Below are 57,245 nucleotides of genomic sequence, written 5' to 3' on the forward strand. Positions count from 1 at the left end.
AAAAGACGGCTCGGTCGACAACGCCAACGCCCTGCGGTTTGAGGACAAGGCAGGCGCGGAGCAGGTATGGATCCAGGCCGAGCGGAATATGGATACCAGCATCAAGAATGACGAAACGCACAGCGTCGGCGGCGAGCGTAGCCATTACGTGAAGAAAAATGAGCTGCATCGCGTGGAGGCGAATCAGATCCAGGCGGTGAAAGGCGGGACTGAGATCCTGACGGGGAAAGGCAAGCTGGACGCGGCGGTGGAGCAGTACGTTATTGCTTCCGGAACAAAGCTGAGGCTGGTCTCCGGTGAAAGCGCCATTGAGCTTAACGCGAACGGCAAAATTAGCCTGATCGGCAAAGAGTTTAACTTCTTTGTGGAAGGGGATGGCCATATTACGACGGGCGGTAAGCTACACCTGAATACCTCTGGCACAAAACCGGGTACCACGGCACCGGGCGCGGGACACAAAGGAGACATTGATGCGGCCGTTCAGGCGAAATTCACGACCAAAGGTGAGTAAAGCGGGAGCGGTGTTTGTCGCGTTATTAACGACGGGGATGGGTGGCGGAGACGTAAAAATAAACGATCTTTGGATCTTCGTTTCCAGGATGAGTGCATCACTCAAAACGTTATCCGTTAGGAATCTGAGCGACGCGCCGCTGCCGTTTAAAATGATCAAAAATAATGAATATATTAACTTCTACACTACTGAGGATATCACTCTCGCTGACGGAACGAACATAACCGCGATTGACTTACGTTTAAGTAAAGAACGCGACGGCGTTGCACCATTTCTCAGTTTTTCGCCCTCCGGCCGGTGCATAACGCTTGATGCCGTTAAAAAGCACTACCCGCATCTGGAGTTAACTGACTATCCCCGAGGCCGCTCCGGGAATGAAGTGACCAGCTACACTGCGTCAAAAGACAAAAATGGAGAGAAAATAAGCTTTAGTTTCACCGTAAATAAACCTGATTGTCTGGACTCGGTTGTCATTAGTGCGGACTAAGACATCTCATTGTCATAAAAGGCCTTTTTCTCCTTCGGAGAACCGGGTAATAAAAATTCGATGAAAAATGATTAACGTGAAAATTCACACCCCAACATTTCTCGCTTTTACCGTGATATGTCTCTCTCTGAACTGCTATGAGGTGCTTGCACACGATATACCACCGGTTTTAGTTAAACAGGATTTTACTGTGCAGCTGAAAGACCAGACGGTTTCATTGGGCGAAAGATGGACAGATGACGTTGCGCGTAAATTTGAGCTGCCGGTAGAGGGCCATTTTGTCGGTGAGGTTCCTTTTGACGAAACCCACTATAAATTCTACCAGCATCAAAAGACGGGGTTCGGCATTTATGTTTCCAATCTCTGGTGGGATAAAGCCGAACGCAGTATTGATGACTATATCGTGTCGCAGATTACGCTGACCGCAGGGGAGGGTAAAACGCCGCGCGGTATTCATGTGGGTTCATCTGCCGGGGAACTCAGCAGGGCATATGGCCATGGTCAGATTGAAAATGATGCCGGGGAACAATGGTGTTTTTATCAATTGAGTAACAGGCTGCTCTCTTTCGAGATTAAAGACGACAAGGTTGTGACAATAACAATGAATTACGACAATGGCGCCCGGGAGTAATTTGTGACCAGGAGATATTTGGCATGCGCATTGTTCACAGCGCTATTACTGGGCTCAGTTGCAACATCAGCCGCGCCTGAGCTCTCGCAATATAATGCGCTCGATACCGTAAGCCGTATCGTGAACGACAGCGAAGTGAAAGAGACGCTCAGGAAGACGCTGGGTAGCGATTACGAGACGTTTATTAGCAACTTCGATGTCTTTGGCGAACCCCATGCCACCTCAGACGGAGGGCTGTTTGTTGAAGGCTGGCTAAAAGATCTTTATCTGGAAAATGCGTCCGCTTTGGTCGTTGAACCTGACGGCAAACTCTATACGGCCTGGGTCGTTCCTGAGTCAGAGGTTGTTCATTATCAGTCATCCGATCGTAGTCAGGTGGTGAATCCCGATATTCAGCAGTGGGCGACCAGATTCAAAGCGATGCATTTTGCAACGAACAGCCCGGCAAGACGCGCATTTGACGGGGTATGGACAGGCGAATCGGGAACCGACTCGACGTTAACCCTGCGGTTAGTGGAATCAGGCGACCGTATTTCCGGGTCTTATTGCTATATCTCTCAGAGAGGAAACCGCATCGATTGTCCTGCAGAGGATGAACGCAACCTAAGCGGTACGATTGCAGGCAATCGGGCGAACGTTAAGTTCGACTCCACGTTTGGCGGCGTAGATGGACAAGCAGTTCTGGAAATTAACGCAAGCAAAATGGAATGGCGTTTAGTGACGCCTCCTCAGAAAGGGAATTATTATGCGCCACTGCGTTATACGTTAAATAAAGCTGATCCCGTTCGTAACGCTGAAACCAGAAAGCTCGATACCGATAAGTTCACTATTTCTCTGGTAAATAAATGTGGGCGTTTCGAGAGTGAATGTAGCCAGATGTATTATCTCGGTGTACGTAAAAGTGATAACAGTACGATCGCCTTAAAAGGAAAAACACTGCAGGATCCCACAGGTAAAATAATCGGCTCAAGCTATAAGAATAGTGAAGTTACCTATACCGTGACCTATGCACCACTGAAACTGGTTGTCAGCAAAGGCAGCCATATTTTAGTTGAGCAGCAAGGTCACTGGCTTAAATAATAAAATAGCCAGTCAAAAGTCCAACGTATCTCTCTCAATATCAATTATCCCGGATCCCCTATGAAATACACCCTCCAGGAAGGTTCATTTTCCCTTTTTCCTGCGGCCTGGCAGGATAACAGCATGAACATTATTCGCGATGACGAAAGCGGGCTGTCCGTGGTGGTCAGCCGCGGCGCTATCCCGGATGGCAGCGATTATGAGAAAGAGTTTCACCGCCAGTGGGATGTCCTGCGACCTCAAATGGGTGAGATTGCCCAGAGCGAATTCCGGCACGTGAAAGCCGGGCCTGACGGCAAAATCACCGGTCTGGAAGTTGAAACCCACTTTGACCATAACGGGCAGCGCCTGTGGCAAAAACAGCTGGCCGTGCAGACGCCGGGCAAACCGGTATTGATGATTTTCACTCTCTCAGCACTCAGAGCATTTACCGAAGAGGACGAGGAGCGCTGGAGCGCGCTTAAGCAGAGTCTGACGCTAAACGACAACCGGAATGTGTAAGGCATGAGCGATAACAACGCGGCCCGTAAGGGCGACGAGATTATTCACTCCAGCATTTTTGCGGATATCACCAGCATTGTGGCGGAAGGTGCCGCTTATGCGGTGATCGGCGCGGCGGTGGGGGCAGCAGCTACCGTGGCGGCGCCATTGCTGGGAGCCGGTGCGGCAGCCGCAGGCGTGGCGGCGATTGGCTCCAGCTGTTTGCTCAGCGGCATCATTGGCGGCGTTCTGGCAAACGTGGCGGGGATCACAGACGATATCAGCAACGCCGCAGAGGGGTTAGGCAACGCGCTTTTCCCGCCGTCGCCTGCGGGTAAAATCACCACCGGCTCCAGCAACGTTCTGACCAATGCGCTCCCTGCCGCGCGCGCGGCAGGCACGCTGACGCCAGCAGATACCCCGTCACCTGAGCCGCAGTCACCGGGCAGCTTTGCCGATTACGCAGGCATGCTACTTTCCGCTGCCGGACAGTTTGGCAGCGAAATGTGGCAGCCGAGCGTGGCGTCAGCCGCCGCGGGGACCTCGCCGCTGGAAGAAGACAAGGTGGCGTGCGAAAAGCACTCCGGACCGCAGTACCTGGCGGAAGGTTCAAAAAGCGTTTTCATCAACGGCCAGCCTGCGGTGCGTGCGAAAGATCGCACCACCTGTGAAGGGACCGTTTCCGATGACGTTTCCCCGAACGTGATTATTGGCGGCGACACGCTCACGGTTCGCGATATCAAAAGCGGCAAAACCCCAGGCCTGGCGCTGGGGATGATTGCGCTCTCGTTGCTGCGCGGCCGTCCGGGCAAGATTTTGAAAAACATGCCCTGCGCGCTGGCGGCAGCCGGCGGCGGGATGCTGGCCGATATGGCCGTCAATGCCGTGTTTGGCTCTTCGCACCCGGTTCACGCCGCCACCGGCGTGAAGGTGCTGAACGACGATGATGAACTCGATTTCTCGCTGCCGGGGCGCTTCCCGCTTCGCTGGCAGCGCAGCTACAACAGCCTGACCACCCGCGAAGGGCTGTTTGGCCTGGGCTGGGCTACCTCTTTTGACAGCTATCTGAGGCTGGAAGAGAACAGCGCGACCTGGTTCGACGAAACCGGACGCGAGCTGAGCTTTGAACTGCCTCCTGTCGACCGGGCGTTTTACAGCATCAGCGAAGGCATTATTATCCGCCGCAATGAGAGCGGCGACGTGGCAATTGCCGACGATGACGGCGCGGTGTGGCGTCTGTACAAACCGACCCGCGCCAACCCCTCCATCCTGCGTCTGGCCTCGCTGAGCGATGAATACGGCAACGCCCTGCTGACCGAGTGGGACGAGCACGGACGTCTGGTTGGTCTTCACGATGAGCCACGGGCGATAGATGTCACCCTGCGCTATGAGGACGAACGGTTCCCGCAGCGCGTGACCGCAGCCAGCCATTTCGACGGCGAGCGTACCTGGCCGCTAATGCAGTGGGGTTACGACGCACGCGGTCAGCTGGCGAGCGCGACGGATGCATCTGGCGTCGTCACCCGCGAATACCGCTATAACGACCACGGCCTGATGGTCTGGCACCGCCTGCCGGGTGGGCTGGAGAGCGAGTACCGCTGGCAAAAATTTGACCACTGGCGCGTGGTGGAAAACCGCACCAGCACCGGCGACGGCTGCCGCTTTAGCTACGATTTGGCCGCCGGGCAGACGACCGTCGAGCACTATGATGGTCAGAAGCGTCAGCACTACTGGAATGCGCAGAGCCTGATTGTCCGCTACGTAGACGAGCGCGGTGAAAACTGGTGCTACGAGTGGGATGACAACGAACTTCTGACGCGTCGCATCGATCCGCTGGGTAACGCCGTCACCTTTGTTTATGACGAGATGGGCAACCGGGTGCAGGAGATCGACGCCGACGGTAATGCCCGCACCACCACCTGGCTGGAACATCGCGCGTTGCCGTCAGCCATCATTGAAGCCGACGGCAGCGCTACCCGGTTCTGGTACGACGAACATCACGGCCTGCAGCGCGTGGTGGACCCGATGGGGCAGACGATGCTGCTGCACCGGGACGCGTTTGGTCAGGTCGTTGAGGAGGTCGATGCCGCCGGCAACAGCCGCCACCAGGAGTACAACGAGGCGGGACAGGTGGTGCGCGCGACGGACTGCTCTGGCCGCACAACCCGCTATCGCTATCATCCGCTGGGCTGGCTGGAGAGCGAGACGGGTGCTGACGGCGAAGAGACGCGTTATCGCTACGACGCCGCAGGGCGCCCGGTGCAGCTCGATCGTCCCGAAGGCTGGACGGAGTCACTCAAATGGAACGCACGCGGCCTGCCGGTGAAGCATGCCGGCGCTGATGGTAAAGAAAGGGAGTTCAGATACGATGAGGCAGGACGCTTAACCACCACGCGTAATACGCAGGGTGAGGAAGTTCGCCGCCGCTGGGACAGTCGCGGGCGTCTGATTGCCCTTGAAAACGAAAACGGCGAAGCGTATCAGTTCCGCTGGGGGCCAGACTCGCTGCTGCTGGAAGAGGTGGGGCTGGATGGCGTGGCCTCGCAATATCGCTATGACGCCTGCGGGCGCACGATTGCTCGCACCTTTGCCGCCGGGCATCCGGAGGCCATCACCCACGCCTTCGCCTGGAGCGCGAGTGGCCAGCTGGTCGCCCGCACCACGCCGGAAGGACAGACCCGCTACCACTACACTCCGTCCGGGCTGTTAAGCCGGATTGGGCTGCATCCTGCGCTTGCAGCCGACGCGTGGAGCACCGAGGCAGAGCAGGAGCTTGCCTTCGAATATGACGCACTCGGTCGCGTGACGCGCGAAGCGGGCGAGCACGGTGAGCTGGCGTGGGAGTATGACGCGCTGGGCAACCGCACCTCCGTCACGCTGCCCGATGGCCGCGAGCTGAAGCAGTTCTACTACGGTAGCGGGCATCTGCTCAGCATTGCTCTCGACAAGCTGTCGGTCTCCGATTTTACCCGCGACGAACTCCACCGTGAGACCAGCCGCACCCAGGGGCTGTTGACCACCCGCAGCGAGTACGACCGCCTCGGCCGACTGCACCGCCGGGACGTCTTTACCGGCAATGCCCAGCGCCCGTCGCCGCGCCGCTGGTCCCGCCGCTGGGATTACGACTACCGCAATAACCTGGTGCGAGAAGAGCGGGACGATAACCCGTTCAGCTGGTACCGCTGGCAGTACGACAGCGCCGGGCGCCTGCTCGTTCAGGACGGCACGCTGCCTGGCCAGGAGCAGTGGCGCTGGGATGCAGCCGGTAACCCGCTGGAAGGTTCTGCTGAGAAGGTCACGCACAACCGCCTGACGCAGCTGAACGGCATTCGCTGGCGTTATGACATCCACGGCCGCACCGTGGAGAAGGATAACGGCCAGACGCGCTGGCACTACCGGTACGACGGCGAACACCGCCTGACGGAGGTTATCAGCCAGCCGCGGGATCGCAACAGGCCGCAGATGCAGGTCAGCTTCCGCTACGACCCGCTCGGACGCCGCATCAGCAAAACGCGCCAGCAGATGCTGGGCGGTCAGCCAACCGGCAAACCGGTGACCACCCGGTTTGTCTGGGAAGGGTTCCGTCTGCTGCAGGAGCTGCACGGAGACGTGCCTCTGACCTATGTCTACAGCGACCAGGACAGCTACGACCCGCTGGCGCGAATTGACGGCGTGGAAGCGCCGGAGATCTTCTGGTTCCACTGTCAGCCCAACGGCACGCCGGAGCGGATGACGGATAGCGAAGGGCAGGTGCGCTGGGAAGGGGTGAACGGCGCCTGGGGTAAGCTGCTGCGGGAAAGCGAGACGCAGGGATCAGGATATTCTCAGAACCTGCGGATGCAGGGGCAATACCTGGACCGTGAGACAGGGCTGCACTACAATCTGTTCCGGTATTACGACCCGGACTGCGGACGGTTTACGCAGCAGGACCCGATAGGGCTAAGAGGCGGGTTAAACTTATACAGTTATGTATCAAATCCTCTTAAATATATTGATCCGCTTGGGTTAAATCCTTTAGCTTTACCTGCACCTACGTCTTTAGATCCATGGGGAACTGGTGCTACTTTAAATTCTATTCCAGTACCGAAGGGTGGAATAATAGTTGAAATGGCTATGTCACCAGGGCAATCTACCCCAGGTGGATGGGCTACATTAGATCATATACCTAATGTGAATTATGTTAGAAATGAGTTGGCTGTAATTCCCGAATTTAAACCAGAAATATCGCATGTTCAAAAATTCTATATACCTGAAGGTGTTCAAATTCAAACGGGTCCTGTAGGACCCCAAGTTTCTGGCGGTAAGATTTACCCTGGAGGAGGAACTCAGGTACAAATACTTAATTATAAAGATAGAGCAAAGCTTGTACCTGTTGGCAAACCAAGAAAAATCTATAGTGGTAAATGTGGTGGCTGATATGAATACTATTGTCAATTTTAGTGTGTTAGATGAGCTTGGTAAATATGATAAAGAGTCAAATCCCAATAAGTTGAGCGTATTTGATTTATTGCCAACAGGAGTATCATGGTTGTATGGTACTAAAAAGATAGAAATCAGAGATGACAATAAAATAATTCCACTTTTATTGTTGGGTGATACTGGAGTAGCCTTAGTTAGAGCGCCGTTTGATAAAGATAAATCTCAGGCTTATATTTTAAATCCGGCAGGTGATATTATGTGGAATGTTAAAGGTATTATTGATAAAAAAATAAAAGATATCATTTTCCATGATGTTTATTATATATCTGATATTCTTTTCTTTTTTATTAATGTAAATGGTTGTGATTATCGGTTTTCATTCGATGTAGACACGGGTATAGCTGGAGAAATAATTCAAAGTTATTAGAAGTTACCAAGCCGGGCAAGAACTTAAATCTTCCCGGCACTTTTATTATTTAATTCCCGTTCAGTACGCTAAACATTCCGTCTTTAATTCCCCTGACCACCTGTTTAGCCTGATAAAGCTGCTCGCGCAGCTCCTGCATCTCGTTATTATCCGCCATCAGCACAATGCACCCCTCCGAAATCTTCACCGTCACGCCCCGCCCTGTCTCAAATCCCGCCTCTGCGAGCCAGTTACCCTTAAGGTGCAGGCTGGGGCTGCGCGAATATCCGGTAGGGACTTTGGTTTTACGGTTGGTGTGCGCGGGGGTAAATGCCCGCGTCCCGGCAGTGGCTGCGGTGGCATATGGAAGTGCGGTGCGGCCGGGCCCCGGTCATTAAACATAATGCAGGAGATTATGCGCACTCTCGCCGGGCGGCCACAAAGGCGAACCCGACCCGCTGTGCGCGGCTCGTGTTCGCATAATCTGCATTATGTCGGGCGCCCCCGCGTTCGGCCCCGCAGCCCGGAGCTGCGCACAGCTCACTGACGTTCGCTCTGCTGTCGGCGGCGGCGTTGTTCTTCGGCAGGTCGCCGCCTTCCCTGGCGGCTCCGGTGCGGTTCTGCGGCGGCGGTGTCGTGTGAAAGCCTGCTGAAAAGGGTTGTCGGCCTGCGGCCTCCGCTGAAGGGCTTAATGCCCGCCCGGCGTCGTCTGGCTGCGGCGGCTCGTGCCGCGCAAAAGACCGCGCGTCACTCGTTCCCGCCTCGCCAGCTTCCGCCACCCGCCCTGGTTCTGTGTGGTCATGCAGGGTCAACCCCCGGTCAGGCAGCGGTGCCACAGGGCGCCGTGCCGTCGCCTGCGGGCTCTGTGCCGCCCGCCCCCGCAGAACCCGCGCCAGCCACGCAGCAAGCTGCGCGTCTGTCACGGGTTGCCGTGGGAGGCACAGTGTGATCCCGGAGCAGAACCGGTAATGACAGGGAGGAACGGCGGTGGTATGGTGAACGGGCTTCAAAAGGCGCGTCGGGAAAGTTGAGTTAACGTGCTGTTAAATAAGTAAAAGGTGATAGCCGGGAAGCCAGAAACGGCGCGGGCGGTAGCGTGTTAAAAAGTATGATGGCGTCGGGATCGTTCCGATGACCCGATAGGGGTGGCGGGGGGGATAAACCTTTACCAGTATGCGCCGAATGCGCTGAAATATATTGATCCTCTTGGCTTATCATCAACGACTTTCTATCATGCTAGTGATATTCGGGGCGAGATTAATCCTTCTATGGGGAGGCATGGATTAGATTTTAATCCTTCTAATCAAGGTGGTTTTTACGTAACTACTGATAAATCACAGGCTATTAAATGGGCAGAGCTGAGAGGACATCCAACTATAACGCAATTTGATATACCGAATTCAGAACTCGATAAACTAAATATAAAAGTATTTGAGTCTGCTGATAATGAATGGGCTAAATTTGTAACTCAGGGTAGAGCCAACACACTTGCACATAGTTATGATGCTGTAAGTGGACCAATGTTAGCAAACCCAGGTGCTGTAAAAAAAGGAGGAAAGGCTAAGCCCATAGGTTCACAGCTTGCTATTTTCTCAAATAAAGCAGCAGCCGTGTTTGAACGTTATAAAGTAAAAAAAAGTGTAAAGGTCAATGAATATTATCGATGGTATTCAATTCAGTAATTCTAATGAAAGTGTTATTTTTAATTACTATAGTTGGGTTGAGTTGATTAAAGCGATTATTGTTAAATATGCGAATAAAACAGAGAGTGAGGCTGAACGTATAGTATTAGCCTCTCCACTTGTTCGTATTAAGGAAAATGACTACATGTCTGTCGCTTTGCGCAGTCATGAAAGTGAGTATCATTGGGCAATGTTAATTGCTTATGATGATCAATATTGGACAAAGGGAGTTTCTCCAGATGAACCTGACGGATACTTTGAGTGGGAAAAAGAATACAGGAAAAAAAATAATCTGGCAGAAGATAACTTTATTTTTAGTGATTAAGTTAAATAAAAAATTTAAGAAGTAATATCTTGTCAGTTTTATTGTATGTTATGGCATTATTATGTTGAGGCATATAGTAATATCTCGTAGCGATCCCTTGTTAAGACTTAAAGCTCCGCTAAGAATTATAATGTAATCATATGCTATAAGTGGATTCGTCTCTGTAAAACCAACGGAAGATTTAATTATTACTTGCGATAAGACAAACTGAGAGGCAAAGGATGAGCACAGTTTACGAAGTTATTTTAGCCCTATATAAAACCACTCGAAGAAATCGACGAAGCGATACCTGCTCATGTGGAGTGGCTTAAAAAGGGGTACGCAGAGGGGATTTTCCTGACATCCGGTAGAGGGATCCCAAGAAACGGTAGTGTCATTCTCGCTAAATGCGAGAGTCTTGCTTCTCTTGAAGAGCTCTTACGCGAGGATCCTTTTCAGAGGTTAAAGCTTGCGACTGTTGAGATCATTCCCTTTGAACCCAGTATGAAGACAGAACTCTTAGACAATGTGTTTTGACCCCGCAATAAAAAAAACACGCCAGGGCGTGGTTTTTTTCATTAAAGACGACTCAGACGTTGAAACTAAAAAGTTACACGTTGAACCTAAAATCCCCATAAAAATCCGATTCTTGCGGGGCGTTGCGCAACGGATCATTCTACCGCGCACATAATATACCCCCAGAGATACCCCCATTCTACGACGATACCCCAAGACACTCGCAGCAACCCCTCAAACTGCGTGCCGGCCTGCCGTGAGCGCGGAAGCGTGCTGCTGGTCGGTGATCAGCCTCAGGGAGTAATTGTACCCGTCATTCCGCACCTAATTTCGAGAATACTTTATGTGACGAATGTCGCGTGACCGAGAGGCCGATAAATAACTTCCTGACACCAATGGTGTCTTGCATTAGTGTTGCTCGGTTAAGTTGCCAAGGTATGACCAGATCACAGATGTCTTAACCATCATCGGCATACCTACCGCAGGCTGGAGCCAAACGGTGAGAATCGCGGAACCTAGCAAACTTCGTCAAACGTGTAGCGAACGTCGCCGAAAAAAATCCAGAATCAGGTGCGGAAAGTCGGTTGTACCGCCCGCGTCACAAGTAATGGGCCGACCAAGGGATCGACTCTCGCCATTACGGTTTGCAAAGTGAACCGTGATGGCATCACGTTGCAAACCAATCGGCTTTGCCTTTGTTAAGGCAGCGGAGGCAACCCCAACTCAGCCAGATACTGATTGTGGCGCGCCTTGGCGTCTGCAATCTTGTTCTCGGCGGCAACCAAGTCGGCATGAACCGCTGCCAGGTCGATCTCTTCCTCAGCTTGCGCGGTGCTCACATAGCGCGAGATGTTCAGGTTGAAATCGTTCTTCTCGATTTCTTCCATGCTCACCCGGCGAGAGTAACGCGGCGCTTCCTTGCGGTACTGGTAGGCGTCGATGATTTGGTCGATGTGCTCCGGCAAGAGCTGGTTCTGGCGTTTGCCCTTCTCATAATGCTCGGCAGCGTTGATGAACAGCACGTCGTCCGGCTTCTTGCACTTTTTCAGCACCAGGATGCACACCGGTATGCCAGTAGAGAAGAACAGGTTCGCCGGAAGGCCGATCACGGTGTCGATATGCCCATCCTTGAGCAGTTTGGTACGAATGCGAGCCTCGGCACCGCCACGGAACAGCACACCGTGGGGCAATATGATTGCCATCACACCGTCTTGCTTGAGGAAATGGAAGCCATGCAGCAGGAAGGCAAAGTCAGCGGCGGACTTCGGTGCCAGGCCGTAATTCTTGAAGCGCACGTCTTCGCCCAGCGCCTCGCTCGGCTCCCAGCGATAGCTGAACGGCGGGTTGGCCACCACCGCGTCGAACTTCGGCATCTTCGCTGGGTTGGTCTCGCGCAGCATATCCCACTCGTTGAGCAGGGTATCGCCATGGAAAATCTCGAACTCCGAGTCCTTCACCCCGTGCAGCAGCATGTTCATGCGCGCCAGGTTGTAGGTGGTGATGTTCTTCTCCTGGCCGTAAATCTTACCAATGCCATGCGGCCCCATCAGACGGCGCACATTGAGCAGCAAGGAGCCCGAGCCGCAGGCAAAGTCGAAGACGCTATCCAGATGCGGGCGCTTGCCGGTGGCTGGCTCCTGGCTGTCCAGCGTGACGATGGCCGACAAGATGTCTGAAATACGCTGCGGCGTGTAGAACTCGCCGGCCTTCTTGCCCGAGCCTGCCGCAAACTGGCCGATCAGGTACTCGTAGGCATCACCCAGCGTGTCGCTATCGGTAGAGAACTGCCCCAGCCCCTTGGCGATCTCGGCGATGATCTTGCACAGGCGGCCATTGCGCTCGCTGTAGGTCTTGCCCAGCTTGTCCGACGCCAGATTGATCTCCGAGAACAGGCCCCGGAAGGTGCTGGCGAAGGACTCTTCCTCGATGTACTTGAAGCCCTTCTGCAAGGTATGCAGCAGCTCGGCATCCTGCGTGCGCGCCATCTCGGCGATGTTGCCCCACAGGTATTGGGGTTCGATCACGTAATGCACCTTGCGGCGCATCTGCTTCTCGAAGTCGGGTACGTCGTCCAGATTTTCCTCGTACCACGCTTGAAGCGGCGTATTCACGCCGGTCTGCCTCAACACATCGGAAGGAAGGTCTGGATAGTCCGATCCCAGCTCCTTCTGCGCGGCGGCCTCGTAGTTGTCCGACAGATAGCGCAGGAAGAGAAAAGCCAGCATATAGTCGCGGAAGTCGTCCGCATTCATCGCGCCACGCAGTTGGTCGGCGATGGCCCAGAGGGTCTTGCCCAATTTTTGCTTTTCGGATTCGGTCATGGTGTACCTGCTGTTGCGGCCTCAGGAACTTGAGGGAACAAATCGGGGTTGAAGGGGTAGCGATTCAGGAAGTCGTTCAGAATCTTCTTAAAGTAAGCCTTGTTCTCATCGAGCATCTGCTGCGGCTCATACAGCGAGTAGTTGCCGTGACTGAGGATGTTGATCAGGCGCGCGTGCAAAATGCCGTCCGGATCATCATCCTCTTGCTTGATGCAGGCAGAAAAGTTTTTGTGGCCGTGAAAACTCGCCGTCTTCTCTAGAATCGTGCGCAGCATGTTGAAATGGTGCGTGAACAAACGATCTTCCTGCGCCGCCAGATAGAGTTCCGCCAAGGCCGCAACGTGGTGGAAGAAGGGCGTATCGCCCTCTTCGGGCCGCAGCAGATAGCCGCCGCTGGGCGGGTGCTTGTTGATCACATAGCGGCGCGCCTTGCCCAGCTCATTGCAGAGCACATTGAAGAACAAGGTGTGGTGCGTGGAAATTACCGTTTTGAGCCGGTTGTCCTGCCGCTTGAGCAACTGCGTCAGGTGATTGGCGACGGCAATGGCGTTGTGTTCATCCAGCGACGAGATCGGATCGTCGATATACAGGTACTTCACCCATTGGTACGCCTCGATATCGGCGTCCATCGCCAGTTCGACCACAGCCAGAAAAAAACACCAGATGAAGATGTTTTCCTCGCCGCGTGACACCTTGATGTTGTCAACGGTCTGACCATCCACCAGGCGGGAAAAGCGCACCGCCCACTCTGGGCCCTCGGTGTCGATCCGGAAGTCGAAATCCGCGTAACGCCGCAGCAATGGGCGAATGCGGTTATCCATCTCCAGATCGAACAGCCCCTGAAAGAATCGCGAATCCCTGTTGAGCAGCAAGCGCCGGTCCGCATCGCCTGCCAGATCGTTATTCCAGTGGAACAGGTCTTCAGTGAATGCGTTGAAGTACAGGGTATCGCGAGCCTCGGCCTGCTTGCCCATGTCCTTGAAGGCCATGGATAACCGCGTCTTGCCCGTGCCGTTGTAGGCATAGAGCAGGATGGCTTTCTTGTTCTCCAGCTCGCTGCGCAGATGAGCGGCCAGCGCGGGCAAGTCGGCGAAGGATTGGGCGGGCTTCATGCGCCCACCTCATCCAGCGTCGGAAATAACTGCTGCATCAGGCCCTTTTTGTGGGTCTTGAGGGCATCGATTTTCTGGGTTTGGGCGGTGATCAGATCGTCGAGGGAAGACAGGCAGTCGGCGATTTTTTGTTGTTCGTCTTGGTCAAGAGGGACTGCACAATCAACCTTCTCAAGCACTTCAACGGACAGTCCGGGTTGAGCTTGGCCCGTGGCAAATCGATTCAAGTTAAGCCTGCAGAGGTTATAGAAAAGCCACTCAGTGCTAATGCCTGCTTTTGGCGTTGTTACTACGGCATGCTCAGTTGCGTAAAAATCACCATCTACGAGATTTACATTGCCACAAAGTGCTCCTTGACGGCCGATGAGTGAATGTCGACCGGACTGGTTATAGGTCTTGGTGTAGCCACGTAAACCATTGCCGCCAAAGCATGGAAAATAGCCGTTCGCTTGTATTTCGGAAATCTCCGACGCTGCAACGAACTTTCCTGCCTGCATATCGCAAACCGTACCGAGTGCCTTTTTCTCCCATTCACCCGCGTCTCGAAACTCCGGAAACCTCAGACCGGGCACAGTTTCGCCTTCGCGGGGGAAAAGCTGCTGCATCAGGCCCTTTTTGTGGGTCTTGAGGGTGTCCAGCTTTTGGGTTTCCGCCGTGATCAGATCATCCAGCGAAGATAGGCAGTCGGCGATTTTTTGTTGTTCATCGCGTGGAGGGATTGGCAGTTCAAGCTCGGAAAACTGCTTGTAACTGATCATCTTTCCATCACGAAGCCCCTCAAGATTTTTGATCATTTGAGCGATAAAACGATCAGTTTTTAGGTAATGCCTAAAGTAATCTTCAGAGTGGCCATGTCGCAGTCGTAGAATTACATAAGCAGGACTACAAATCCCCCTATATCTAGAGAACTCAATGCCGCCTTGAAAAGAACGCAGGCTAATGATGAAGTCGCCGACTTCAACCACCTTGTAGCTTTCTAGGCTTTTGTCAGTTACGGAAACATGATAATCAATCATTTCCCGAGGGATTGCTCCTTGCTCTTGGGTTATGGCAAGAACAGGGAGGTCGGAGTTGTGATCTTTATTGGAAATTTGATCAAAGATCATATTTCCAAATTCAGAGCCCCATCCGTCCTCGGCCCGATACTCCGGAAACCGCAACCGTGGCACCAACTGCTGTTTTTTATTCTCACTCACGCTGCTTGCTCCTGCGGCCGTTTCACGATGGCCTTGAACAGGTTCCCAGCCCGGTCGTCAATGAGTTCAATCTGCGGCCAGGCCCGCAAGGCGCGCAGCAGACCGCTACCCAGTCCGCGATACGGCAGCAGCTTGGCGGCAAAGGACGCCAGAATCGGGTTGCGCATATTGGAGTTGCCCGCCTTGATGTTTTCGATGGTCAGGTTGTTGGGCAGATGACCAGGGCTGATGATCTCGACCCGATCGGCAAACACCAACACGCGCACCGGCGCGCTGATGAAGTAATCGCGGTGGATGAGCGCGTTGGCGACCAGCTCTTCCCAGACGATGCGCGGAATCTCCGATTGGCCTTGGGAGTTGAAGCCCTGTTCACCCTGAGTGGCACGGGTGTTAGCGACGATGAAACCCAGCGACTGCTGGAACACATCGGCTAGCTTACCGGTGATGTCGCGGCTGTCGATATAGCGCTGGTCTTCGATCTCATTGCCGACAAAAGCCACCGCCTTGACGATGAAGGCAGGCAGTGCGTACTGCGGCGCTTTGGCAAACAGCAGGCTGCCCGCCACATTGAGCTGCCCCTGGTTCATCAGGTTCATGTTGGTCAAGAGCTGCGGCAGCGGTTGCTTGTGCTGGGCGAGCGGTTCGCCAAATTGCTGTTCGAAGAAAGTTTCGAAATAGGGCAGGTCCACATCGCCCGCGCTCAAGCCCGCCACAGGCGTCTCATCCGCATGCACCAGCCCTGCTTGCTGGAACAGGCGCTGGATTTCTTCACGCGAGGTGGCGCGGCGCTTGTCCGAGCCGTTCTTCACCCAGATGGCTCCGTTCTTGTCCATGTAGGGTTTGCTGACGCCTTCCACAACGGTGACCACCATCACGGTGCCGTTGGGGTGCGGCACATTTTCGGTGAGCGGGTTCACCGCAGGCCGCACATTTTGCGAGGCGCTGTTGGAGATGAGCTGGTTCAGGCGGTCAATGTCCGCGTGAGACAAGCCCAGCACCGTGCCGTCGTTATGCACGCCAATGAAAATCCGCCCGCCAGCGGTGTTGGCGAAGGCCACGATCTCCGCCGCCAGCGCGTCGGCATTGGTGAAGTTCTCTTTGAACTGATGGCGGCTGTCTTCGCCACGGCTCAAGCAGTCGATCAGTTCTGTGGTTTCCATAGGTTGTAAACCTCTTTGCGTCGGTTGAAGGCTTGTTGGCCTCCTTCCATGATGTTGATGATGGCGTCCTGCACCGGACGAGCGTCGATGCTGCCGCTTTGTACGGCGACTTGCTCATCCTGATAGCGGCAGGCATGCACTTGCTCCGCATCACCCAGCACCGGAAAGTTGGCGTTGTGGGTAGCGAAGATGAATTGGGCGTGAGGCTTCATCTCGCGCAGCAGCTTGATCACGTCGTCGTAGATGGTCTGGTTGTCCAGATCGTCTTCCGGCTGGTCAATGATGATCACGTCGTTCTGGCGCTGGCTGAGCACATATAGCAGCAACGCGGAAGCACGCTGCCCGAGCGAGTGGTGCTTGAGTTCCTTGCCGCGATAGCGAATGACGAAACGGTTAGGCACCTGCCAGGTGACGAACTCCGTCAGGTTCTGCATAAAGGTCTTTTCGAACACCTCCGGCGTGCTGCCCGCTTTTTTCAAGGCGTTTGGCAAATCACGCAGCAGGCCGCCGAAATCGGCGTAATCCTCCATCACGGCGCGCAGGGTGGTTTCGCGGATGTTGCTGCCCTTGAAGAGCTGTTGCATGAAACTGATGGCGGCTTCCTTGTCGCCTTTGAAGTCGGCTTCGATCTGCAGGGCGGTATGGCCAGCGTTCACCCGATCCAGTTCGGCCTTGATGGCGTTGAACTCGCGCAGCCACAGGCCGTTGAGCTTGTCGATCTCGGCAAACAGTGCGTCGCGGATGCTGCTCTGCTGGCTTTCCTGCTTGGCGAGCGCCTCCAGCATTTGCTCCGCCTTGGTTTTACGCTGCTGTTGGGTCAGGAAGTCATCCGGCTGGATGGCCGTCATGCCGGTCTGCTTGAGTTCCTGAGCCAGCTGACGTTCGACCTGGGCAAACTCTTCCTGAAGACTCTGGCGCGCGGCATCGAACTCGCCTTGTTTGAATTGAAGCCGGGAGGTAACAGCGCGGGCCTCTTGCTCGATTTGCTTGAGCTGATCGACTTTGGCAACGAGATTGGTAAATTCGGCGTAATAAGCCGTGAAGAAGTCGGGGTTCTGCTTGGAGACGTAGCTCGTGGCATTACGCAGATCGTCTTCGTGCTCGGCGATCAATTGCCCGAGGGCGAGCACAAAGCTGTCTGCCCGCTCCTTCATGCGTGCCAGTGCACTGGCATCCTGCTGGAAGCCAAGGCGCTTTTGCAGCTTGTCGGCAACCCCGTACTCTTCAAATTTCTTCAGCCGGAATTCGGCATCGGTGAGCTGGGACTGGTAATCACGCCTGAGTTCGGCAGTATTGCTGAGCTTGAGCCAGCGTTGCGCAGCATCACGCACATGCTGGCGTTGGGTTTCGATTTCGTCTCGCAGTGTGCGGAGCTTTTCGCCCACCAGCTTTTCCACTAGATCGGTCTCGAAACCTTCGCCGGTGCTGGAAAGGTCTTTCTGCCCGAAGTAGATCGGACGGCGCAGCACAGTTTCCCGGATCGATACACCGGGCTGCAATTTGCCGTCCAGATAGACGTTCGGCGCTTCGCGGAAAATGCGGGAGATGGTGAATTCCTGTCCGTATACGTCACAGGCCGTCAGCGTCACCTTGCCGCCGCTGCCCAGAGTGTGGCGGATCAGTTCATCCTTGTACTTGGTGTCCTGCGCTTTCTCCCCGCGAGGAATATCAAGCGCGTAGCGCACTGCTTCCAGAATGGAAGACTTGCCGCTGCCCCGGATGCCGATCAACGTGTTCAGTTCAGGCGAGAAATGCAGCGTTTTCCCGTCAAGGATGCCCCCGTCAAAGTGAATGCTGCGGATGTGCGATGCGAGATGCTTGGGCGGCTCCGTGACGACCCGCGAAGCAGGATCGCTCAAGGCAAACTTGACCGCATCAAAGGACAGTTCACCCAATTTGAGGTAACAGGCTTTGCCCTGACCAATCTCTTCGATGCATTTGGCGTCGCAACCTTCGAGCTCGGCGGGGTACCAGTCTCCTAGATGCTGCTGCGTTTTAGTCCGGCAGGGTTTGTTTTTCTCTTGCAGCTTGTTGTACGTGCGTACCTTTTGGAAGCCCAACGTGCGACGGCGGAAGAATTCGTTCTGGCCCAGCTCGGCAAGACGCCCCCCGTCCAATTCGGCCCACAGTCCGCTCGGTGCTTCGACATGGGCAAAGACAAGGAAAAAGTCGCGGTGATAGCTTTCCAGCTTCTTGATGGTTTCCAACAGTGACAGAGAGGAACGCCCGTTTTCCTGCTCGTACTGGGCAGGGATTTTTCCTTCAAACGCAACGCCCAGGAAGGGGTTGATATGGTCATGACCATCGGCCAACCAGTCGTCGGAAAAAACAACCAAGGTGTGGATGCCATTGGCCCCGTCATTGACCGACAGCTCGACGCCGGGCAACAGCGCAATATCCTTCTTCTGCGCTGTCTTGCGCAGCGCTTTGAACTCCTCAAAATCGAACTTGTTGTGATTGGTGATGACGCCCAGCTGGATACCTGCTTTCTCCAGCGCGTTCACATAATTGCTGTTGTAGAAGTTGTCATCGCCTGTGTACTTGAACTCACGATCTGCGCGGGTGTGCAGATGGAAGTCCGCACGAACCCACTGCGCCCCCTGTGTAAAGACGGTTCCCATCATCGCCCCTCCTCATAGGCAGCCAAACCAGCAATCTCTCGACCCTGGGCGAGCTTGTGCAGCAGTGGTGTCAGCTCTTCCATCAGGGCCAACTCTTTCTGCGTGCGGGCTTTCCAGCCAAGTTCCAGCGGGGCCATCAACTCGGAGAGGCGTTCGCCATCGAAAATGCGGCGGCGCAAAATGTCATCGACAAAGGCTTGCAGCGCTGATGCGTCCAGTGTGTGGCGGTTGGCGAGATCGGTGAGTTCCCGTGTTTTTTTCTCTGCCTTGAAGCGGTCGAATCCGCTGCGGATTTGCTTTTCATCCAATGCTTCGTTGACCGGTAAGCCCCGGATGTACTCGGCAATGTCCTCACGCTCGTCGATGAACTTGGCATCGGACTGGATCAGGCCGATGAGCTGCTCACGGTTCATGGTGAGCTTGCCGGGCTTCTGCTGGGTCAGCTTGGCGATGAGGCTCATGATGTAGTCGTAGTCGATCACGCTTGAGGCGAAGAGCACGAATTCGAAATCAAGCTGCTGCACTTCTGGCGGGGTCTGGTCGCGATCCTGCTGTTCCTTCAAGCGCTTGGCCGTTTCGAGGTACACACCTTTGAAGCCCTGCATCTGATCGGGTGGCGCAATCTGGGTGATCTGCGCCTTCTGCTCATCCGAGAGATCGGTATATTGATCGAGCTGGGTCTTGAGGCGCTGTACTTCCTTGAACAGATTGACGAACTGCGCCCGTGCGGCATCGCCTTTCAGGTTGGCCACTTCTTCCGGCGCATTGCCCACGCCTTGCGACTGCATGAAGTCGGCCAGCTTCTGGGTGGCGGTTTGCAGGTTATCGATGACCTTGGGCGCAGGGTCTACCAGCCAGATTTCACGCGGGTTGTCGATCTTCTCGCCAGAGAACAGTGCAATCGCCTCTTCGACCGGCCTTTGCTGCTGACGGAAGTCGAGGATGTTGCCATAGGGCTTGCTGTCGTTCAGCACGCGATTGGTGCGCGAAAACGCCTGGATCAAGCCGTGATGCTTGAGGTTCTTATCCACGTATAGGGTATTGAGGTACTTGGAGTCGAAACCGGTGAGCAGCATGTCCACCACGATGGTGATGTCGATCTTTTGCGCGGCGGGGAGATCGCTGTTGGGATACTGCTGATCCTTGATGCGCTTTTGCACATCCTGGTAGTACAGGTCGAACTCGCCAATGCGGTGGTTGGTACCGAAGCGGGCGTTGTAGTCGGCCACGATGCGCGTGAGCGCAGCCTTCTTGCCCTCGGGGTCTTGCTGGTTATCTTCTTTCTCTTGCGGCAGGTCTTCCTGAATCTGTTGTACGTCCTTATTTCCCTCGGCAGGTGGAGAGAATACGCAGGCAATGTTCAGCGGACGGAACTCAGGATCTTGCTCGGTCTTTTGTTTTTGAATCTCCGCGAACAGTTCGAAATACTCGATGGCATCGTTGATGCTGGCCGTTGCCAACACCGCGTTGAACTTGCGGCCATTGGTCGCTGCATCGTGCTTGGCGAGAATGGTTTCAATGACCTTGGGCTTGGCCACACCTTCACCAGGCTTGGGAGGATTCTTGCCTTCGGGCTTGAAGTAATCCACGTGAAAGCGCAGGACGTTGCGATCCTCGATGGCGTGGGTGATGGTGTATTGATGCAGGCAACGCTGGAAGAGGTCGTCGGTCGTGCGGTAACTGGCCTGCTGACCTTCGATCTGCTGGTAGCTGGCGTTCTTCTCGAAGATGGGTGTGCCGGTAAAGCCAAAAAGCTGGGCGTTGGGGAAGAACTCCTTGATGGCTTTGTGGTTGTCGCCAAATTGTGAGCGGTGGCATTCATCAAAGATAAACACCATGCGCTGGTTGCGTAATGGCTCCAGCCGCTCCTTGTAGTTGCGTCTGTTGGCCCCATCCAGAGCCAGGCCCAGCTTCTGAATGGTGGTGACGATGACTTTATCGGCGTAGTCATCCGACAGTAGGCGGCGCACCAGGGTCTCGGTGTTGGTGTTCTCTTCGACGCAGCCCTCCTGAAAGCGGTTGAATTCCTCGCGAGTCTGGCGATCCAGGTCTTTGCGATCCACCACAAACAGACACTTGTCGATGTCCGGATTGTCTTTGAGCAGGGTGGACGCCTTGAACGAAGTCAGCGTCTTGCCTGAGCCGGTGGTGTGCCAGATGTAGCCGTTGCCGCAATTCTGGTGGATGCACTCCACGATGGCTTTGACGGCATAGATTTGGTATGGCCGCATCATCAGCAGCTTCTGCTCGCTGGCCACCAGCACCATGTAGCGGCTGATCATTTGCCCTAGAGTGCACTTGGCTAGGAACTTCTCGGCAAAACTATCGAGCAGCGTGATTTTCTTGTTGTCTTCGCTGGCAAACTGGTAAACCGGCAAGAAGCGCTCATCTGCGTTGAAGCTGAAGTGCCGTGCGTTGTTGTTGGCGAAATACCAAGTGTCAGTGCGGTTGCTGACGATGAAGAGCTGCAGGAAGCACAGCAGTGTCTTGCTATAGCCATTGCCGGGGTCAGTCTTGTAATCAACGATCTGCTGCATGGCCCGGCGCGGGCTGACCGCCAAGGTCTTCAGCTCGATTTGCACCACCGGTACGCCGTTGATGAGCAGCATCACGTCGTAGCGGTGATGGCTGTTGTCAGTGTTCATGCGCAACTGGTTGACGACCTCAAAGTCGTTCTTGCACCAGTCCCGGATGTTCACCAGGGTGTAGTTCAGCGGCGTACCATCGTCGCGCTCGAAGCTGTTGATGTTGCGAAGCCGCTGGGCAGCGCCGTAGACATCGGGCGTGATGATGCCGTCGAGCAAGCGCTGAAACTCGCTGTCAGTCAGATGCACGCGGTTCAGCGCTTCGAACTTGGCTCGGAAGTTGGCTTCGAGCGCGGCGCGGTCGCGAATGTCGGGGCGATAGGTGTACTTGAGGTCGCCGAGCTTGGCGATCAGATCGAGTTCGATTTGTTGTTCTGTGGTCGTCATGAACCTTGCCTCAAAGACCCAAACGGTTTACTGCCGCCGTTGTTCTGGCGGGGGGAATGCCATGGAGCTCATGTATGCCGACTCCCCGGCTCACCGACATCTTCATCTGCGCCGCCTGCACGCACCCATTCATCCACCTCGGAGAGCTGGAACTTCCACAGCCGCCCCACGCGGTGTGCGGGCAGACCCTTGCGCTCGCGCCAGCGGTACACGGTGTCCTTGGCCACGCCCAAGTGCTGGGCGACGTGATCGGCGGTAACCCACGGTTCTGTGCTCATGTCGATGGCGCTCGAAGGTTGCAGTTGAAAGTCGTCTTAAGTCGTTTGGAGTCTATCATTTGAATGCTGCGGAAGCAGCAAGATTGTTCTTGGCTACTGCCCTTGTGAGTTGAATGTGGTAACACGGGGCGCAGTGCCACACTGTCACCACCATGGTGACACGCTGCCACCACAAGGTGACCACATTGTCGCCACCATCCTTGCCACTCTTTCAACACATTGTTCGCACAAGGTTGCCACGTTGTTGCCAACATGCCGCCACACTGTTTACACAGTCGGCCGGCAGCCCGATCTGATCGCACAGATATTTTTTGCTGGTCACAAAGACCCATGCCCCGTTACTCCCCATCACATTTGGGCGCGACATGTATGACGCAGTGTGTTTGATGATACGACGCAATGTTGGAATGTACGTTGTGCGACGTTAGAAAGATCGTTAAGCACACTAGATATAACGTAGTATTATGTTGGTCATTACATCATTTTTTTTGCGCCCCAACACAACGCCATTAGGAAGAACGTAGCGTGACGTTAGAAAGAACGTTGCGCCAGATGGGGAGTAACGGGGCATGTGACCAGCTAAAAGTCATGCGATCAGCGCAGCAGGATTTGGAAACCCGGCGACTGAAAACAGCACATTTTTTGCTTACCCAATTGGCGGCATGTCCGCGTTGGCGCCGCTGCGGAAATAGGCGTCAACCACACGGGCGATGTCAGCAGGCTGGGCTCCTGCGTTGAATGCAAAACGCAGCGCCTGCTCCAGTTGTTGCCAGCCCTGTGATGACGTGACATTGCTGCCAACCGTTTCGGTCAGACGGAACATCAGCCCTTCCAGCAGCTCTTCGTCACCCACGTCCGATGCGGTCTGCTCCGCTAGTGCCAAGAGGACGTTGCGCGCAGATGCCAACGAGTCGATTGGCACCCCGGCCAATGCCGTAGGCGTAGTGATGACACGATCCACCCTGACGACTGTCGCCAGATCAAGGGCCTGATCGACGCCCGGCTCGATCTCCATGCGGATCAGCACATCGCCAGCCAACAGAAAGCGGGTTTTGATAAGCCCGGGCTGCTCATCCTGAAACAACCACACCGGCTGGTTGTTACCCTGCAGCAGGCTTAGCACGAGCCTGCTGTCATCCAGTGCCCCGCGATCCTGCCACTGGTGCAACACGTCGGTACGCAGGCGACCGCCTTCCACACCGAGGTGGTGCAGCAGGCCGACCAGTCGTTTGGCGGAGATCACCTGCTCCTTGCCACGCAGCCAGACCGAGAGGTTGGCAGTACGGATGCCGGTGGCTTCGGCGATCCGCCCCAGCGTTTCCCCGCGCAGTCGTATCAAGGCGGCGGCAAAGCCTGGCAATTGTTCGTTGGTAAGGCTTGGCATGTCGGGCTCTGTGAATTCACTGTAAATCACTATAAGACTTATTGGCCGACAAGACGAGCGTGCGGAGTTTGGCGATTCGCGCAAGCCGCTGTTATAGTAATTTATAGTTAGGCTATTTGGGAGGCCATCATGCGTAAGCCAAAGCAAGCCCGTCCGTTGCGCCTGCGGGAATACGAAGCCGCCATTGCTGCACTCAAGGAGCAGCGCCCCTGGCTTGCCCGGCAGATCGTCGAACCCGCGCCAGGGCATCTGGCCGTGGTGGCACATCTGTTTGCTCAGCTGGAATACCTGCTGCCGCCCACAGTGCTCGCACGCAAGGGCTCACTGTCAGTGAGCTGCAACCGGGATCGCCTGGCCATCCATTACCAGCCGCCGCGACACCACAGCGAACGTGCAGCGGCCGTGCTCGATCTGATTGCCCAGACCAAGCATCTTTCGCAGCAACAATGCCCGGTTTGCGGTGCGCAGGTTGTCGGGGACGGCATACGTCCGCAACGCTGCCCGCAACACGACGGCATCCAAGGATTGTTTGCCGAAGAAGTGCGCCGCAGCCGCCAGCTCATCGTCGAACAGGGGGTACAGCAGGTGGTGCACGATCTGGGCAAGGTGACGACCGAAGATGTACGCGCCGCCATGGCTGTTGAGGATGAGCCCGTCCCGAGTGAAGCCAAACCGGAGCAGGTTCAGGAGCAGCCGACAGAAACCGCTAAATCAATGCCCTTGCCGAGCATCGTCTTTCTCGATGAAGCCGGGCTGGAGGCGTTCGTGGATCGCCACCGACCAAAAGGCGACGACAAGTTCAAGCGCGCACAGGCGATGGCAGAGCGGATCAAGCGGGCGGGCCATGGCAGCCGCCAACTGGGCCTGCTACCCCCGGACTGGAAAGCCCTGCTGGATGAGTTCGCGCAGGCTTTCCCAAACTTCCATGAACTGGCCGAGCTGCTGCGTGATCACTTCGCCTTGTCTAGTCTGGGCGATGGCCGCGTGTCCTGGCCTGCCGTGTTGCTGGTCGGCCCGGCGGGCATTGGTAAAACCGAGGCGGCACGCTGGCTGGCCGATCAGCTCGTGCTGCCGTTTCGGGTCTTCGATATGGCGAGCACGCAATCGAGTTCGCCGCTCGCAGGTTCCGAATCGTTCTGGAGCAATTCCGAGCCAGGCCAGCTTTTCGAGCTGCTGGCCTACCAGCCGCTGGCCAACCCGGTGGTGGTGCTCGATGAGCTGGATAAGGCCAGCAACGGGCGACCGCAATACGATCCGCTGGCGGCGCTCTATACCTTGCTGGAACCGCGCAGTGCGCGGAATTTCATCGACCTGTCGATCCGTGATTTCTCCATCGACGCCAGTCATGTCAATTGGATGGCGACCGCGAATGAGCTGGAAGCGATTCCAGGGCCGCTGCGCTCACGGCTGACAGTGCTGCACATTCAACCGCCCAAGCCGGAGCAGGTCAGAAGCATTGCGCAGTCGATCTACAACCGGCTCCGCGACGAGTCCAGCTGGGACACAGCTTTTGCCGATCGACTGGGTGATGATGTCCTGTCCCGTCTGCAAGCCTTGCCGCCGCGCAGTGTGCGTCTGGTTCTGCAGCGGGCCTTGGGCTCGGCAGCTCGTGATGGCCGGGGTGTTGTCCAAGTGCAAGACATCAGGCCGCCGGTCGAGATCAACCGCCGTGGCGTTGGCTTTGTCAGCGAGGGCTGGAATTGAGGTTGCTCAGCGTTGTCCGGATAGCCAGGCCGCACCGGCGGCCAGTGCATCGGCCTCGCTGGGGTAAGTGGTCGATGGGCCGCTGATGATGCAGGGCTTGGTTTCGCCGTCGCCTTCCACCGTCCACAGCTCCCAGGTTCCGTCATTTTTCCAGCTAGGGATGGCGGTGTAGGGTTTGTCTTTCAGCGCAGCCAGCGCGGCATCCACTTCGGGACGGATCTGCAACTCACCCGAGTAGATATAGGGTGTCGCGCAACGGGCATCAGATCGGCTCATGTTCCTTGCTCCAAAAAAGCTCCAGTAGTGCGCTCGCCTGCAGGTAGATACCGGGGTTGCGTGCTTCACTCGGGCCAGCAATGTTGAGAATAGCGACGGGATGGCTAAGCAACCAGTCTTGCCATGCCGCCAACAGCTCTTCTGCAGGGTCATGCAAATCGCACAGCAGTAGCGGCTTGCCGTGTCCCGTCGCCAGATCGCGAGTGAGCAGGCTGCCACCTTCGATCCTGTCCCGGTAAATGATCAGTGTGGCATCAGCGTCCAGCACATTGCGTTTGGTGCGCTGGCGATAACCGCTGGATTCGGTCTCCATCAACTGGTAGCGAGCATCCAGTACGCCATCAGCGGCCCGTCGGCCTGCCGGGCACCAGCCGCCGTGCGGAATCTGCCGGGCAATGGCGAAATCCAGCGCAGCCCGGTCTACGCCGGTCTGGCCGCCGGAGAGGATGCGCTGAATGCTCACCCTTGCTCCGTTGCGGCGACCGTGCAAGTCACTTGAACCTCTGCGCTGGGCTGATCTGCCGAGAGCTGGCCGATGCGCCCGCGCTGGCTGGCAAGCTTCAGTTGCTTGCGCACCTGTTCCAGGCTGCGCTTTTCGATCACTGCGGTATAGCTCGCACCCAATTCACCATCCGGGTCGATGAACAGCTCGATACGCGTCACCGGCAACCCGAACACTGTGAAGCTGCGTGCCGGTGTCAGCGCCCAACTACCGGGAGCATTGGGTGCAATGCCGTCCAGCACGTGTATTGGCAAGGCTTGACGGCATTCCACGGCGGCAGCAATGGCCGGCTCGATCCGCAACCAGTGGTCGGGGTCTGGGGCAGTGCCATCTATCAGCACCACCGGCATAGCGGCCAGCAGCAGTGCGTTCATCCCTTGATATTCCTGATCCAGAAGCGGCGGTCATCGACCGTGAAGTTGGGGTCGTAGCCGACCAGTGTAAGCAGCGAGCCGACATAGTAAAGGCCGAACTGATTCATCAGCCAGCGCTCCATCGCCGGGTCGCTTGGCAGCTTACTGTACGGTGGGATTGGCCCGTCACTGCGAACCTGGCCGCTGGTTTTGCCGGAGATGGAAAAGCTCTTCCAGGTCAGCACGAAATTATTCGACTGTTTCGGCAGCTCCGGCGCGCAAAGCGACAGATTGCTGAAGCGCTCGGGGCGCTTGGCGTCGTGCCAGAGCACTGCGTCAAAGCGAATGCAATCACTGGCTTTGAGCGTGAGGCTACGGGTCAGGGTCATCTGATCAGCCGGAATTTGCAGATTGCTGATCACCACCTTGGGCCACTCCGGGGCGCGACCGTCGGTAGACAGATTCTGGCGCAAGGCGTTATGCAGTGGAGTGCCCAGCAAGCTGTTGCGGTTTGCAGCGCTTGCGGGCGTAGCCGCTTGCGACAGACTGGCCCCAATGGATTGTCCCAGTCCGTTCAGGGAGCCCAGCGCTCCCTGCATGTCAGTTGTGGCACAACCCGTCAATACAAAAGGCAGAAGCAATAAGCTCCGGTAGTGTTTCATCGCAGTTCCTCGCGAGGTTATCCGTTGAAGATGGTATTGAGCCGGGCGCACCAGGTTTCCGCCGCCCGACGGCTCATGGGAAAACTGAGTACTGGTCGTTGCGGATCGGCGGTTTGCAGCTCGATGGCGAAGTCTTTGGCGCGTACCGTGCGCTCGAAGGTCGGCACGCTCATGCCGCTGGCGTTGACCTGACGGCTACCGCCGTTCATCTCCATGCTCTCGACCTCGCGCCAGGTCATCCGCCAACCAAGCAGCCAGGAGAAGTCGTGCAGTTTGTATGCGTCATTAACCACATCACAGGCCGCGATCTTGCGATTCTGAGAGTCAAAAACAAGGAATGCCGGTGCGGGATAACCCAGGAGATGTCCAGCATCGAATGACAGGCCCTGCTGGCCGTTGATCCTGGCGACAAGGGCCTGGCAGCGGGCCTGCAAGCGCGCGAGAAAGCGGAAGGACAGCGTGAAGATCGCCAGCGAAATCAGTAGATACAGCGCCCATTCGCTGGTCATCAAGGCCCACCAACTTGGCCTCCCCCACAGAGAGCCAGCTGGCCCCATGTTGGATAGCCCAGCCTGCACGATGATGAGCACAAACACCGCCGCCATCAGCCCAGCTATTCCCGCCACCGGAACTGCCAGCCCCGCCGCCGCGCCCATCCCCGCAGACTTCCAGACGCTTGCCATACGTCATTCCCTCCATTTTGCTACTCATAGAGGTCATTTTATGGCACATGCATTCAATTGTCACTCATAGTACGGGTACTTATCGGGCGTAGCCCTATAGAGGTGGTACTTATAGAGTCATTTCTCTTTAAGAAGAGAAAAATATGGCCCTTGATCCCCGACTACGCTTCGGCCTGAAGCTGATAGAAATCAGAAAGACCAGAGGGTGGTCGCAAGAACGCCTGGCACTGGAAAGTGGCTTGGCACGCAGCTATCTGGGGGGTGTTGAGCGTGGGCAGCGCAACATCGCATTGCTCAACATTTTCAAGCTGGCCGAGGCGCTGGGGGTGGAGCCTTCAGTGCTGATGGAGGCACCGGCGGCTGGACAGGAACCTGCACCCTAACATCGTAGCGTTACGATGCCAGATAGTTGTCTCCTCAGGCCACATGGTGTAGCACCGTGAGTGCGTGGAGGTGGAGTCGTCTTGCCAATCGCTGACTGCAGGTGGTTGATGCGTCCCAGATTCCGGTTTTTCCACAGAATGCAAGGCTTTTATAGGCTACTCATTTAAAGGAAAAGTACTAAAGGCAAGAACTACAGGTTTTGGGGGGTGCCGATTCAGCATGATGCTGGGTTCCGATTCGGCACGCTTTCTGGGGGCTTGGGGTTCCGATTCGGCACACAGCAGGGGTGCCGAATCGGCATGAATAAGTGCGTTATCCACAGGCATATCTGGCTCCTTGCACACAGCCCTTACGGCGCGGCTAGGTTGTCGTGCAGGCACTCTTCAAAACTCGTTCTCTCTGATTTGCGCCTCGCGCCACTACTGTCGCCTCATTGGTTATTCAGGTTCAGTGAGGAGCACGATGGACGATCAGCAAGGGCAAGAGGTTGCCATTCTTCGCAGACTGCAGGTTGAAAAGAGAACCGGCCTTACCAAATCAGGCATCTATTTCCTGATCAGAGAGGGTGATTTTCCTCGCCCAGTACGGTTGGGGAAGCGGGCTGTCGGGTGGATTGAGTCGGAGATCACGACTTGGCTTCGCGAGAAGACCAGCCACCGCTCGATTGTCGTTCGGGGTTGAGTTGTTTCCGCATGCCGAACCCATCCTCCAACAGTGCCCGCCTTGCGCTGGCAGAGCTACGACGGATCGTTGATCCTAGCCCCAGTGGTCAAGCAGCGAGGAGTGTGCCTTCTGCTCGCAGCAAGGAGTGCGTCCTCTCGATTCGTGACCGCAAGCTGCTTGACTCTGCCGCCGACATTGCTCTCGGCTCAACGTCTGAGAACGCGGTGTTCATGCATACTGTTCTCTGCCAGGTTGGCTTGCCGCGCCGCGCTGTTGATGGCACTTCATTTGAGCGACGATCAGGAGGAGCATCGCTGCTTGTCAAGGCCGGAGAACTGTGGGATGGGAAACAGTTTGTGCAGCAGCCGGTTCCGTATGGCACAAAGCCTCGACTCATACTTGCCTATTTGAACACATACGCAGTACGCCACCGGACAAGAGACATTGAGGTTGGAAACAGCGCCTCTGCATTTCTCAAGATGCTTGGCATTCAACCGAATGGCGGCAAACGCGGGAGCTATACCGAGTTCAAGAAGCAGATGAAGGCGCTGGCTGCATGCACCTTAACCATTGGATTCAATACAGGGACTACAGCCTCCACGGTTAGGGGGCAGCCAGTCAAAGAGTTTCATGCGTGGCTATCGAATGATGACCAACAGCACAATTTGTGGCCCGGAAGGATCGTATTATCGGAAGATTACTTTGATACGCTCGTAACTGAGCAACACGCCGTGCCCATAGATATCCGCGCTCTTCACGCGCTGTCCGGCTCTGCGCTGGCGATGGATATCTATGTAATGCTCGCAGAAAGGCTGCACAGAATCTCAGGAGGCAAACCCGTGAGGTTGAATTGGGCAAATTTGCGCGAGCAGTTCGGGCAGGAGTATGCGACTGACACCAATGGAAAGAAAAACTTCAAGACGAAGTTTTTGAAGGCGCTTGTTTCTGTTCAGGCCGTCTACCCCAAGGCGAAAATCAGTCAGGTTAGGGGCGGGATTCAATTGTTTTCTTCGCCGCCTCCGATCCCCAAACTGGTATAAATTATGTCTGCCCAAGGCCGATTTCCAGTTCTGGGTAGCGCTTTCTCAGGGCGGCGTATGAAGCCATCAACCTCGTATGCTCACGCTGCTCAATTGCTTCCAGTGCAGAGAAGAAGCTCTGCTTGGCTGCATCGAGCAAGGCAAAGCTCTCGCCAGCCGACAAAACCTCACAGAAAGCTTCCCAGGCGTTGATCTGCGACCAAAGTGGCATCAAGACCATTTCATGTCTTAGCAAGGCCCTGACGAGTTGTCGGCCACGATTCTGCTCGTCATTGATTCTTGCTGCGTCTTCAAGTGCCTTTTGAATGAGTATCGCAGACCAGCGCTTTACTATTTCCCGCAATAATCCAAAGCTCATGGCTCGGCCATCATGGGGCAGTGCCTTCATCAACGGTCGATTTGGCTCGGAGGGGGGCGGCATTGGTGGCGCGGCTTCCGTCGGTGGCAGCGGCGGAGCCTGAATGCCGAAAGCATCTTCTACCGGTCTTGGAGGGATGGTGTCTTTCTTTCCATGTCTTCCGTACCATGTTCGCCACAGCCTTTTCTCCGTGACGCTGCGATGTCGGTGAGCCACGTAAGCGCGCCATTCTGCACCTGCGTGGTCGCTCCCTAGCAACATTCGCTCCAGTTCATACTGAGAAGTTCCCGCCATCGAATTCTCGATATGTCGAAGAACTTCGGCAACCAGCGCTCCGGGTACGCTTTTGTGCAGTCGGCTACGGCCTTCGTTCAATAGGGCCTGCCCATAGCGCAAGCCCTCAAGGAACCGCGCGTCGTCATTTCCCATCATCGTCTGCGCTCTTGATGTCATCAGCAGCTCTCAGATAATCGGCCCATGCCTGCATGATCTCGCGCCGCTCATTCAGCAGCAGGGCCTTGTTGTAAGTAGCTCGCACCTTGTTGCTTTCGACGTGGGCGAGCTGGCGTTCAATGGCATCTGGCCTGAACCCCTGTTCATTGGCCCACGTCGAGAAAGTGGTACGCCAGCAGTGAGGTGTTGTGCGCTCTCCGAGCTTCATGTCACGCATGGCGTAAGTGAGCCTATTCGGCGTCGTGAACCCTTCCCCGCTGCGATGAGGGAAGAGGTAGCGTCCAGCCCCTGTGATTGGTCGCAGTGTTTCCAGCAGTTCCAAAGCCTGCTCTGACAGCGGTGACACATGGTCGCGGCGTGCTTTCATCTTGGCCGCAGGCCGTCGCCAGAGCTTCGCCTCGATGTCGAACTCGCTCCACTCGGCATCGGCAGCTTCTCCGGGGCGACAGGCTGTGAATGCGATCAGGCGCAGGCATATAGCGGTCTCGGGATAGCCGCGATAGGCGCGAAGAGCGCGGTAGAAGGCGCGGATTTGATCAGCGGTCAGTACGGCTTTGCTTTTGCTGACCGGAATTTTCAGCAGGCCGCGAAGTCCCGGAATCGGGTTGGAATCGACCAATCCGCGGATAACCGCATACTGGAAAATAGCCGATAGGTCGCCTTTGACGTGGATGCCTGCCCACGCCCCGTGGTCTTCGCACGCTTCTAAGATCGGGCGGATTTCCTTGGGACCGATCTCGGTGATCGGGAGCGTGTCGAGCTTGGGGGACAGGTACTTTCTGATCCGTGATTCCTTCGACCGATAGGAGCCGGGGGTGTAGTCGGGCTTCACCTTGGCCAGATAGGCTGCTGACACCTTGGCGAAGGACAACTCCTGAGCCAGTGCCTCTGCATGCTTTCGCGCTGCTGCGGCTTTGATGTTCCGCTGCCGTTCATCTTTCCGGTGCTGAGAGGGATTGATTCCTTGCTTGACGAGTTCGCGGGCTGCATCTCGGGCCGCTCTGGCTTCAGCAAGGCTTACTTCGGGGTAGGAGCCAATGGCAAAAAGGTTCTCTTTCCCGTCGAGTCGGAACTTCCAGCGCCAGAGCTTGCTACCCGTCTTTTCGACGGAGAGAAAAAGCCCGCCGCCATCGCCGAGTTTGTATCGGTTGGCTGCGGGCTTGGCTGTCCTGATCTTGGCGTCAGAGAGAAGGTCTTTGGGCATCTGGGTATCCTGCTAGCGAGTGGGATACCCCCACTCATAACATCACATACCCCGAATCCTACCCCATGTTTTTCTGGAATTCCATGAACTCTACTGAACCACCATGAGCAATATGGCATTTCTCAATCCCTTGTGCAGCCTGGGAAAATCATGGGCTGCGGCTTGTTGATTGTTCACCATGGTTCAGTGAGGTTTAGGCGGATAAGTCAGACGTTGAACAGGAAGTTCATCACATCGCCATCTTTAACGATGTATTCTTTCCCTTCCGCACGCATCTTGCCGGCTTCCTTCGCGCCTTGCTCACCCTTGTAGGTGATGAAATCTTCAAACGCGATGGTCTGCGCACGAATAAAGCCTTTCTCGAAGTCGGTGTGGATTTTACCCGCAGCCTGAGGCGCAGTTGCACCCACTGGAATGGTCCAGGCACGCACTTCTTTCACGCCAGCGGTGAAGTAGGTCTGCAGGTTGAGCAGGGCATAACCAGCACGGATAACGCGATTCAGCCCGGGCTCTTCCAGGCCCAGTTCTGCCATAAACTCATCACGCTCTTCGTCATCCAGTTCGGCGATATCGGCTTCTACTGCGGCACAAACCGGAACCACGACAGAACCTTCTTTCTCGGCGATAGCACGCACCTGATCGAGGTACGGGTTATTTTCAAAACCGTCTTCGTTCACGTTGGCAATGTACATGGTTGGCTTCAGCGTCAGGAAGCTCAGGTAGCGGATGAGCTCTTTCTCGTCTTTGCTCAGATCCAGAGAACGCAGCATGCCCGCGTTTTCCAGCTGTGGCAGACATTTTTCCAGCACCGCCAACTCGGCTTTGGCATCTTTATCGCCACCTTTGGCTTTCTTGGAGATACGGTGGATCGCACGCTCGCAGGTATCAAGATCCGACAGCGCCAGCTCGGTGTTGATGACATCAATATCTTCAGCCGGGTTTACTTTACCCGCTACGTGAATGATGTTGTCGTTCTCGAAGCAGCGTACAACGTGGCCGATCGCTTCGGTCTCACGGATGTTGGTCAGGAACTGGTTACCCAGGCCTTCACCTTTGGATGCGCCTTTTACCAGGCCCGCGATGTCCACGAACTCCATGGTGGTCGGCAGAATACGCTGCGGCTTCACGATTTCCGCGAGCTGATCCAGGCGCGGGTCAGGCATTGGCACCACGCCAGTGTTAGGTTCGATGGTACAGAACGGGAAGTTCGCCGCTTCGATACCCGCTTTGGTAAGCGCGTTAAACAGGGTGGATTTGCCCACGTTTGGCAGACCGACGATACCGCATTTGAATCCCATTTCTAAATCACCTTAATATCTTGATAATCAATCCGTTAACGATAACCGATTGATGAAAAGTAAATAACTACGCCTATTATACACGTAACCCGCATCACGCGCGGTAAAAAAGCCGTACTGGATGGATTATTGCGCTTTAAAAGCGTGCAAGCGGTTTGTCGCTTTGGTTAAGCCATCTTTCAGCCAGATTTCGGTGCAGCGCGCCGCTTCGTCTACCGCCTCGTCTATCAGTTTCTGCTCTGAAACCGGGGGCTTACCTAGCACAAAACCGACAACTTTGTTTTTATCGCCCGGATGGCCGATTCCCACGCGTAAACGGTGGAAATTAGGGTTATTGCCCAGCTTGCTGATGATGTCTTTCAGACCGTTGTGGCCGCCGTGCCCGCCGCCCAGCTTGAATTTCGCTACGCCTGGCGGAAGATCCAGCTCATCGTGGGCCACCAGAATCTCATCCGGATTAATACGATAAAACGTTGCCATCGCTGCCACCGCTTTACCACTCAGGTTCATAAAGGTGGTGGGCACCAGTAAGCGAACATCCGCGCCTGCGAGGTTGATACGTGAGGTATACCCGAAGAATTTAGGTTCTTCACGCAGGGGTGCACGTAACCGCTCGGCCAGCAGATCGACGTACCATGCTCCGGCATTGTGGCGGGTGGCCGCATACTCTGCGCCGGGGTTGGCGAGGCCGACAATCAGTTTAATCGTCACGATTCAATTCCTAATGGGTTCCAGATCTGGCGCGTAGTTTACTGTCTGGCGCGCCGCTTGACAAAATTCTGCGATCGTCTCAGCGAAATACGAATAATTTCTTATTTGAACAATTAGAATTTCAAGCTGTTCAAAGCCTTATTTGTAAACTTTTGTTTGGGAGTTATCTGTAATTGTGATCATTCACGCAACTCATAAAAGGGGCGTTGTCTATACTTTACACACAAGGATTAGGGGCTTTTCCCCTGACAACCCAAAGTTCCGGAGGTGACATATGAAACGCAAAAACGCTTCGCTACTCGGTAACGTGCTGATGGGTTTGGGGCTGTTTGTGATGGTTGTCGGCGTAGGTTATTCAATATTAAACCAGTTGCCGCAGCTTGATCTCCCGCAATACTTCGCGCATGGCGCGGTTCTGAGCATCTTCCTCGGTGCGGTATTGTGGCTCGCCGGGGCACGCGTGAGCGGCCATGAGGAAGTGTGCGATAAATACTGGTGGGTGCGCCACTACGATAAACGCTGCCGTCGCGACCAGCATAAGCACAGCTAGTACCAGGACGAAAGAATACCGAAACGACTCCCCAGGGAGTCGTTTTTTTTTGCATCAAGGGTTGACCCTCACGTAACGTAAGGCACCAGAGTGGCGGCACTGGCAAAGAAAAGGAGCAGTTATGTTGATTCAGGTGGGTGAGCTGGCGAAGCGGGCCGGCATCACCGTGCGAACATTGCATCACTATGAACAAACAGGAGTGTTGCTGCCTTCTGCCAGAAGCGCGGCAGGTTACCGGCTTTATAACCTGGCGGATGTCCAGCGTCTGCACATGATTCAGGCGCTGGCAAAAGCGGGGCTGGAACTTGCTGAAATCAGGGATTTTCTGGAACAAAAGTCGCTGTCGTTAACGGAGCTCCTCGATGCGCAAATCAGCCTGCTGGATAAGCAGCTGCGCAGCATACACACGCTGCGTGACAGGCTGGTGGATTTGCGTACCGGGCTTACCGCCGATGAGACGCCCGATCTGGAATCCTGGCTACAGACTCTGGAGTTAATGAATATGTACGATCGCTGGTTTACGAAAGAAGAGTTACAGCAGCTGCCGTTTGCGCTGCAGAAGGATGCGCTGGCAGCTATCTGGTCGGGGCTGGTTGCAGAGGTCAATACCCTGCTGGAGCAGCACGTACCCGTTACAGACCCGCGGGCGAGGGATCTGGCCACGCGCTGGATGGAACGCCTGGAGCAGGACACGGCAGGCAAGCCAGAGTTTCTGACCCGGCTGAACGAGATGCACAGCGCAGAACCGCAGATGCAGGCGCAAACCGGCATCACGCCGGAGATGACCGACTATATTACGCGGGCGTTTGCCGAGTCGAAGCTCATTATCTGGGAGAACTATCTCTCTGCCGAAGAGATGGCGTTTACCCGGGCACATTACTTTGACCGCATGATGGAGTGGCCGCCGCTGGTGGCGAAACTGCATCAGGCGCAGCAGGAAAACCTCGACCCCGCCTCTGACGATGCGCAAAAGCTTGCCGAAAACTGGCTGGCGCTGTTCCAGTCGTACGCGGGCACGAACCCGGAGACGCAGCAAAAGTTTCGCGTGGCCATGCAGCAGGAGCCGCATCTGATGAAGGGAACATGGATGACGCCTGCCGTGCTTGAATGGCTCCAGCAGGCGATTGGGGTGATGATGCAGAGACGCTTCTCTGCATCAGGGGGCTCACAGATCCGCTAACGCGGCATCACGATTAGGGTAGAAGGCAAGGCGGCCAGGGATCGGCTGCACCCCCGCCCGCGCCATGGTGCGCAGAGGCTGGAACTCAAGATTACTTACCCGCAGTTCACATCCTTCCGGCAGACGTTTCACAAAACGCTGGAAGGCGTCCAGCCCGCCCGCATCCAGCACCGGCACGGCATCCCATTTCAGGACCACTATCCGCTTGCCCGCAATGCGGGACTCCAGATCGCTGAACAGACCTTCTGCCGCGGCGAAGAACAACGGACCAATCACGCGCAGAACCAGCACATCATCTGGCACCTCCACGTTAACCGGGGAGAGGCGCGTCATCTGCGCAATACGGCGCATAAACAGCAGGGAAGCGAGCACGATCCCGACGCTGATGGCGATGACCATATCGAACAGCACGGTCAGCGACATGCAGATCAGCATGACGATGATGTCGTCTTTCGGGGCGCGACGCAGCAGGTTTACCACCTTATGCGCCTCACTCATGTTCCAGGCCACCATCAGCAGCAGGGCGGCCATGGCGGAAAGCGGCAGCCAGGAAAGCAGCGGAGCGAGGATCAGCAGGGCTAAGATCACCAGCACAGAGTGGATGACCGCTGAAACCGGCGAGGTGGCCCCGGCGCGCACGTTGGCCGCAGAACGGGCGATGGCCGCCGTGGCCGTAATGCCGCCAAAGAACGGTGCGATGAGGTTGCCTAGCCCCTGGCCGACCAGCTCGCTATTGGCTTTGTGCTTGGTGCCGGTCATGCCGTCGAGCACAACGGCGCAGAGCAGGGATTCAATCGCCCCGAGCATTGCCATGGAGAAGGCCGCCGGAAGCAGGGCGCGCAGGGAATCCCAGCTTAAGGTAAAGCTGGAGCCGGGCATGTCCCACGGCAGCACCAGCTGCGGTAACAGTTGCGGTATGCCGCTACCCTGTGAACCGTCCGCCAGAACATAGTGGAACTGCGAGCCAATGGTGGCGACATGGCCGCCGAACATATTCACGACAGCCATCACCGCGCAGCCCAGCAGCAGCGCGGGCAGATGGCCCGGCAGACGAATACCCAGACGAGGCCAGACGATCAGCGTCCCCAGCGTCACAATCCCGATGGCGGCGTCGCCCAGGTTGGCAGTTGGCAGCGCCATAAACAGCGCGCCCACTTTTTGCAGGTAGTGTTCCGGAACGTGCGCCATCTGCAGGCCAAGGAAATCCTTGATTTGCATCGTTCCGATGGTGATACCGATCCCGGAGGTGAACCCCAGCGTAACGGAAAGGGGAATGTACTCTATCAGGCGGCCAAAGCGGGCCAGGCCAAACAGAATTAAAAAGAGCCCGGACATCAGGGTGGCGACAAGCAGGCCTGCCAGACCAAACTGCTGTGAAACAGGGTAGAGGATCACCACAAAAGCGGCAGTCGGGCCGGAAACGCTGAAACGTGAACCGCCGGTCAGAGCAATGACGATCCCTGCCACGGCTGAGGTGTACAGACCGTACTGCGGCGCAACGCCGCTACCAATCGCCAGCGCCATCGCCAGCGGGATGGCGATAATGCCGACGGTGATCCCGGCAATCAGGTCACGCACAAAGCGTGATGAGGTGTACTTCTCTTTCCAGCAGGCGTCGATGAGGGCGCGAAAGGGCAGAACATGTGAGGAAGTTACGTTTTTCACAATTATCTATCATCCGTATGCGCATCATCTGTCATGTGAATGGCAGGTGAAGGAGGCATTAATCATACAAATAAAACCCAGAGACAAAAAAACCCGCCGCAGCGGGTTTTTTGGCCGTGTCCGATTAGTGTTCGAACATTGCAGAGATGGATTCTTCGTTGCTGATACGACGAATCGCTTCGGCCAGCATCCCGGACAGGGTCAGGGTACGCACGTTTGGCAGTGCCTTGATCTCGTCGCTCAGTGGGATGGTATCGCATACCACCACTTCGTCAATAACGGAGTTGCGCAGGTTGTTCACTGCATTGCCGGAGAAGATCGGATGGGTCGCGTAAGCGAACACGCGCTTGGCACCACGCTCTTTCAGCGCTTCAGCAGCTTTACACAGCGTACCGCCGGTATCGATCATGTCGTCAACCAGTACGCAGTCACGGCCAGCCACGTCACCGATGATGTGCATCACCTGAGAAACGTTAGCGCGCGGACGGCGTTTGTCGATGATCGCCATGTCGGTATCGTTCAGCAGCTTAGCGATAGCACGAGCGCGTACCACGCCGCCGATGTCCGGAGAAACCACGATTGGGTTGTCCAGGTTCAGCTGCAGCATGTCTTCCAGCAGAATTGGGCTGCCGAATACGTTATCAACCGGGACGTCGAAGAAGCCCTGGATCTGCTCTGCGTGCAGGTCAACGGTCAGTACGCGGTCAACGCCAACGCTGGACAGGAAGTCAGCGACAACTTTAGCGGTGATTGGCACACGCGCAGAACGAACGCGACGGTCCTGACGGGCATAGCCGAAGTAAGGGATTACAGCAGTGATACGGCCTGCTGAAGCACGACGCAGGGCGTCGACCATAACAACCAGTTCCATCAGGTTGTCGTTTGTTGGAGCACAGGTGGACTGGATGATGAAAATATCACCACCGCGTACATTTTCGTTGATTTGTACGCTGACTTCGCCGTCGCTAAAGCGACCTACGGCGGCGTCGCCGAGGGAAGTGTACAGGCGGTTGGCAATACGTTGTGCTAGTTCCGGGGTGGCGTTACCAGCAAAAAGCTTCATATCAGGCACGAGAAGAACCTCAGGCATGCGTCCAGTGGTGGATAGCGTTCGCCGTAAACTGTGCGGGCCAGGCAAAGGCTATCCAGGCGGTGTATTAAAGAGCGCGATGCAACGTCTGGAACAGGGTGACGTTGTCACCGAAACTCAGTCTGCGCCAGAATGGCGTGCTGTAGGGGGGAGGTGTTCATCCCGCGCGCTACAAAACCATGCAGCCAAACCGGCGCTTGCTCAAGCACCTGACGAGCGGCGGATTCGGTGTCAAATTCAGCAAAGACACAGGCCCCTGTACCAGTCAGGCGCGACGGCGCGTATTCTAACAGCCAGGAAAGCACCGCATCAACCTCGCGAAAACGTTTTCTTGCGATATCCTCGCAATCGTTGCTGAATTCACAATTTAATAACGTTTCTATTGACCGCACCGGGGTATTTCTTTTCAGGTCAGGATCTTTAAAGATGACCGGGGTCGGAATACTCACCCCCGGGTGGGCAACCAGGTACCATTTTTCCGGCGGTTCAACCGGAGAGAGGATCTCACCCACGCCCTCGGCAAACGCCGCATGCCCGCGCACAAACACCGGGACATCTGCGCCCAGCGTCAAACCTAAGGCCGCCAGTTCGTCCTGCGACAGTCCGCAACCCCAGAGATGGTTCAGCGCAACCAGCACGGTGGCAGCGTTAGAGGAGCCTCCGCCCAGCCCGCCGCCCATTGGCAGACGCTTCTCGATACGGATGTCCGCACCGCTACCCGCCGCCAGGCGACCGGATTGCGCCGCGGCGTTCATCAGCAGACGCGCAGCGCGCACAATCAGGTTGTCCTCATGTGCCACGCCGTCGACCGGCGTCAGGAGGCAAATTTGTCCGTCCTGGCGCAGTTCAATGGAGATCGTGTCCCCATAGTCAATGAACTGAAACAGCGTCTGCAGGGTGTGATACCCGTCAGCGCGCTGGCCGGTAATGTATAAAAACAGGTTCAGTTTTGCCGGAGAGGGCCAGTGGGTCATCATTTAACGATCCAGTTATCCATCTTCAGCTTGATGCGCTGGCTGCCCTGAGTCAGCTCCATGTTGGATGGCAGCGCCGGTTTACTCTTACTGTCATAGTCGTTGTACACCACTTTCCAGGTTTTGCCGTTCTGGGTGTAACTGATCTGGCTCAGACGGTATTGATCGTCAAGCGTGTAGTCGGTCGCCTCACCCGGCAGGCCAAGGATCCACTGGCGCAGGCTGTTGAGCGGAATAGGCATTCCCGTCAGCTTGCCAATCATCTCTTCGGCATCGGTCGCGGTGTAGTGCTGGCCTTTGTTATCGGTGATCTGCGCTTCGCCCGGTTTTGCAATAAGCTCCAGTTCGGTACTGCCCAGCGGGTTCAGCAGCAGAAGGCGATAGTTGTCCTGGCCGGTCTGCTGCCAGAAGAAGCGCGCATAAACTTTTTGCTCGTCAGAGAGATAAGCGAAGGCGCCGCGGGTCTGGTACTGGCTCAAATTACGGACATCCTGCTGGTGCTGACGCCACTGCGGTGAATCAGGGCTTTTGCCCGGGCCTTTTGGTTGGGTGACGGTACATGCGGTCAGAACCAGTGCCGCCAGCGGCAGCAGGCGAATCAGTCGGGTCATAATGAGGACAAATCCTTGAGATACGTTGCAGTTATAACTGTTAATGCTAGCGTTGATGGTCCCCACCGTCTACGTTCAAATTATCTCAAAGCGTTGTGTAACCTATTACTCCGAAAGGGGGCAGTCCCTTTTATTGATCTCGCGCATCCTGTATGATGCGTTCTGCTAACCTTATTAACGCTGGTACTACTCCCGCTCAACATGACCCTATTAGCACTCGGTATCAACCACAAAACAGCCCCGGTTTCGCTGCGAGAACGCGTTACGTTTTCGCCGGATACGCTTGACCTGGCGCTGGACAGCCTGCTTGCCCAGCCGATGGTGCAGGGTGGCGTGGTGCTCTCGACGTGCAACCGTACCGAGCTCTATTTAAGCGTGGAAGAGCAGGATAACCTGCACGAAGCGCTGATCCGCTGGTTATGCGACTACCACAACCTCAATGAAGACGAGCTGCGCAACAGCCTGTACTGGCATCAGGATAACGACGCCGTCAGCCATCTGATGCGCGTCGCCAGCGGGCTGGATTCGCTGGTGCTGGGCGAGCCGCAAATTCTGGGTCAGGTGAAAAAAGCCTTTGCGGATTCGCAAAAAGGGCATCTGAAGGCCAGCGAGCTGGAACGCATGTTCCAGAAGTCATTCTCCGTGGCAAAGCGTGTGCGAACCGAAACCGACATTGGTGCCAGTGCGGTTTCTGTTGCTTTCGCGGCCTGCACCCTTGCACGCCAAATCTTTGAATCCCTGTCAACCGTCACCGTGATGCTGGTGGGCGCGGGCGAAACCATCGAACTTGTGGCGCGCCATCTGCGCGAGCATAAAGTGAAAAAGATGATTATCGCTAACCGTACCCGCGAACGTGCGCAGGTGCTGGCGGATGAAGTGGGGGCAGAGGTGGTTGCCCTGAGCGACATCGATGAGCGCCTGAAAGAGGCGGATATTATTATCAGCTCGACCGCCAGCCCGCTGCCGATCATCGGTAAAGGGATGGTGGAGCGCGCGCTCAAATCCCGTCGTAATCAGCCGATGCTGCTGGTGGATATCGCCGTTCCGCGCGATGTGGAGCCAGAAGTCGGCAAGCTGGCTAACGCCTACCTTTACAGCGTGGATGACCTGCAAAGCATCATTTCGCATAACCTCGCTCAGCGTAAAGCGGCGGCGGTGCAGGCGGAAACCATTGTCGAGCAGGAAACCAGTGAGTTTATGGCCTGGCTGCGCGCGCAAAGCGTCAGCGAGACCATCCGCGAGTACCGCGGACAGGCGGAGCAGGTGCGTGATGACCTGACTGCCAAAGCGTTAGCGGCTCTTGACCAGGGCGGCGACGCACACGCGATTATGCAGGATCTGGCATGGAAACTGACCAACCGCCTGATCCATGCACCAACCAAATCTCTTCAGCAGGCTGCCCGTGACGGGGATGATGAACGCCTGACTATTCTGCGCAACAGCCTCGGGCTGGAATAGCGCCCTATACCCATTTTCTAAGACAAGGTGCACTTACGCCTATGAAGCCTTCTATCGTCGCTAAACTGGAAGCTCTGCACGAGCGCCATGAAGAAGTCCAGGCGCTGCTCGGCGATGCCGGGACCATTGCGGACCAGGAACGTTTTCGCGCGCTCTCACGTGAATACGCGCAGTTAAGTGATGTTTCTAAATGCTATACCGACTGGCGACAGGTTCAGGAAGATATCGAAACGGCGCAGATGATGCTCGACGATCCTGAAATGCGCGAGATGGCGCAGGAAGAGTTGCAGGATGCGAAAGCGCGTTCTGAAGAGATGGAGCAGCAGCTTCAGGTGCTTCTGCTGCCGAAAGATCCGGACGATGAGCGTAACGCCTTTGTAGAGGTCCGCGCCGGTACCGGCGGTGACGAAGCGGCCCTGTTTGCCGGGGACCTGTTCCGCATGTACAGCCGCTACGCCGAGTCACGCCGCTGGCGCGTGGAGATCATGAGCGCCAACGAAGGCGAACACGGTGGCTACAAAGAGGTTATCGCCAAGATCAGCGGCGACGGCGTGTACGGTCGTCTCAAGTTTGAATCTGGCGGTCACCGCGTACAGCGCGTGCCGGCTACCGAATCTCAGGGTCGCATTCATACCTCCGCCTGTACGGTGGCGGTGATGCCGGAGCTGCCGGAAGCGGAACTGCCCGACATCAACCCGGCCGATCTGCGCATCGACACCTTCCGCTCCTCCGGGGCGGGCGGTCAGCACGTTAACACCACCGACTCCGCCATCCGTATTACCCACCTGCCAACCGGCATTGTGGTGGAGTGCCAGGACGAACGTTCCCAGCACAAAAACAAAGCCAAAGCGCTTTCCGTGCTGGGGGCGCGTATTCACGCGGCAGAAATGGCGAAACGCCAGCAGGCGGAAGCGTCAACCCGTCGTAATCTGCTGGGTAGCGGCGATCGCAGTGACCGCAACCGCACCTACAACTTCCCGCAGGGTCGCGTGACGGACCACCGCATTAACCTGACGCTCTACCGTCTGGACGAGGTGATGGAAGGGAAACTGGACATGCTGATTGAGCCAATCGTGCAGGAATACCAGGCCGACCAGCTGGCGGCGCTGTCCGAGCAGGAATAATGGATTTTCAGCACTGGTTACGCCATGCCTCCGGTGAGCTTTCCGGGGGTGAAAGCCCGAAGCGTGATGCCGAAATTTTGCTTGAGTACGTGACGGGCAAAGCTCGCACGTATCTGCTGGCGTTCGGTGAAACCGAACTGACCGCTGATCAGGAAGCGCAGCTCGCCGCGCTGCTTGCCCGCCGTAAAACCGGTGAGCCGGTGGCGCATCTCGTCGGAGAGCGTGAGTTCTGGTCGTTACCCTTGTTCGTCTCTGCGGCGACGCTGATCCCGCGTCCTGACACCGAGTGTCTGGTGGAGCAGGCACTGGTGCGTTTACCCGCAGAGGCCTGCCGCATTCTCGATCTCGGTACGGGGACCGGGGCCATCGCCCTGGCGCTCGCCAGCGAACGGCCCGATTGCGCGGTCACGGCGGTGGATGTGATGCCCGACGCGGTAGCGCTGGCGCAGCGTAACGTGGAACGTCTTGCCCTGGCTAACGTGACCGTGCTGCAAAGCAGCTGGTTTAGCGCGCTGGAGAAGCAGACGTTCGGGATGATTGTCAGTAACCCGCCCTATATCGACGAGCATGACCCGCACCTCTCGCAGGGGGATGTGCGCTTCGAACCGCTGTCGGCGCTGGTTGCCGCCAGGGAGGGATTAGCCGATCTCGATCACATTGTGACAACGTCACGACAGCATTTACTTCCCGGTGGCTGGCTGCTGGTGGAGCATGGCTGGACGCAGGGGGATGCCGTGCGGGCGCTGTTTACACAGGCAGGCTACTCGGCGGTTGAAACCTGCCGCGACTACGGCGGTAATGAGCGTCTGACGCTGGGGCAATGGGCATGAAGCCTGGCTATCTGCCATTTACTGATAAAGGCGCAGGGCTGACTGAAAAGCCGTTTGGCGTTATCATTGACATCGTTTTGGGTTTTATCGCGTCTGGACGTCATTGTACGCGCAGTCGTTACTGGGGTAAGTCATGAGGTCCTTAGCCGATTTCGAATTTAATAAAGTGCCGCTCTGCGATGGCATGATCCTGATTTCGGAGATGATTCGCGACGATTTTACGTCGCAGTATGTCTACGATGAACTGGAGAGTCTGGTCAGCCTGGCGCGCGAAGAGATCAATCAGGCGCGTCCGCAGGACTGGCAGCTGGAGAAGCTGCTTGAGCTTTTCTACGGCGAATGGGGTTTCTGCGACACGCGGGGCGTGTATCGCCTGTCTGACGCATTATGGCTGGACCAGGTGTTAAAAAATCGTCAGGGCAGCGCGGTCGCGCTGGGCTCTATTTTGCTGTGGATCGCGCACCGTCTGGATATTCCACTGGTGCCGGTCATTTTCCCGACGCAGATGATCCTGCGTGCCGAGTGGCTGGACGGTGAGATGTGGCTGATTAATCCGTTTAACGGCGACACGCTGGACGAACATACGCTGGACGTCTGGCTGAAAGGCAATATCAGCCCGGTGGCCGAGCTCTTTAATGAAGATCTCGACGAAGCCGACAACGCCGAAGTTATTCGTAAGCTGCTGGATACGCTGAAATCGGCGCTGATGGAAGAGCGTCAGATGGAGCTGGCCCTGCGTGCCAGCGAAGTTTTGCTGCAGTTTAATCCGGAAGATCCGTACGAAATTCGCGACCGCGGGCTTATTTATGCCCAGCTCGACTGCGAGCACGTGGCGCTGAACGATTTAAGCTATTTCGTCGAACAATGTCCGGAAGATCCGATCAGCGAAATGATTCGGGCGCAGATCAACGCGATCTCGCACAAACAAATTACACTGCATTAATCTTAATTCCGATTCACACCTGAATAAGGCGATCCTATGAAACAAAAAGTGGTTAGCATTGGTGATATCAACGTGGCAAACGACCTGCCGTTCGTGCTGTTTGGCGGTATGAACGTGCTGGAATCCCGCGATCTCGCCATGCGTATCTGCGAGCACTACGTGACCGTGACCCAGAAGCTGGGCATCCCGTACGTGTTTAAGGCCTCTTTTGACAAAGCCAACCGCTCCTCAATTCGCTCTTACCGTGGCCCGGGCCTGGAAGAGGGGATGAAAATTTTCCAGGAGCTGAAACAGACGTTTGGCGTGAAAGTGATCACCGACGTGCATGAAGCTTCTCAGGCGCAGCCAGTGGCTGATGTGGTAGACGTGATTCAGCTTCCGGCGTTTCTGGCTCGCCAGACTGACCTGGTGGAAGCGATGGCGAAAACCGGTGCGGTCATTAACGTGAAAAAACCGCAGTTCGTGAGCCCGGGCCAGATGGGCAACATCGTCGATAAATTTATCGAAGGTGGCAACGACAAAGTCATCCTGTGCGACCGTGGCGCTAACTTCGGCTACGACAACCTGGTGGTGGACATGCTGGGCTTCAGCGTGATGAAGAACGTCTCTAACCAGTCGCCGGTGATCTTCGACGTAACCCACGCGCTGCAGTGCCGCGACCCGTTTGGCGCGGCGTCGGGTGGCCGTCGTGCGCAGGTGACCGAGCTGGCGCGTGCCGGGATGGCGACCGGCCTGGCGGGTCTGTTCATTGAAGCGCACCCGGATCCTGATAACGCGAAATGCGACGGTCCTTCCGCGCTGCCGCTGGATAAACTGGAGCCGTTCCTGAAGCAGATCAAAGCGATTGACGATCTGGTGAAAAGCTTCGACGAGCTGGATACCAGCAAATAATAAAAAAACCCGCTTCGGCGGGTTTTTTTATGGGGCATATTGCCGGGTGGCGCTGCGCTTACCCGGCCTACAGAACCCGTAGGCCCTGCAAGCGAAGCGCCGCTGGGCAAAAAGGCTACGCAAAAATCGTCATCAGATACGCAACAAACAAAGCCATATGCGCTGCCCCGTTCAGCACATTGGTGCGTCCGGTGGAGAACGAAATCTGGCACAGCAGCAATGATGCCACCATCACAATCATCTCCGGCGCGCCCAGCGCAAACTGCAGTTCGTTGCCGGTCATAAAGGCAATCAGCGTCACTACCGGTACGGTGAGTGAAATGGTCGCCAGTACCGAGCCGAAGAACAGGTTCATCGCGCGCTGCACCTGATTGTTCAGCACCGCTTTCAGCGCCCCCAGCCCTTCAGGGGACAGAATCAACAGCGCCACCAGGAAACCGGTAAACGCCACTGGCGCGTTCAGCTCGGTCAGCAGTGTCTCCAGCGGGTTGGCATTCATCTTGGTGACGGCAATCACCGCAATCAGATGTACGATCAGCCAAACCGTATGCCACGCGCTGCTGTGGGCCGACGGCTTACCGTGGTGCGGGTCATCGTCGTCGCTGTCATCTTCATGCTCATACACAAACAGGCTCTGGTGCGTTTTGGTCTGAATCAGCAGAAACACGCCGTACATGGCTGCGGAAATGAGCGCGACCAACAACGCCTGACCGGTAGAAAAATTGGCGCCCGGCAGCGCCATCGGGAAGACCAGCACAATAATCGCCAGCGGGAAGAGCGCAATCAAATACTGTTTAATGCCGAACAGGTTCATATACTGGGTCGCGAATTTGCGTCCGCCCAGTAACAGAGAGAAGCCCACCAGACCACCCGTGACAATCATGATGATCGAATAGAGCGTGTCGCGCATCAGCGTCGGCGCGGCGTCACCGGTCGCCATGAGTGCGGAAATCAGACTGACTTCAAGAATAACAACGGAAAGGCTGAGAATTAACGATCCGTAAGGCTCACCCAGACGGTGGGCTAATACGTCCGCATGGCGAACGACGCTAAATGCGCTGGTTAAGATACCGACCAGGGCCAAAATATTGATACCAACCACCACTGGCAGTGACTGACTGCTTCCCCAGAAGAGCAGCACAGCCAGTGCCAGAACCGGGAAAATGAGTGACGTCTCCTTGTGGCGGGTCTTCACCGCCTCGTGTGCTGCTGTCATGTGCTTCTCCATCAATGCAGGTGCTTGTCATTATAGATAGATTTTTGAGGCCGTTACATTAACAGTTCTCTGTTAAATACCCTTTATTTTTTACTCAAATTTACCCTTTGTGATGATATTGCATCATGATGCGCATAATGCGTTATCTTTATTTTATATTCCTTAAATAACAGTAGATTATCATTATAATTTACGCATAAATTATTCCTGACTGGCACCATGGCGTATCGTCGTCCACACTTATCTCTTTAAGCAAAAGAGAGGTTAATGATGCCCTATAAAACGAAACGCGAATTACCGGATAACGTACAAAACGTACTCCCCGATCACGCGCAGGAGATCTACAAAGAGGCGTTTAACAGCGCCTGGGATCAATACAAAGATAAGGACGATCGCCGGGATGATGCCAGCCGTGAAGAGACGGCGCACAAAGTCGCCTGGGCCGCAGTCAAACATGATTATGAGAAAGGAGACGATGATAAATGGCATAAAAAGAAATAGCCGTGAAATCATTCGCTGCCTTCATTTTGACTTTTCAGGCGGTTGAACTGCTGTTGTATTGCAACGGGTCCGCTAATTGCTTATCGTTATTTTACCGCTGGTAAAATGACCAGCACATAATGCCGGGAAGGCGAATTACAGATGTCGCAAGGAAGCATGCAGTGGCGGAGGTGTAAAGTGTTAACGCGTGATTTCTTAATGAAGGCAGATTGTAAGACGGCATTTGGTGCTATTGAGGAATCGCTTCTCTGGTCAGCTGAACAACGTGCGGCGTCGCTCGCTGCCACGCTTGCCTGCCGCCCGGATGATGGCCCGGTATGGATTTTTGGCTACGGTTCACTGATGTGGAACCCGGCTCTGGAATTTGTCGAATCGGCGACGGGTACGCTCCCCGGATGGCATCGCGCATTTTGCCTGCGATTAACCGCCGGACGCGGCAGCGCGTGTCAGCCGGGACGCATGCTTGCACTGAAAGAGGGCGGTCGCACCACGGGAGTGGCCTATCGTCTTCCTGATGCCACGCTGGAAGAGGAGCTGACGCTGCTCTGGAAGCGTGAGATGATCACCGGTTGTTATATGCCGAGCTGGTGCAAGCTGGACCTCGACGACGGACGCACCGTCAATGCGCTGGTCTTTATTATGGATCCGCGTCATCCGCTGTACGAAGCGGACACCCGCACGCAGGTGATTGCGCCGTTAATTGCCGCCGCCAGCGGGCCGCTGGGCACCAACGCGCAGTATCTCTTCTCCCTCGATCAGGAACTGACCCGCCTCGGCATGAAGGACGACTGTCTGAATGAGCTGGTGGTGAAGGTGAAGGCGCTGCTGGAAGGAAATGCGGTCAACAGCACGCTGCGACCGGGCTTTGCCTGATAATACGCCCGGCTTGCCGGGCGTGTGACGTTATGCTGCCACGTAGCTGACGGAATGCTCCAGTGACTGACTGTGGCTGTCGATCAGCACATCCCACGTGCCGGTATAGGGCACGGTAAGCCAGGCTTTGTCATCCTGCACGGTCAGAATATCCGCCTGGGACTGTTTCTGTGCCTTTGAACTCATCAGATGAATACGACAGCGCTCTGAGCAGCGCACCACGACCGTATCCCCGCCAAACAGTTTCAAACTTGTTTTTACCAGTGCCATTTTTTACCCCGTAGTCTTAAACAACGCTCTCCCTGCAGCCATATCCGAGCGTGATGTTGTTCACAATTCACTCATGGCATAACACCAAAGGGGAGGGGGTGGGATGCTGATTTTGATCAAAAAATGGCATAACGATTAAACAAAAATGACAATATTCCTCAAAATGTCAGCTGGCGCGCGTTTTAGCCGCTAAACGCGCGCCGGATTAACATTAAATGCGGAAATGGCCGGCGGTTTCAGCAAGGTCGCCCGCCTGGCTCTGCAGGGCACCAGCCGCGGCGGCAGATTGCACGACCAGTTCGGCGTTCTGCTGTACCATGCGGTCGAGATGGGTTACCGCGTGGTTAATCTCGTGAATGCCTTTCATCTGCTCGCTGGTGGCGATGGAGATTTCGCGCATGATGCCGGAGACGCTGCCGATGCTGGAGCGGATCTCATCCATGCTTTCCCCGGCCAGATGTACGTAGCGAGAGCCGGTCGCCACGCTGTCGGTGGTGGAATCAATCAGTGATTTAATCTCCTTCGCCGCCTGGGCGCTACGGCTGGCCAGGTTGCGCACTTCGCCCGCCACCACGGCAAACCCGCGACCCTGCTCGCCGGCGCGGGCCGCTTCGACGGAAGCGTTCAGCGCCAGAATGTTGGTCTGGAAAGCAATACCGTCAATCACGCTGGTGATATCGCCAATTTTGGCCGACGCCACTTCGATGGACTGCATGGTGCTGATCGCCTGCGATACCACCTCGCCGCCGCGGGCCGCGGCCGCTGAGGCCTTGCTCGCCTGGTCGTTCGCTTCCGCCGCCGACTCATTTGACTGGGTCACGGAGGCGGTGATCTGCTCCACGGCGCTGGCCGTCTCGCGCAGACTGGATGCCGCCTGCTCGGTACGTCCGGAAAGATCCTGGTTACCGGCGGCAATCTCCTGCGCGGCATTTTTCACCGACTCGCTGGCATCACGGAGTTGCACCATCACCACCGCGAGCTTATCGCTGAAGGCGTTAAAGGCCTGGGCGATCTGCGCGACTTCGTCCTCGCCGGCGTCCGGCAGGCGCTGCGACAGATCGTTGGTGCCGTTGGCAATGTTATGCATCGCGTCGCGAATGTCAGACAGACGCTTCAGCAGACGGGCAATCAGGAAATGGACAATGGCCGCGCTCAGCAGCGCCAGGATCACCAGCGAAATCGCCGATGCTTTAAGCAGGGAACGCATGCCGGAGGTGGCGTCACCGTTGTCGAGGGCGACCACTAACAGCCAGTTGGTGCCCGGCACGGCGGTCGCCACGAAGGTTTTCTCGACGTCATTCAGGGTTCCGTCGACCAGATTGCCACTTTTCAGTGCGGCAAAATCGATGCCTTTGATGGTCTCAGCAAACGGTTTGAGCGTCAGAGCCGGATCGTTAGCCGCAATCACGCTGCCATCGCTGTTAAGAAGTAACCCGCTGCTGGCCGGGGTAGGATGGATCCCGCGCACGTTCGCCACCACGCTGTCCATGGCCACATCACCCGCCACGACCGCTTTCAGGGCGCCATTTTCTTTCACCGGCACGGCGAAGGTCACCACCAGTTTCCCGGTTCCGGCGTCGACATACGGCGCAGTCACAACCGGACCGTCGGTGCTGACCACCTGCTGATACCACGGGCGAATGGTCGGATCATAATCCGCAGGTACACCGGCAGGCTCGGAGAATTTTGCCGTTTTGCTGGCGTAGCCCACATAGACGTTGGTGAACCCACCCGCCTGGGCAAGCTGTTTAAACACCGGAACCGGATCATCACTCAGCGCCACGCTCCGGGCGGAGGCGATCACGGTCATCTTGCTTTTGACCCAGTCGGCAATCGCCATATTATGGCTGGCGCTGGTGCTGGTCAGGATATCGCGCTGGGACTGCTGGTTATCCTGGCGCGTGACCTGGAAGTTGATAACCGTATTGAGGAGAAGGGCGACGACCAGGCAGCCTGTCGTCGCGGCAATAATGCGAGCACGAATCGATCTGAACATAAGTGAAATACCTGCTGTGTTGTTTCCATGCCTATCGGCAACCCAGCAGGTAAACTTGATGCTGAAACCGCGTCCATAAGAAAAAAATATTTTTACGGGTTTATTATTAAAAAGTTAATACTTTATCAGCGGTCAGAGTCCACTCAGCCAGTTCAACCAGGGTACCGATCTCCACGCCGTCAATCAGCGGCAGGCCGGTGACGCCCCGCCCGTCGGTGCAGGTTTTGCACAGTTTCACCGGCACATTTTGCGCGGTCAGGATCTCCAGCATCTGCTGAATGTTATAGCCCTCTGCGGGTCTCTGCCCCTTCAAACCTGCAGTGACCGCGTCCGACATTAAAAAGAGTCGCAACGCCAGGTCGCTCTCCTTTTCGCGCAGCGCAATGGCCAGACGCAGGCTGTTAAAAAGGGATTCGCTGCCGTAGGCCGCACCGTTGGCGACAATCACAATCTTTTGCATCTTGACTCCTGTTCTTATAAAGGCACGAATATTGCTTAGCTTTCACGGGTTTCGCTGTTCCGGAGAGTAAGCATGACATTAATGGCTGGCATTTCACCAGGGGCTAACGAATGGCTCCAGCGCGCAAGGACGATGCGCCGGGAGCAGCTCAGCAAACTGGCACAGCTGGGCGTGCTTGTGCATGGCATCAGCCAGCTGGTGCACATGTTACAGTGCGAGCGCGGGGCTTCCAACGTCTGGCTCTGCTCACAGGGTCAGCTTTACGCCCCCGAATGCAAAGCCAGCCGGGCGCTGGTGGATGAAAACCTGGCTGCCCTGTATGGCATTCTCGACAAACAGTCCCCTGTTCCGGGAAGTGCCGTTTGTGAACGCATCGGCGGCGCGCTGCAAAGCCTGGATATGCTTCCCGCCCTGCGTGACGGCGTGCGCCAGCAAACCCTTACGGCGCCGCAGGCGATGGAGCACTACTCGCGCATGCTTCGCCATCTGCTCAGTATCGTGCCGCAGCTTAATGACAGCATTGACGATCCGCACATCGCCGGGCGTTTTGTCGCCCTGTATAGCCTGATGCAGGGGAAAGAGCTGGCGGGACAAGAGCGGGCCCTGGGGGCGATTGGCTTCACGCAGGGCTTTTTCGATGATGTCACCCGCCAGAGGCTGGTTGACCGCATTGACGGACAGCAGGCCTGTTTTGAGATCTTTCTCTCGCACAGCCACGCTGAGGTGCAGACCACCTTTACCCTGAACTGCCAGCCCGATCGTGAAACGGAGCAACTCCGGCGCGTGGCCTGCACCCGCCAGCCTGCCGCCGATAATGGCACTACCGCATTGACCTGGTTCGCCCTGCAAACCTCGCGCCTTGAACACCTGCGCGCGCTGGAAGAGACCATGATTGCCGATCTGATGCTCGCCGTGGACGCGCGTATTCACCGTGACGACGACTACGCACCGCCCGCCGATGAGCAAGACGATCCGCTGATCCACTACCCGGAAAAACCGTTGCTCACCCTGGTTCGCCAGCAGGCGCGCGAGATAGAGCAACTCTCCCGTCAGCTTGCGTCGCTGCGCGATACGCTTGAAGAGCGTAAAACCATTGATAAAGCGAAAAGCGTGCTGATGACCCACCAGAATATGAGTGAAGAACAGGCCTGGACGGCGCTGCGCAAAATGGCGATGGACAAGAACCAGAGAATGGTGGATATCGCCCGCGCGCTGCTCATGGTGAAGCACCTCTGGGAAGTAACACCAAAGGAGTAGCTGCACAATCCGTGGGCATTTTGTGCCTGATTGAGGTGCGTAAACGTGAGGGTAAGGCGGTTGGCACCGCGAAAACTGCGCGTTAAAACCTGGCATTCACTTTGCATTATCAGATTAACCATTTTTGACGGTGCGCCAACGGCGGTGCATCAGTCTTCGGGATAAAGGCGTCCAGCGGTGCTTCGGCACTGTCGGGCGCTTTTTTTTTGGGTTTTTTTTCAGGAGTGGTCATGGCGGATTTGTCGAGACGGCGGTTTTTGCAGGCCAGCATGCTGGCGAGTGGGGCAATGCTGCTACCGGGGGTCATGCAGGCCGCATGGGCGGCAGGCTCGGATAAACCGGAGCAGGAAACAGTGCGCATCGGGTTTATCCCGCTGACCGACTGCGCGCCGGTGATTATCGCAGCGCTGAAAGGGTTTGATAAAAAGTACGGCATCACCATCGTGCCCACTAAAGAGGCGAGCTGGGCGGCGGTGCGCGACAAGCTGGTAGCGGGCGAACTGGATGCCGCGCACATTCTCTACGGCCTGCTGTACGGACTGGAGCTGGGGATCGCCGGAAAGCCGCAGCAGATGGCCAACCTGATGACCCTCAACCAGAACGGGCAGGCGATTACGCTCTCCGCCGATCTGGCCGAAAAGGGTGTTCGCGATCTCGACGGGCTGAAAAAGCTGACCGGGCAGCAGGCGCCGGGGACATACACCTTTGCGCATACCTTCCCGACCGGCACGCATGCCATGTGGCTCTACTACTGGCTGGCCAGCGCGGGCATTCATCCGTTTGACGATGTCCGCACCGTGGTGGTACCGCCACCGCAAATGGTGATGAACATGCGCATTGGCAACATGGTCGGCTTTTGCGTCGGCGAGCCGTGGAACGCGCGGGCCATCAACGATCGTATCGGTTTTACCGCTGCGACGTCTCAGTCCATCTGGGCCGATCATCCGGAAAAAATCCTCGGCACGCGTCGCGAGTGGGTGGAGAAAAACCCGCACACCGCGCGGGCGCTGGTCAGCGCCGTGCTGGAGGCGGCGCGCTGGATTGACGCGTCCCCGGAAAACAAACGCGAGACCGCGCAGATCCTCTCCCGCCGCGCGTGGCTGAACACCAAAGAGCAGTACCTTACCGGGCGGATGCTGGGCGAGTACGACAACGGCGTGGGTTCGCGCTGGCAGGACGCGCATCCGATTCGCTTCTTCAACGACGGTGCCGTCAGCTACCCGTATCTTTCCGACGGCATGTGGTTCTTAACCCAGTTCCGCCGCTGGGGGTTGCTCAAATCCGCCCCGGACTATGCGGGCATTGCGCAGCGCATTAACCAGACCTCGGTCTGGCAGGATGCCGCCACGGCAGTAGGGGGGATTACCGTCCCGGCGTCACCGCTGCGCAGCAGCACATTGATGGACGGCACCGTCTGGAACGGTACCGACCCGGAAGGATACGCCAACCGTTTCGCTATTCACCGTAGAGGGGCCTGATTATGCAGCATCTGCAAAAGACGACATCACACGAGACGCCGGAGAGTGGGGAGGTGATTATTCTGCCTCCGGTGCAGGTTCGCCGCCGTACCCCGACGTTTGCCCGCCGGATGAACGCGATTTTTCAGCGCCTCATTCCGGCGTTTCTGGGGCTGGGGCTGCTGGTCGTGCTCTGGCAACTGGCCGCGATCAACAGCAAAGGATTCCCGACGCCGCTCAGCACCCTCGACTCGGCGTTAACGCTGTTCGCCGATCCCTTTTACCGTGACGGCCCCAACGACATGGGCATCGGCTGGAATGTGCTCGCCTCACTGCAGCGCGTGGCGGTGGGCTTTGGCCTGGCCGCGCTCGCCGGGATCCCGCTCGGCTTTCTGATTGGTCGCTTCACCTTTTTCTCACGCATGTTCAGCCCGCTCATCGCGCTGTTGCGCCCGGTCAGCCCGCTGGCCTGGCTGCCTATCGGCCTGCTGTTGTTCCAGAAAGCGGAGCCGGCTTCCAGCTGGACCATTTTTATCTGCTCGATCTGGCCGATGGTGATCAACACCGCTGAAGGGGTGCGCCGTATTCCACAGGACTACCTCAACGTTGCCCGCGTGCTGCAGCTCTCCGAGTGGACCATCCTGCGCCGTATTCTCTTTCCGGCCGTGCTGCCGGCGGTGTTGACCGGGGTGCGCCTGTCCATCGGCATTGCCTGGCTGGTCATTGTCGCCGCCGAGATGCTGACCGGCGGTTTAGGGATCGGCTTCTGGATCTGGAATGAGTGGAACAACCTCAACGTCGAAAACATTCTCATCGCCATCGTCATCATTGGCGTGGTCGGGTTACTGCTGGAGCAGGGGCTGATGCTGATCGCCCGCCGCTTTAGCTGGCAGGAAAAATAAGGAGCGAAGATGAAACCGATAATTCAGGTCCAGGCCGTGAGCCAGCGTTTTTCCACCGCCAGCGGTGAGTTTCTGGCGCTGCAAAACGTCTCGTTTGATATTCACGAAGGTGAAACCGTGAGCCTGATCGGTCACTCCGGCTGCGGTAAATCGACGCTGCTGAACCTTATCGCCGGAATAACGCTGCCGACGGAAGGCGGGCTGATTTGCGATAACCGTGAAATCGCCGGGCCGGGTCCGGAGCGCGCGGTCGTGTTCCAGAACCATTCCCTGCTGCCGTGGCTTACCTGCTTCGACAACGTGGCCCTGGCGGTGGATCACGTGTTCCGCCACACCATGAGCAAGGCGGAGCGTCGGGAGTGGATTGAACACAACCTCGATCGCGTGCAGATGGGGCACGCCCTGCATAAGCGGCCGGGAGAGATCTCCGGCGGCATGAAGCAGCGCGTCGGCATTGCCCGCGCGCTGGCGATGAAGCCGAAGGTGTTGCTGATGGATGAGCCGTTTGGCGCGCTGGATGCGCTGACCCGCGCCCATCTGCAGGACTCAGTGATGCAGATCCAGCAGGCGCTGAACACCACCATTGTGCTTATCACCCACGATGTGGATGAAGCGGTACTGCTCTCCGATCGCGTACTGATGATGACTAACGGCCCGGCGGCGACCGTCGGGGAGATCCTGCAAGTTGACCTGCCGCGCCCGCGTAACCGGGTGCAGCTGGCGGACGACAGCCGCTATCACCATCTGCGTCAGCAGATCCTGCATTTCCTTTATGAAAAACAGCCCAAAGCGGCATAAAGGGGCAGCCATGACGCGACTGATCGTTATCGGCAATGGCATGGCAGCAACGCGGCTGATCGCCTCGCTGACCGCGCGTGCTCCCGGTCGCTTCGCGATTACCGTGCTGGGCGATGAGCCGGAACACGCCTACAACCGCATCCAGCTCTCGCCGGTGCTGGGTGGGGAAAAACAGGCGGAACAGATCCGCCTGCAGGATGACGCCTGGTATGAGTCCCGGGGTGTGACGGTGCGAAGGGGGGAAAAGGTGCTCGCGGTAGATGTTGAGAAGCGGCTGGTCCGTACGGCACAAACCACGCTGGTCTGGGATGAGCTGGTGTTTGCCACCGGATCAACGCCCGTTGTGCCGCCTATCCCTGGCGGGGATGCCTCTCACGTCTTTACCTTCCGTCGGCTGACGGATATCGGCGCGATTCAGGCTATCCCGGGCCCGGCGGTGGTGCTGGGCGGTGGGGTGCTCGGCGTTGAGGCTGCCGCCGCGCTTGCCAGTGCATGTGACAACGTCACGCTGGTACATCGCGGGGCGTGGTTAATGGAACAGCAACTGGACCAGCAGGCTGGCGTCCTGCTGGAAGAGGCGCTGGCAGCACGCGGGGTGCGCTGCGCGCTTTCGTCCGGGATTGCGTCCATCGCGGCGGAGTCGGTGACGCTGTCGGACGGCAAGCGGATTCACGCCACCCGTGTGGTGTTGACCACCGGCGTTCAGCCCAACATCTCGCTGGCCAAAGCCAGCGGCGTTCGCTGCGCCCGCGGCATTGTGGTGAATCCGCAGATGCAGACCTCCGCGGCGAACGTCAGCGCCATTGGCGAATGCTGTGAGATCGACGGCCAGACGTTTGGCCTGGTGGCGCCCTGTCTGGCGCAGGCGGATATCCTCGCCGCCCGGCTGGCCGGGGAGGCCGTAGCCTCTTTTGCCCCAACGGACAGCGGGATGCGCCTCAAGGTGACGGGCATTGAACTGTTCACCGCCGGTCGCGCCACGGTGCAACCGGAGGACGTGGTCTGGAGCGCATGGGATCCCCTTACGCGCCACTACCGACGCTTATTGATTCACCGCGGCGCGCTGGCTGGCGTGCTGCTGATGGGGGACTGCCGCAGAGCGGCAACCTTCACCGATTTACTGGCAACAGCTGCGCCCGCCCATGCGGACTGGCTGTTCGATCGTTTCACTACGCAACCGCAGGTTGCAGGACAGAACGCTATGACAAAACCTACTCTGGTGGTGGTTGGGCACGGTATGGTCGGCCACCATTTCCTCGAAGATTGCGTTAGCCGCAATCTGCATCAGCAGTATCAGATTGTTGTCTTTGGCGAGGAGCGCTATGCCGCCTATGACCGCGTGCATCTGTCGGAATATTTTGGCGGCCGCAGCGCGGCGTCGCTCTCGCTGGTGGACGGGGATTTCTTTGCCGACCACGGCATTGAGCTGCGCCTGTCGCAGCAGATTGTCGCACTCGATCGCGATGCACGCGTGGTGCGCACCGCCAGCGGGCATGAAACCCACTGGGAGAAACTGGTGCTGGCGACCGGCTCATACCCGTTCGTTCCACCCGTGCCGGGGAACGATTTACCGGGCTGTTTTGTCTATCGCACCCTTGACGATCTGGATGCGATTGCGGCGCATGCGGCGGGCTCTCGCCGCGGGGTGGTGATTGGCGGCGGGCTGCTGGGTCTGGAGGCGGCAAATGCGCTGAAGCAGCTCGGGCTTGAAACCCACGTGGTGGAGTTTGCGCCCAACCTGATGGCGGTCCAGCTCGACAACGACGGCGCGGCAATGCTGCGCAGGAAAATCGAGGCGCTGGGCGTCAGCGTTCACACCAGCAAAGCGACAACGGAAATCGCCCCCGCGGACGACGGGCTGGTGCTGCGCTTTGCAGATGGCGAACAGCTGGAAACGGACATGGTGGTCTTTTCTGCGGGCATACGTCCGCAGGATTCGCTGGCGCGCAGCAGCGGGCTGGCTATCGGCGAGCGTGGCGGGATCTGCATTGACGATCGCTGTCAGACCTCCGACCCGAACGTATTTGCCATCGGCGAATGCGCTCTGTGGGCGGGGAAAATCTTTGGTCTGGTCGCGCCCGGCTACCAGATGGCGCGGGTGGCCGCCGCCGCGCTGGCGGGAGAGGATAAAACATTCACTGGCGCGGATATGAGCACCAAACTAAAACTGCTGGGCGTGGACGTCGCCTCGTTCGGCGACGCTCACGGGCGCACGCCGGGTGCGCTGAGCTACCAGTGGACGCACGGCCCGCAGCAGATCTACAAAAAAATGGTGGTGAGCCACGACGGAAAAACGCTGCTAGGCGGCGTGCTGGTCGGCGATGCCAGCGAGTACGCCACGCTGGTGC

General features: G+C 56.6%; 54 protein-coding genes and 4 pseudogenes (1 of these 58 running past the window's edge). 31 read left to right on the forward strand and 27 right to left on the reverse strand.

Translation table 11 applies throughout. The features are described from left to right. The 7 genes from C5687_RS10095 to C5687_RS10125 form a co-directional block, all read left to right on the forward strand. Positions 1–511: bacteriophage T4 gp5 trimerisation domain-containing protein (locus C5687_RS10095; protein WP_420796105.1), on the forward strand; the 511-nt coding region annotated here is incomplete at its 5' end. After that, entirely contained in the window at positions 504–998 is a 495-nt protein-coding gene (locus C5687_RS10100) for a hypothetical protein (protein WP_238380468.1), read from the forward strand. The genes C5687_RS10095 and C5687_RS10100, both read left to right, overlap by 8 nt. A 190-nt stretch (positions 999–1,188) precedes the next feature. Continuing rightward, positions 1,189–1,629: a hypothetical protein gene (locus C5687_RS10105; protein ID WP_238380469.1), complete on the forward strand. Its 441-nt coding sequence runs from the start codon at positions 1,189–1,191 to the stop codon at positions 1,627–1,629. Between the two features lie 18 nt (positions 1,630–1,647). Next, positions 1,648–2,709: a hypothetical protein gene (locus C5687_RS10110; RefSeq protein WP_238380470.1), complete on the forward strand. Its 1,062-nt coding sequence runs from the start codon at positions 1,648–1,650 to the stop codon at positions 2,707–2,709. A 60-nt stretch (positions 2,710–2,769) separates the two neighbouring features. Then, positions 2,770–3,210, forward strand: a complete 441-nt coding sequence (locus C5687_RS10115; protein WP_045286900.1) for a DcrB-related protein — start codon at positions 2,770–2,772, stop codon at positions 3,208–3,210. Positions 3,211–3,213: 3 nt separating this feature from the next. Then, entirely contained in the window at positions 3,214–7,605 is a 4,392-nt protein-coding gene (locus tag C5687_RS10120) for an RHS repeat-associated core domain-containing protein (RefSeq protein WP_104556874.1), read from the forward strand. A 1-nt stretch (position 7,606) separates the two neighbouring features. Then, on the forward strand, positions 7,607–8,035 hold the full coding sequence (locus C5687_RS10125; protein ID WP_047958887.1) for a hypothetical protein: 429 nt from the start codon (positions 7,607–7,609) through the stop codon (positions 8,033–8,035). A gap of 49 nt (positions 8,036–8,084) precedes the next feature. Here C5687_RS10125 and C5687_RS10130 read toward each other — a convergent pair. Further along, positions 8,085–8,333: pseudogene (locus C5687_RS10130) on the reverse strand (SymE family type I addiction module toxin); the annotation flags it as partial. A gap of 372 nt (positions 8,334–8,705) precedes the next feature. Here C5687_RS10130 and C5687_RS10135 point away from each other — a divergent pair. From C5687_RS10135 to C5687_RS10150, 5 genes and pseudogenes are all read left to right on the forward strand, one after another. Then, complete coding sequence (locus C5687_RS10135; protein WP_072060274.1) at positions 8,706–8,963, forward strand: hypothetical protein; 258 nt, start codon at positions 8,706–8,708, stop codon at positions 8,961–8,963. 178 nt (positions 8,964–9,141) lie between these two features. Then, positions 9,142–9,237, forward strand: a pseudogene (locus tag C5687_RS25355) (hypothetical protein); the annotation flags it as partial. Next, on the forward strand, positions 9,211–9,696 hold the full coding sequence (locus C5687_RS25045) for a DUF3990 domain-containing protein (RefSeq protein ID WP_373467671.1): 486 nt from the start codon (positions 9,211–9,213) through the stop codon (positions 9,694–9,696). The pseudogene C5687_RS25355 and the gene C5687_RS25045, both read left to right, overlap by 27 nt. After that, positions 9,665–10,021, forward strand: a complete 357-nt coding sequence (locus C5687_RS10145; protein WP_104556875.1) for a hypothetical protein — start codon at positions 9,665–9,667, stop codon at positions 10,019–10,021. Before C5687_RS25045 ends, C5687_RS10145 begins: the two co-directional genes overlap by 32 nt. A gap of 221 nt (positions 10,022–10,242) precedes the next feature. Next, positions 10,243–10,537, forward strand: a pseudogene (locus C5687_RS10150) (YciI family protein). Between the two features lie 677 nt (positions 10,538–11,214). Here the strand turns inward: C5687_RS10150 and C5687_RS10155 are convergent. The 8 genes from C5687_RS10155 to C5687_RS10190 all read right to left on the reverse strand — a co-directional run bounded on the left by C5687_RS10155 (position 11,215) and on the right by C5687_RS10190 (position 23,560). Continuing rightward, positions 11,215–12,837 (reverse strand): type I restriction-modification system subunit M, encoded by a 1,623-nt coding sequence (locus tag C5687_RS10155; RefSeq protein ID WP_104556876.1) that lies wholly within the window; start codon positions 12,835–12,837, stop codon positions 11,215–11,217. Then, on the reverse strand, positions 12,834–13,949 hold the full coding sequence (locus C5687_RS10160) for an AAA family ATPase (protein ID WP_104556877.1): 1,116 nt from the start codon (positions 13,947–13,949) through the stop codon (positions 12,834–12,836). The genes C5687_RS10155 and C5687_RS10160 overlap by 4 nt, the downstream gene beginning before the upstream one ends. Further along, positions 13,946–15,145: a restriction endonuclease subunit S gene (locus C5687_RS10165; RefSeq protein ID WP_104556878.1), complete on the reverse strand. Its 1,200-nt coding sequence runs from the start codon at positions 15,143–15,145 to the stop codon at positions 13,946–13,948. The genes C5687_RS10160 and C5687_RS10165 overlap by 4 nt, the downstream gene beginning before the upstream one ends. Beyond that, the gene (locus C5687_RS10170) at positions 15,142–16,305 is read right to left on the reverse strand and encodes an RNA-binding domain-containing protein (protein WP_104556879.1); all 1,164 of its coding nucleotides are present in this window, start codon (positions 16,303–16,305) and stop codon (positions 15,142–15,144) included. The genes C5687_RS10165 and C5687_RS10170 overlap by 4 nt, the downstream gene beginning before the upstream one ends. Then, a complete protein-coding gene (locus C5687_RS10175; RefSeq protein WP_104556880.1) occupies positions 16,287–18,929 on the reverse strand; it encodes a TrlF family AAA-like ATPase in 2,643 nt (880 codons plus the stop codon). Before C5687_RS10175 ends, C5687_RS10170 begins: the two co-directional genes overlap by 19 nt. Next, complete coding sequence (locus C5687_RS10180; protein ID WP_103259716.1) at positions 18,926–21,898, reverse strand: type I restriction endonuclease subunit R; 2,973 nt, start codon at positions 21,896–21,898, stop codon at positions 18,926–18,928. Before C5687_RS10180 ends, C5687_RS10175 begins: the two co-directional genes overlap by 4 nt. A gap of 68 nt (positions 21,899–21,966) precedes the next feature. After that, positions 21,967–22,176, reverse strand: a complete 210-nt coding sequence (locus C5687_RS10185; RefSeq protein ID WP_023109365.1) for a helix-turn-helix domain-containing protein — start codon at positions 22,174–22,176, stop codon at positions 21,967–21,969. 646 nt (positions 22,177–22,822) lie between these two features. Then, the gene (locus C5687_RS10190) at positions 22,823–23,560 is read right to left on the reverse strand and encodes a hypothetical protein (RefSeq protein WP_104556881.1); all 738 of its coding nucleotides are present in this window, start codon (positions 23,558–23,560) and stop codon (positions 22,823–22,825) included. A 129-nt stretch (positions 23,561–23,689) separates the two neighbouring features. Between C5687_RS10190 and C5687_RS10195 the strand changes: the two genes are divergently transcribed. Next, positions 23,690–25,264 (forward strand): AAA family ATPase, encoded by a 1,575-nt coding sequence (locus C5687_RS10195; protein ID WP_104556882.1) that lies wholly within the window; start codon positions 23,690–23,692, stop codon positions 25,262–25,264. A gap of 6 nt (positions 25,265–25,270) precedes the next feature. Here C5687_RS10195 and C5687_RS10200 read toward each other — a convergent pair whose 3' ends face one another. Genes C5687_RS10200 through C5687_RS10220 form a run of 5 tightly spaced genes read right to left on the reverse strand, consistent with a single transcriptional unit; the run spans position 25,271 to position 27,740 of the window. Beyond that, entirely contained in the window at positions 25,271–25,540 is a 270-nt protein-coding gene (locus tag C5687_RS10200; RefSeq protein WP_017936950.1) for a hypothetical protein, read from the reverse strand. Further along, positions 25,527–26,003 carry a putative molybdenum carrier protein gene (locus C5687_RS10205; protein WP_023446985.1) on the reverse strand — a complete coding sequence of 159 codons (477 nt, stop codon included), beginning with the start codon at positions 26,001–26,003 and terminating at the stop codon, positions 25,527–25,529. The genes C5687_RS10200 and C5687_RS10205 overlap by 14 nt, the downstream gene beginning before the upstream one ends. After that, entirely contained in the window at positions 26,000–26,416 is a 417-nt protein-coding gene (locus tag C5687_RS10210) for a hypothetical protein (protein ID WP_104556883.1), read from the reverse strand. The genes C5687_RS10205 and C5687_RS10210 overlap by 4 nt, the downstream gene beginning before the upstream one ends. Next, entirely contained in the window at positions 26,413–27,018 is a 606-nt protein-coding gene (locus C5687_RS10215; protein WP_202911292.1) for a hypothetical protein, read from the reverse strand. The genes C5687_RS10210 and C5687_RS10215 overlap by 4 nt, the downstream gene beginning before the upstream one ends. A gap of 56 nt (positions 27,019–27,074) precedes the next feature. Then, on the reverse strand, positions 27,075–27,740 hold the full coding sequence (locus tag C5687_RS10220) for a hypothetical protein (RefSeq protein WP_104452488.1): 666 nt from the start codon (positions 27,738–27,740) through the stop codon (positions 27,075–27,077). 143 nt (positions 27,741–27,883) lie between these two features. Here C5687_RS10220 and C5687_RS10225 point away from each other — a divergent pair, with 143 nt between their 5' ends. The 3 genes from C5687_RS10225 (at position 27,884) to C5687_RS10235 (ending at position 29,827) form a co-directional block, all read left to right on the forward strand. After that, entirely contained in the window at positions 27,884–28,123 is a 240-nt protein-coding gene (locus C5687_RS10225; RefSeq protein ID WP_104556885.1) for a helix-turn-helix domain-containing protein, read from the forward strand. A gap of 463 nt (positions 28,124–28,586) precedes the next feature. Next, positions 28,587–28,805, forward strand: coding sequence for an AlpA family phage regulatory protein (locus C5687_RS10230; RefSeq protein WP_104556886.1), 219 nt, complete (start codon positions 28,587–28,589; stop codon positions 28,803–28,805). Positions 28,806–28,909: 104 nt separating this feature from the next. Next, the gene (locus C5687_RS10235; RefSeq protein ID WP_238380472.1) at positions 28,910–29,827 is read left to right on the forward strand and encodes a replication protein RepA; all 918 of its coding nucleotides are present in this window, start codon (positions 28,910–28,912) and stop codon (positions 29,825–29,827) included. Position 29,828: 1 nt separating this feature from the next. Here the strand turns inward: C5687_RS10235 and C5687_RS10240 are convergent, their stop codons facing one another. The 4 genes from C5687_RS10240 to pth all read right to left on the reverse strand — a co-directional run bounded on the left by C5687_RS10240 (position 29,829) and on the right by pth (position 33,851). Next, the gene (locus C5687_RS10240) at positions 29,829–30,617 is read right to left on the reverse strand and encodes a hypothetical protein (protein ID WP_104556888.1); all 789 of its coding nucleotides are present in this window, start codon (positions 30,615–30,617) and stop codon (positions 29,829–29,831) included. Continuing rightward, positions 30,604–31,842: a tyrosine-type recombinase/integrase gene (locus C5687_RS10245; RefSeq protein ID WP_104455504.1), complete on the reverse strand. Its 1,239-nt coding sequence runs from the start codon at positions 31,840–31,842 to the stop codon at positions 30,604–30,606. Before C5687_RS10245 ends, C5687_RS10240 begins: the two co-directional genes overlap by 14 nt. A 206-nt stretch (positions 31,843–32,048) precedes the next feature. Next, positions 32,049–33,140: a redox-regulated ATPase YchF gene (gene ychF / locus C5687_RS10250; RefSeq protein ID WP_020690896.1), complete on the reverse strand. Its 1,092-nt coding sequence runs from the start codon at positions 33,138–33,140 to the stop codon at positions 32,049–32,051. Between the two features lie 126 nt (positions 33,141–33,266). Then, the gene (gene pth, locus C5687_RS10255) at positions 33,267–33,851 is read right to left on the reverse strand and encodes an aminoacyl-tRNA hydrolase (RefSeq protein WP_023336005.1); all 585 of its coding nucleotides are present in this window, start codon (positions 33,849–33,851) and stop codon (positions 33,267–33,269) included. Positions 33,852–34,125: 274 nt separating this feature from the next. On the opposite strand from pth, the gene ychH reads away from it, so the two are divergent. Both ychH and C5687_RS10265 read left to right on the forward strand, forming a co-directional pair. Then, the gene (ychH, locus tag C5687_RS10260) at positions 34,126–34,401 is read left to right on the forward strand and encodes a stress-induced protein YchH (RefSeq protein ID WP_008499505.1); all 276 of its coding nucleotides are present in this window, start codon (positions 34,126–34,128) and stop codon (positions 34,399–34,401) included. Positions 34,402–34,522: 121 nt separating this feature from the next. Continuing rightward, a complete protein-coding gene (locus C5687_RS10265; RefSeq protein ID WP_047958858.1) occupies positions 34,523–35,581 on the forward strand; it encodes a MerR family transcriptional regulator in 1,059 nt (352 codons plus the stop codon). Here the strand turns inward: C5687_RS10265 and dauA are convergent. The 4 genes from dauA to lolB all read right to left on the reverse strand — a co-directional run bounded on the left by dauA (position 35,567) and on the right by lolB (position 39,921). After that, on the reverse strand, positions 35,567–37,246 hold the full coding sequence (gene dauA / locus C5687_RS10270; protein ID WP_045286259.1) for a C4-dicarboxylic acid transporter DauA: 1,680 nt from the start codon (positions 37,244–37,246) through the stop codon (positions 35,567–35,569). The two genes, C5687_RS10265 and dauA, sit on opposite strands and share 15 nt — an antisense overlap. A gap of 124 nt (positions 37,247–37,370) precedes the next feature. After that, positions 37,371–38,318 carry a ribose-phosphate diphosphokinase gene (gene prs, locus C5687_RS10275; RefSeq protein ID WP_003856663.1) on the reverse strand — a complete coding sequence of 316 codons (948 nt, stop codon included), beginning with the start codon at positions 38,316–38,318 and terminating at the stop codon, positions 37,371–37,373. A 125-nt stretch (positions 38,319–38,443) separates the two neighbouring features. Continuing rightward, positions 38,444–39,313: a 4-(cytidine 5'-diphospho)-2-C-methyl-D-erythritol kinase gene (gene ispE, locus C5687_RS10285; RefSeq protein ID WP_045286260.1), complete on the reverse strand. Its 870-nt coding sequence runs from the start codon at positions 39,311–39,313 to the stop codon at positions 38,444–38,446. Continuing rightward, the gene (gene lolB, locus C5687_RS10290) at positions 39,310–39,921 is read right to left on the reverse strand and encodes a lipoprotein insertase outer membrane protein LolB (protein ID WP_095441639.1); all 612 of its coding nucleotides are present in this window, start codon (positions 39,919–39,921) and stop codon (positions 39,310–39,312) included. The genes ispE and lolB overlap by 4 nt, the downstream gene beginning before the upstream one ends. A 201-nt stretch (positions 39,922–40,122) precedes the next feature. On the opposite strand from lolB, the gene hemA reads away from it, so the two are divergent. The 6 genes and pseudogenes from hemA (at position 40,123) to kdsA (ending at position 45,167) form a co-directional block, all read left to right on the forward strand. Then, on the forward strand, positions 40,123–41,379 hold the full coding sequence (gene hemA / locus C5687_RS10295; protein WP_025756524.1) for a glutamyl-tRNA reductase: 1,257 nt from the start codon (positions 40,123–40,125) through the stop codon (positions 41,377–41,379). A gap of 41 nt (positions 41,380–41,420) precedes the next feature. Further along, positions 41,421–42,503, forward strand: coding sequence for a peptide chain release factor 1 (gene prfA, locus C5687_RS10300; protein ID WP_025756525.1), 1,083 nt, complete (start codon positions 41,421–41,423; stop codon positions 42,501–42,503). Continuing rightward, the gene (gene prmC / locus C5687_RS10305) at positions 42,503–43,333 is read left to right on the forward strand and encodes a peptide chain release factor N(5)-glutamine methyltransferase (protein WP_104556889.1); all 831 of its coding nucleotides are present in this window, start codon (positions 42,503–42,505) and stop codon (positions 43,331–43,333) included. Before prfA ends, prmC begins: the two co-directional genes overlap by 1 nt. 8 nt (positions 43,334–43,341) lie before the next feature. Continuing rightward, positions 43,342–43,434, forward strand: a pseudogene (locus C5687_RS25050) (siroheme synthase); the annotation flags it as partial. A 32-nt stretch (positions 43,435–43,466) separates the two neighbouring features. Next, positions 43,467–44,276 (forward strand): invasion regulator SirB1, encoded by an 810-nt coding sequence (gene sirB1 / locus C5687_RS10315; RefSeq protein ID WP_013096236.1) that lies wholly within the window; start codon positions 43,467–43,469, stop codon positions 44,274–44,276. 36 nt (positions 44,277–44,312) lie between these two features. Continuing rightward, positions 44,313–45,167: a 3-deoxy-8-phosphooctulonate synthase gene (gene kdsA, locus C5687_RS10320; RefSeq protein WP_025756528.1), complete on the forward strand. Its 855-nt coding sequence runs from the start codon at positions 44,313–44,315 to the stop codon at positions 45,165–45,167. Positions 45,168–45,282: 115 nt separating this feature from the next. On the opposite strand, the gene chaA is transcribed toward kdsA, so the two are convergent. Further along, the gene (gene chaA / locus C5687_RS10325) at positions 45,283–46,383 is read right to left on the reverse strand and encodes a sodium-potassium/proton antiporter ChaA (RefSeq protein ID WP_014832275.1); all 1,101 of its coding nucleotides are present in this window, start codon (positions 46,381–46,383) and stop codon (positions 45,283–45,285) included. 270 nt (positions 46,384–46,653) lie between these two features. Here chaA and chaB point away from each other — a divergent pair, with 270 nt between their 5' ends. Both chaB and C5687_RS10335 read left to right on the forward strand, forming a co-directional pair. Further along, a complete protein-coding gene (chaB, locus tag C5687_RS10330) occupies positions 46,654–46,884 on the forward strand; it encodes a putative cation transport regulator ChaB (protein ID WP_094916943.1) in 231 nt (76 codons plus the stop codon). Positions 46,885–47,061: 177 nt separating this feature from the next. After that, on the forward strand, positions 47,062–47,757 hold the full coding sequence (locus C5687_RS10335) for a gamma-glutamylcyclotransferase (RefSeq protein WP_045286265.1): 696 nt from the start codon (positions 47,062–47,064) through the stop codon (positions 47,755–47,757). Between the two features lie 30 nt (positions 47,758–47,787). On the opposite strand, the gene C5687_RS10340 is transcribed toward C5687_RS10335, so the two are convergent. The 3 genes from C5687_RS10340 to C5687_RS10350 form a co-directional block, all read right to left on the reverse strand. Beyond that, entirely contained in the window at positions 47,788–48,027 is a 240-nt protein-coding gene (locus C5687_RS10340) for a DUF1883 domain-containing protein (RefSeq protein WP_010432930.1), read from the reverse strand. A 211-nt stretch (positions 48,028–48,238) separates the two neighbouring features. Further along, complete coding sequence (locus C5687_RS10345; protein ID WP_047958853.1) at positions 48,239–50,023, reverse strand: methyl-accepting chemotaxis protein; 1,785 nt, start codon at positions 50,021–50,023, stop codon at positions 48,239–48,241. 106 nt (positions 50,024–50,129) lie between these two features. Continuing rightward, entirely contained in the window at positions 50,130–50,483 is a 354-nt protein-coding gene (locus tag C5687_RS10350) for a DsrE/DsrF/TusD sulfur relay family protein (RefSeq protein ID WP_025756532.1), read from the reverse strand. A 72-nt stretch (positions 50,484–50,555) separates the two neighbouring features. Between C5687_RS10350 and nasR the strand changes: the two genes are divergently transcribed. Continuing rightward, positions 50,556–51,740, forward strand: a complete 1,185-nt coding sequence (gene nasR / locus C5687_RS10355) for a nitrate regulatory protein NasR (protein WP_059387003.1) — start codon at positions 50,556–50,558, stop codon at positions 51,738–51,740. A 109-nt stretch (positions 51,741–51,849) separates the two neighbouring features. Here the strand turns inward: nasR and C5687_RS25230 are convergent, their stop codons facing one another. Beyond that, positions 51,850–51,972, reverse strand: coding sequence for a hypothetical protein (locus C5687_RS25230; RefSeq protein ID WP_263575158.1), 123 nt, complete (start codon positions 51,970–51,972; stop codon positions 51,850–51,852). Between C5687_RS25230 and C5687_RS10360 the strand changes: the two genes are divergently transcribed. The 4 genes in view from C5687_RS10360 to nirB are tightly spaced (at most 10 nt apart) and all read left to right on the forward strand, a layout consistent with a single transcriptional unit that may run on beyond the window. Then, entirely contained in the window at positions 51,971–53,218 is a 1,248-nt protein-coding gene (locus C5687_RS10360; RefSeq protein WP_104556890.1) for a CmpA/NrtA family ABC transporter substrate-binding protein, read from the forward strand. The genes C5687_RS25230 and C5687_RS10360 overlap by 2 nt on opposite strands. Positions 53,219–53,220: 2 nt before the next feature. After that, a complete protein-coding gene (gene ntrB / locus C5687_RS10365; protein ID WP_059387005.1) occupies positions 53,221–54,099 on the forward strand; it encodes a nitrate ABC transporter permease in 879 nt (292 codons plus the stop codon). A gap of 9 nt (positions 54,100–54,108) precedes the next feature. Beyond that, entirely contained in the window at positions 54,109–54,897 is a 789-nt protein-coding gene (locus tag C5687_RS10370) for an ABC transporter ATP-binding protein (RefSeq protein ID WP_104556891.1), read from the forward strand. Positions 54,898–54,907: 10 nt separating this feature from the next. Then, positions 54,908–57,245, forward strand: partial view of a nitrite reductase large subunit NirB gene (gene nirB / locus C5687_RS10375; protein WP_104556892.1) — the 5' portion only. The gene runs 1,652 nt beyond the window's last position; 2,338 of the gene's 3,990 nt are visible here — the first part of the coding sequence; the start codon lies at positions 54,908–54,910; its stop codon lies off the right edge, out of view.

The organism is Enterobacter sichuanensis, assembly GCF_002939185.1.
GTDB lineage: Bacteria > Pseudomonadota > Gammaproteobacteria > Enterobacterales > Enterobacteriaceae > Enterobacter > Enterobacter sichuanensis.

Bases quoted from the DNA above. Each gene is read 5' to 3' on its own strand.
- C5687_RS10115 (WP_045286900.1), top strand. From the start codon at position 2,770: ATGAAATACACCCTCCAGGAAGGTTCATTTTCCCTTTTTCCTGCGGCC.
- C5687_RS10120 (WP_104556874.1), top strand. From the start codon at position 3,214: ATGAGCGATAACAACGCGGCCCGTAAGGGCGACGAGATTATTCACTCC.
- C5687_RS10125 (WP_047958887.1), top strand. From the start codon at position 7,607: ATGAATACTATTGTCAATTTTAGTGTGTTAGATGAGCTTGGTAAATAT.
- C5687_RS10135 (WP_072060274.1), top strand. From the start codon at position 8,706: ATGCCCGCCCGGCGTCGTCTGGCTGCGGCGGCTCGTGCCGCGCAAAAG.
- C5687_RS10145 (WP_104556875.1), top strand. From the start codon at position 9,665: ATGAATATTATCGATGGTATTCAATTCAGTAATTCTAATGAAAGTGTT.
- C5687_RS10155 (WP_104556876.1), bottom strand. From the start codon at position 12,837: ATGACCGAATCCGAAAAGCAAAAATTGGGCAAGACCCTCTGGGCCATC.
- C5687_RS10160 (WP_104556877.1), bottom strand. From the start codon at position 13,949: ATGAAGCCCGCCCAATCCTTCGCCGACTTGCCCGCGCTGGCCGCTCAT.
- C5687_RS10170 (WP_104556879.1), bottom strand. From the start codon at position 16,305: ATGGAAACCACAGAACTGATCGACTGCTTGAGCCGTGGCGAAGACAGC.
- C5687_RS10175 (WP_104556880.1), bottom strand. From the start codon at position 18,929: ATGATGGGAACCGTCTTTACACAGGGGGCGCAGTGGGTTCGTGCGGAC.
- C5687_RS10180 (WP_103259716.1), bottom strand. From the start codon at position 21,898: ATGACGACCACAGAACAACAAATCGAACTCGATCTGATCGCCAAGCTC.
- C5687_RS10185 (WP_023109365.1), bottom strand. From the start codon at position 22,176: ATGAGCACAGAACCGTGGGTTACCGCCGATCACGTCGCCCAGCACTTG.
- C5687_RS10190 (WP_104556881.1), bottom strand. From the start codon at position 23,560: ATGCCAAGCCTTACCAACGAACAATTGCCAGGCTTTGCCGCCGCCTTG.
- C5687_RS10195 (WP_104556882.1), top strand. From the start codon at position 23,690: ATGCGTAAGCCAAAGCAAGCCCGTCCGTTGCGCCTGCGGGAATACGAA.
- C5687_RS10200 (WP_017936950.1), bottom strand. From the start codon at position 25,540: ATGAGCCGATCTGATGCCCGTTGCGCGACACCCTATATCTACTCGGGT.
- C5687_RS10210 (WP_104556883.1), bottom strand. From the start codon at position 26,416: ATGAACGCACTGCTGCTGGCCGCTATGCCGGTGGTGCTGATAGATGGC.
- C5687_RS10220 (WP_104452488.1), bottom strand. From the start codon at position 27,740: ATGGCAAGCGTCTGGAAGTCTGCGGGGATGGGCGCGGCGGCGGGGCTG.
- C5687_RS10225 (WP_104556885.1), top strand. From the start codon at position 27,884: ATGGCCCTTGATCCCCGACTACGCTTCGGCCTGAAGCTGATAGAAATC.
- C5687_RS10230 (WP_104556886.1), top strand. From the start codon at position 28,587: ATGGACGATCAGCAAGGGCAAGAGGTTGCCATTCTTCGCAGACTGCAG.
- C5687_RS10240 (WP_104556888.1), bottom strand. From the start codon at position 30,617: ATGATGGGAAATGACGACGCGCGGTTCCTTGAGGGCTTGCGCTATGGG.
- C5687_RS10245 (WP_104455504.1), bottom strand. From the start codon at position 31,842: ATGCCCAAAGACCTTCTCTCTGACGCCAAGATCAGGACAGCCAAGCCC.
- ychF (WP_020690896.1), bottom strand. From the start codon at position 33,140: ATGGGATTCAAATGCGGTATCGTCGGTCTGCCAAACGTGGGCAAATCC.
- ychH (WP_008499505.1), top strand. From the start codon at position 34,126: ATGAAACGCAAAAACGCTTCGCTACTCGGTAACGTGCTGATGGGTTTG.
- C5687_RS10265 (WP_047958858.1), top strand. From the start codon at position 34,523: ATGTTGATTCAGGTGGGTGAGCTGGCGAAGCGGGCCGGCATCACCGTG.
- ispE (WP_045286260.1), bottom strand. From the start codon at position 39,313: ATGATGACCCACTGGCCCTCTCCGGCAAAACTGAACCTGTTTTTATAC.
- lolB (WP_095441639.1), bottom strand. From the start codon at position 39,921: ATGACCCGACTGATTCGCCTGCTGCCGCTGGCGGCACTGGTTCTGACC.
- hemA (WP_025756524.1), top strand. From the start codon at position 40,123: ATGACCCTATTAGCACTCGGTATCAACCACAAAACAGCCCCGGTTTCG.
- prfA (WP_025756525.1), top strand. From the start codon at position 41,421: ATGAAGCCTTCTATCGTCGCTAAACTGGAAGCTCTGCACGAGCGCCAT.
- prmC (WP_104556889.1), top strand. From the start codon at position 42,503: ATGGATTTTCAGCACTGGTTACGCCATGCCTCCGGTGAGCTTTCCGGG.
- sirB1 (WP_013096236.1), top strand. From the start codon at position 43,467: ATGAGGTCCTTAGCCGATTTCGAATTTAATAAAGTGCCGCTCTGCGAT.
- kdsA (WP_025756528.1), top strand. From the start codon at position 44,313: ATGAAACAAAAAGTGGTTAGCATTGGTGATATCAACGTGGCAAACGAC.
- chaA (WP_014832275.1), bottom strand. From the start codon at position 46,383: ATGACAGCAGCACACGAGGCGGTGAAGACCCGCCACAAGGAGACGTCA.
- chaB (WP_094916943.1), top strand. From the start codon at position 46,654: ATGCCCTATAAAACGAAACGCGAATTACCGGATAACGTACAAAACGTA.
- C5687_RS10340 (WP_010432930.1), bottom strand. From the start codon at position 48,027: ATGGCACTGGTAAAAACAAGTTTGAAACTGTTTGGCGGGGATACGGTC.
- C5687_RS10345 (WP_047958853.1), bottom strand. From the start codon at position 50,023: ATGTTCAGATCGATTCGTGCTCGCATTATTGCCGCGACGACAGGCTGC.
- C5687_RS10350 (WP_025756532.1), bottom strand. From the start codon at position 50,483: ATGCAAAAGATTGTGATTGTCGCCAACGGTGCGGCCTACGGCAGCGAA.
- nasR (WP_059387003.1), top strand. From the start codon at position 50,556: ATGACATTAATGGCTGGCATTTCACCAGGGGCTAACGAATGGCTCCAG.
- C5687_RS10360 (WP_104556890.1), top strand. From the start codon at position 51,971: ATGGCGGATTTGTCGAGACGGCGGTTTTTGCAGGCCAGCATGCTGGCG.
- C5687_RS25230 (WP_263575158.1), bottom strand. From the start codon at position 51,972: ATGACCACTCCTGAAAAAAAACCCAAAAAAAAAGCGCCCGACAGTGCC.
- ntrB (WP_059387005.1), top strand. From the start codon at position 53,221: ATGCAGCATCTGCAAAAGACGACATCACACGAGACGCCGGAGAGTGGG.
- C5687_RS10370 (WP_104556891.1), top strand. From the start codon at position 54,109: ATGAAACCGATAATTCAGGTCCAGGCCGTGAGCCAGCGTTTTTCCACC.